This window comes from Rhodoferax sp., from assembly GCF_018780565.1.
Taxonomy (GTDB): Bacteria; Pseudomonadota; Gammaproteobacteria; order Burkholderiales; family Burkholderiaceae_C; genus Rhodoferax.
The window spans coordinates 56,490-108,029 of sequence record NZ_JADMJN010000006.1; the positions used below are offsets into that span (position 1 = coordinate 56,490).

At 60.9% G+C, this 51,540-nt stretch carries 39 protein-coding genes and 1 pseudogene (1 of these 40 cut by a window edge); 21 read left to right on the forward strand and 19 right to left on the reverse strand.

Annotated features, from left to right (window positions below):
• Together IV109_RS10700 and IV109_RS10705 are read left to right on the forward strand one after the other, a co-directional pair.
• Positions 1 to 987, forward strand: the 3' portion of a protein-coding gene (locus tag IV109_RS10700; RefSeq protein ID WP_296695948.1) for a tripartite tricarboxylate transporter substrate binding protein. 9 nt of this gene lie to the left of the window's left edge; the window shows 987 of its 996 coding nt (coding positions 10–996); its start codon lies beyond the left edge, outside the window; it ends in the stop codon at positions 985 to 987.
• Entirely contained in the window at positions 984 to 2,522 is a 1,539-nt protein-coding gene (locus IV109_RS10705; RefSeq protein ID WP_296695949.1) for a class I adenylate-forming enzyme family protein, read from the forward strand. The genes IV109_RS10700 and IV109_RS10705 overlap by 4 nt, the downstream gene beginning before the upstream one ends.
• Here the strand turns inward: IV109_RS10705 and IV109_RS10710 are convergent.
• Positions 2,464 to 4,017: a class I adenylate-forming enzyme family protein gene (locus tag IV109_RS10710; protein ID WP_296695951.1), complete on the reverse strand. Its 1,554-nt coding sequence runs from the start codon at positions 4,015 to 4,017 to the stop codon at positions 2,464 to 2,466. The genes IV109_RS10705 and IV109_RS10710 overlap by 59 nt on opposite strands.
• Before the next feature lie 243 nt (positions 4,018 to 4,260).
• Between IV109_RS10710 and IV109_RS10715 the strand changes: the two genes are divergently transcribed.
• The 11 genes from IV109_RS10715 to fumC all read left to right on the forward strand — a co-directional run bounded on the left by IV109_RS10715 (position 4,261) and on the right by fumC (position 17,549).
• Positions 4,261 to 5,256, forward strand: a complete 996-nt coding sequence (locus IV109_RS10715) for a tripartite tricarboxylate transporter substrate binding protein (protein ID WP_296695952.1) — start codon at positions 4,261 to 4,263, stop codon at positions 5,254 to 5,256.
• 110 nt (positions 5,257 to 5,366) lie between these two features.
• Positions 5,367 to 6,278, forward strand: a complete 912-nt coding sequence (locus tag IV109_RS10720; RefSeq protein ID WP_296695955.1) for a MaoC family dehydratase N-terminal domain-containing protein — start codon at positions 5,367 to 5,369, stop codon at positions 6,276 to 6,278.
• Between the two features lie 38 nt (positions 6,279 to 6,316).
• Positions 6,317 to 7,477 (forward strand): acyl-CoA dehydrogenase family protein, encoded by a 1,161-nt coding sequence (locus tag IV109_RS10725; protein ID WP_296695957.1) that lies wholly within the window; start codon positions 6,317 to 6,319, stop codon positions 7,475 to 7,477.
• Positions 7,478 to 7,487: 10 nt separating this feature from the next.
• Positions 7,488 to 8,669 (forward strand): CaiB/BaiF CoA-transferase family protein, encoded by a 1,182-nt coding sequence (locus IV109_RS10730; protein ID WP_296695960.1) that lies wholly within the window; start codon positions 7,488 to 7,490, stop codon positions 8,667 to 8,669.
• Positions 8,670 to 8,739: 70 nt separating this feature from the next.
• Positions 8,740 to 10,110: an MmgE/PrpD family protein gene (locus tag IV109_RS10735; RefSeq protein ID WP_296695963.1), complete on the forward strand. Its 1,371-nt coding sequence runs from the start codon at positions 8,740 to 8,742 to the stop codon at positions 10,108 to 10,110.
• Positions 10,103 to 10,987 (forward strand): CoA ester lyase, encoded by an 885-nt coding sequence (locus tag IV109_RS10740; RefSeq protein WP_296695967.1) that lies wholly within the window; start codon positions 10,103 to 10,105, stop codon positions 10,985 to 10,987. The genes IV109_RS10735 and IV109_RS10740 overlap by 8 nt, the downstream gene beginning before the upstream one ends.
• A 56-nt stretch (positions 10,988 to 11,043) precedes the next feature.
• On the forward strand, positions 11,044 to 11,964 hold the full coding sequence (locus tag IV109_RS10745; RefSeq protein WP_296695970.1) for a LysR family transcriptional regulator: 921 nt from the start codon (positions 11,044 to 11,046) through the stop codon (positions 11,962 to 11,964).
• 226 nt (positions 11,965 to 12,190) lie between these two features.
• On the forward strand, positions 12,191 to 13,414 hold the full coding sequence (locus tag IV109_RS10750) for an ABC transporter substrate-binding protein (protein WP_296695975.1): 1,224 nt from the start codon (positions 12,191 to 12,193) through the stop codon (positions 13,412 to 13,414).
• A 13-nt stretch (positions 13,415 to 13,427) separates the two neighbouring features.
• Positions 13,428 to 14,558 carry a zinc-dependent alcohol dehydrogenase family protein gene (locus tag IV109_RS10755; RefSeq protein WP_296695977.1) on the forward strand — a complete coding sequence of 377 codons (1,131 nt, stop codon included), beginning with the start codon at positions 13,428 to 13,430 and terminating at the stop codon, positions 14,556 to 14,558.
• A gap of 14 nt (positions 14,559 to 14,572) precedes the next feature.
• Entirely contained in the window at positions 14,573 to 16,009 is a 1,437-nt protein-coding gene (locus IV109_RS10760; protein WP_296695980.1) for an NAD-dependent succinate-semialdehyde dehydrogenase, read from the forward strand.
• A gap of 157 nt (positions 16,010 to 16,166) precedes the next feature.
• Positions 16,167 to 17,549, forward strand: coding sequence for a class II fumarate hydratase (gene fumC, locus IV109_RS10765; protein ID WP_296695982.1), 1,383 nt, complete (start codon positions 16,167 to 16,169; stop codon positions 17,547 to 17,549).
• Between the two features lie 26 nt (positions 17,550 to 17,575).
• On the opposite strand, the gene IV109_RS10770 is transcribed toward fumC, so the two are convergent.
• The gene (locus tag IV109_RS10770) at positions 17,576 to 17,821 is read right to left on the reverse strand and encodes a DUF2789 domain-containing protein (RefSeq protein ID WP_296695986.1); all 246 of its coding nucleotides are present in this window, start codon (positions 17,819 to 17,821) and stop codon (positions 17,576 to 17,578) included.
• Positions 17,822 to 17,924: 103 nt separating this feature from the next.
• Entirely contained in the window at positions 17,925 to 18,539 is a 615-nt protein-coding gene (locus IV109_RS10775; RefSeq protein WP_296695990.1) for an outer membrane beta-barrel protein, read from the reverse strand.
• A 163-nt stretch (positions 18,540 to 18,702) separates the two neighbouring features.
• Here IV109_RS10775 and IV109_RS10780 point away from each other — a divergent pair, with 163 nt between their 5' ends.
• Positions 18,703 to 22,188 (forward strand): EAL domain-containing protein, encoded by a 3,486-nt coding sequence (locus tag IV109_RS10780; RefSeq protein WP_296695994.1) that lies wholly within the window; start codon positions 18,703 to 18,705, stop codon positions 22,186 to 22,188.
• Between the two features lie 62 nt (positions 22,189 to 22,250).
• A complete protein-coding gene (locus IV109_RS10790; protein WP_366834234.1) occupies positions 22,251 to 25,589 on the forward strand; it encodes an EAL domain-containing protein in 3,339 nt (1,112 codons plus the stop codon).
• On the opposite strand, the gene IV109_RS10795 is transcribed toward IV109_RS10790, so the two are convergent.
• The gene (locus IV109_RS10795) at positions 25,557 to 26,468 is read right to left on the reverse strand and encodes an inositol monophosphatase family protein (RefSeq protein WP_296695998.1); all 912 of its coding nucleotides are present in this window, start codon (positions 26,466 to 26,468) and stop codon (positions 25,557 to 25,559) included. The genes IV109_RS10790 and IV109_RS10795 overlap by 33 nt on opposite strands.
• A 150-nt stretch (positions 26,469 to 26,618) precedes the next feature.
• Between IV109_RS10795 and IV109_RS10800 the strand changes: the two genes are divergently transcribed.
• A complete protein-coding gene (locus IV109_RS10800; protein WP_296696001.1) occupies positions 26,619 to 27,386 on the forward strand; it encodes an RNA methyltransferase in 768 nt (255 codons plus the stop codon).
• A 9-nt stretch (positions 27,387 to 27,395) separates the two neighbouring features.
• Positions 27,396 to 28,169 (forward strand): serine O-acetyltransferase, encoded by a 774-nt coding sequence (gene cysE / locus IV109_RS10805; RefSeq protein ID WP_296696004.1) that lies wholly within the window; start codon positions 27,396 to 27,398, stop codon positions 28,167 to 28,169.
• 1 nt (position 28,170) lies between these two features.
• On the opposite strand, the gene mog is transcribed toward cysE, so the two are convergent.
• Both mog and yjgA read right to left on the reverse strand, forming a co-directional pair.
• Positions 28,171 to 28,794, reverse strand: coding sequence for a molybdopterin adenylyltransferase (mog, locus tag IV109_RS10810; protein ID WP_296696009.1), 624 nt, complete (start codon positions 28,792 to 28,794; stop codon positions 28,171 to 28,173).
• Entirely contained in the window at positions 28,791 to 29,414 is a 624-nt protein-coding gene (gene yjgA, locus IV109_RS10815) for a ribosome biogenesis factor YjgA (protein WP_296696013.1), read from the reverse strand. The genes mog and yjgA overlap by 4 nt, the downstream gene beginning before the upstream one ends.
• Positions 29,415 to 29,479: 65 nt before the next feature.
• Between yjgA and pmbA the strand changes: the two genes are divergently transcribed.
• Positions 29,480 to 30,874: a metalloprotease PmbA gene (gene pmbA, locus IV109_RS10820; RefSeq protein ID WP_296696016.1), complete on the forward strand. Its 1,395-nt coding sequence runs from the start codon at positions 29,480 to 29,482 to the stop codon at positions 30,872 to 30,874.
• A 36-nt stretch (positions 30,875 to 30,910) separates the two neighbouring features.
• Entirely contained in the window at positions 30,911 to 31,738 is an 828-nt protein-coding gene (locus IV109_RS10825; protein WP_296696019.1) for a DUF4399 domain-containing protein, read from the forward strand.
• Positions 31,739 to 31,743: 5 nt separating this feature from the next.
• Here the strand turns inward: IV109_RS10825 and IV109_RS10830 are convergent, their stop codons facing one another.
• The 9 genes from IV109_RS10830 to nirB all read right to left on the reverse strand — a co-directional run bounded on the left by IV109_RS10830 (position 31,744) and on the right by nirB (position 42,287).
• Positions 31,744 to 32,190 carry a GatB/YqeY domain-containing protein gene (locus IV109_RS10830; protein ID WP_296696022.1) on the reverse strand — a complete coding sequence of 149 codons (447 nt, stop codon included), beginning with the start codon at positions 32,188 to 32,190 and terminating at the stop codon, positions 31,744 to 31,746.
• Positions 32,191 to 32,304: 114 nt separating this feature from the next.
• Entirely contained in the window at positions 32,305 to 32,517 is a 213-nt protein-coding gene (gene rpsU, locus IV109_RS10835; protein ID WP_296696025.1) for a 30S ribosomal protein S21, read from the reverse strand.
• Between the two features lie 151 nt (positions 32,518 to 32,668).
• Positions 32,669 to 33,928 (reverse strand): NAD(P)/FAD-dependent oxidoreductase, encoded by a 1,260-nt coding sequence (locus IV109_RS10840; protein ID WP_296696027.1) that lies wholly within the window; start codon positions 33,926 to 33,928, stop codon positions 32,669 to 32,671.
• Positions 33,929 to 33,945: 17 nt separating this feature from the next.
• A complete protein-coding gene (gene cobA / locus IV109_RS10845; RefSeq protein WP_296696029.1) occupies positions 33,946 to 34,794 on the reverse strand; it encodes a uroporphyrinogen-III C-methyltransferase in 849 nt (282 codons plus the stop codon).
• Positions 34,791 to 35,696: a DNA-binding protein YbiB gene (gene ybiB, locus IV109_RS10850; RefSeq protein ID WP_296696031.1), complete on the reverse strand. Its 906-nt coding sequence runs from the start codon at positions 35,694 to 35,696 to the stop codon at positions 34,791 to 34,793. Before ybiB ends, cobA begins: the two co-directional genes overlap by 4 nt.
• 18 nt (positions 35,697 to 35,714) lie before the next feature.
• Complete coding sequence (locus tag IV109_RS10855) at positions 35,715 to 36,503, reverse strand: type IV pili methyl-accepting chemotaxis transducer N-terminal domain-containing protein (protein ID WP_296696037.1); 789 nt, start codon at positions 36,501 to 36,503, stop codon at positions 35,715 to 35,717.
• 31 nt (positions 36,504 to 36,534) lie between these two features.
• Complete coding sequence (locus tag IV109_RS10860; protein ID WP_296696041.1) at positions 36,535 to 39,366, reverse strand: nitrate reductase; 2,832 nt, start codon at positions 39,364 to 39,366, stop codon at positions 36,535 to 36,537.
• Positions 39,363 to 39,749 (reverse strand): nitrite reductase small subunit NirD, encoded by a 387-nt coding sequence (gene nirD, locus IV109_RS10865; protein ID WP_296696046.1) that lies wholly within the window; start codon positions 39,747 to 39,749, stop codon positions 39,363 to 39,365. Before nirD ends, IV109_RS10860 begins: the two co-directional genes overlap by 4 nt.
• Before the next feature lie 87 nt (positions 39,750 to 39,836).
• Entirely contained in the window at positions 39,837 to 42,287 is a 2,451-nt protein-coding gene (nirB, locus tag IV109_RS10870) for a nitrite reductase large subunit NirB (RefSeq protein ID WP_296696050.1), read from the reverse strand.
• 145 nt (positions 42,288 to 42,432) lie between these two features.
• On the opposite strand from nirB, the gene IV109_RS10875 reads away from it, so the two are divergent.
• Together IV109_RS10875 and IV109_RS10880 are read left to right on the forward strand one after the other, a co-directional pair.
• Positions 42,433 to 44,202: a bifunctional protein-serine/threonine kinase/phosphatase gene (locus IV109_RS10875; protein WP_296696055.1), complete on the forward strand. Its 1,770-nt coding sequence runs from the start codon at positions 42,433 to 42,435 to the stop codon at positions 44,200 to 44,202.
• 157 nt (positions 44,203 to 44,359) lie between these two features.
• The gene (locus IV109_RS10880) at positions 44,360 to 46,678 is read left to right on the forward strand and encodes an EAL domain-containing protein (protein WP_296696058.1); all 2,319 of its coding nucleotides are present in this window, start codon (positions 44,360 to 44,362) and stop codon (positions 46,676 to 46,678) included.
• On the opposite strand, the gene IV109_RS10885 is transcribed toward IV109_RS10880, so the two are convergent.
• The 4 genes and pseudogenes from IV109_RS10885 to IV109_RS10900 form a co-directional block, all read right to left on the reverse strand.
• A complete protein-coding gene (locus IV109_RS10885) occupies positions 46,617 to 47,831 on the reverse strand; it encodes an MFS transporter (protein ID WP_296696060.1) in 1,215 nt (404 codons plus the stop codon). The genes IV109_RS10880 and IV109_RS10885 overlap by 62 nt on opposite strands.
• Positions 47,832 to 47,986: 155 nt before the next feature.
• Positions 47,987 to 50,434, reverse strand: coding sequence for an EAL domain-containing protein (locus IV109_RS10890; protein ID WP_296696063.1), 2,448 nt, complete (start codon positions 50,432 to 50,434; stop codon positions 47,987 to 47,989).
• Between the two features lie 87 nt (positions 50,435 to 50,521).
• Positions 50,522 to 51,361: an ABC transporter ATP-binding protein gene (locus tag IV109_RS10895; protein ID WP_296696066.1), complete on the reverse strand. Its 840-nt coding sequence runs from the start codon at positions 51,359 to 51,361 to the stop codon at positions 50,522 to 50,524.
• Positions 51,358 to 51,540 (reverse strand): annotated as a pseudogene (locus IV109_RS10900) (nitrate ABC transporter, permease protein); the annotation flags it as partial. The pseudogene IV109_RS10900 and the gene IV109_RS10895, both read right to left, overlap by 4 nt.

Consider the following 51,540-nt stretch of genomic DNA (forward strand, 5'->3'; position numbering starts at 1 on the left):
TTGACACGTGCACCTTTCCAGACAAGCCGACGCAGTGCATTGGGCCTGCTCACGGCGTTGCTGGCCACGGCACCACTTGCAAGCCTGGCGCAGGCGCCAGCCGGGCAAGTTGTGAAGCTGGTCGTCGGCTATGCGGCGGGTGGTCCGGTGGATGCCGCCGCGCGGCTGTTCGCCCCGGCCCTGGCGCGGGAGTTGGGCCAGCCGGTGGTGGTGGATAACCGTCCCGGTGCCGGCGGCGCCATGGGTGGCGACTCGGTGGCCAAGGCGCCTCCCAATGGCTTGCTGTTCTTCTTTGCTGCCAGCCCCACCATCACGATCAGTCCGAACATTCTCAAATCCATGCCGTTTGACCCGGCCAAGGACCTGACCGCGGTTGCCCCTATTTTGAGCTACTACAACGTGCTGGTGACCAACAAGTCCCAGCCGTTCAAAACGGTGCCGGAACTGGTGGCGTACGCCAGGAAGAACCCCGAAAAACTCTCCTATGGCTCCGCCGGCATGGGGGCTTCCAACCACCTGAGTGGCGAATTGTTTGCCCTGCGCACGGGGACCCAGCTGGTGCACGTGCCCTACAAGGGCAATGCGCCTGCCATGACCGATGTCATTGGCGGACAGATCAACATGATGTTCGACATCATCGGAAGCGCGCGCAACTACATCTCCTCCGGTCGGGTGCATGCGGTGGCGGTGACTTCCCTTGAACGCAATGCCTCGCTGCCCGACGTGCCGACCATGCGTGAGGCGGGTATTGCCGACTACGAAGTGGGCGGCTGGTATGGGCTGTACGGTCCGGCCCGGTTGCCGGCGGATATGGTGGCCCGGTTCAATGAAGCCACCCGCAAGGCGCTGGCCAACGAGGAGCTGAAGAGCAAGTTGATCGAGCAAGGTTATGACCTCTGGACCGGTACGCCGCAGATGCTGGCCGACCGCGCTGCACGTGAACTCAAACTGTGGGCCACAGTCACCAAAGGTATTCAGGTTCAATGAGGAGCGCCATCACCCACACCTTGATTCACGAGCTGTTCGATGCCCGGGTGGCCAGTGCGCCTGGCCAGGCTTTCCTGTACACGCCAGAGGCGACGCTGACGCTGGCTGACCTGGACGCGATGGTCACGCAACTGGCGCAGGAACTGCGTGCGGACGGCGTACAGCCGGGGGATCGGGTGTTGACCGTGGCCGAGAACTGCCCCGAGCATGTGGCGCTGATACTGGCCTGCAGCCGTGTAGGTGCCTGGTCCTGTGGTGTGAATGCCCGTATGTCGCGCGGCGAAATCAGCGGCTTCAACGCCAAGGCCGACCCGCGCGTGGTGTACTTCACCAGTGGCGTGTCGGACGCGGCGCGCCAGCACGCCCACGACGCAGGGGCCAGGTCTTCGGTGTTGCCGGGTCTGCAGCGCAGTGCGGCGCGTCCCCAGGCGGTGGCCGAGCAGGGCGAGCTGGCGGCGCGGGTGGCGGCCATCATCTTCACGTCGGGCACGACCGGCGCACCCAAGGGCGTGCTGGTGAGTCACGCGGGTATCCTGCAGTTCGCCCGCGTGTCGGCCCAGTCTCGCGAATTGGGGCCGCAAGACCGCTCCTACGCCTACCTGCCCATGACCCACATCTTCGGCCTGGGTACGGTCCTCATGGCGTCTTTGTACGCCGGTGCGGGCCTGGTGATGCGCAGCAAGTTTGACCCTGCCGACCTGTTTGATGCACTGGCGCACCACAGCCTGTCCAACCTGCAGGGGCCACCGGCCATGTTCAGCCGGTTGCTGGGCTGGCTGGACCAGCAGGGCATCGCGCAGCCGTTGGCGCCGGCCTTGCGTTACGTGTACACGGGTGCGGCAGCGCTGGACATGCGCCTCAAGCAGGCCATTGAACAGCGCTTTGGCCACCCCTTGCATCACGGCTATGGTCTGTCGGAATATGCGGGCGCGCTGTGCGTGGGGCGCCTGGGCGAGCGGCGCGACGATACCTCGGCGGGCTACCTGGTGGAGGGCGGCGAACTGCGCATCGTGAACTCGCAGGGCCAGGACTTGCCAAGCGGTGAGAAAGGTGAAATCTGGATGCGTGGCGTGGGTCTGATGCCCGGTTACTTTCGCGATGCACCGGCCACTGCGCAGGTCATGCGACCGGGTGGCTGGTATGCCAGTGGCGACCTGGGCTGCCAGGCGGCGGATGGCGCCTTGTTTGTGGTGGGTCGGCTCAAGGAAATGATCATTCGCTCCGGCTTCAACGTGTATCCCGGAGAAGTGGAAGTGGTGCTTGCCGCGTTCCCCGGTGTCCAGCGTGCAGCGGTGGTGGGGCGTAGCGAATCAGACGGCAACGAAGAAATTGTGGCCTTCGTCGAAACCGCAGATCAGATGCCCCTGGACATGCATGGCCTGCAAGCCCATATCGCCGAAAACCTGGCGCCCTACAAGCGCCCTGCCCGGGTGATTTGCGTGGAGTCTTTTCCGATGACGCTCAGCGGCAAGGTGCTCAAGCGACAGTTGCTGAGCGACCTGGTTCAGACCACGCCTTGCGCAGTTCTCCCTTGAGTACCTTGCCCGCTGCCGAAAGCGGCAGCGCAGTGCGAAATTCAATGCTCTTGGGGCATTTGTAGCCGCCCAGTTGCGTGCGGCAGTGGGCGATGAGGGCAGCCTCGGTCACGCTCACGCCAGGGCGCAACACCACCACGGCATGCACTGTTTCGCCCCATTTTTCACTCGGGATGCCGATCACTGCGCTGGCGGTGACGCCGGGGTGGCGTCCCAGCACTTCTTCCACTTCGGCAGGATAGACGTTCTCCCCGCCACTGATGACCATGTCCTTGATGCGGTCAACCACATACACATAGCCGGCATCGTCCATGGTGCCGCCGTCACCGGTGTGCAACCAGCCGTCACGCAGTGCTTGTTGAGTGTCAGCAGGGCGGTTCCAGTAGCCCATCATCACGACCGGTCCACGTACCAGGATTTCGCCGGGTTCCCCGCGCGGCAATTCCTTGCCCTGGCCATCGGCGATCCGGATTTCGGTTGAGAAGCCGGCACGCCCTGCAGACCGAATGCGGTGGTGGTTTCGCTCTTCGATGCTGCTGCCGATGTGGTGCACCGATACCGACGCCGCCGTCTCGGTCATCCCGTAGGCATGGATGAACTCGACACCCGCAAAGGCCTCCAACGCCCGTTCGAGCAGCGGCACTGTAATGGGCGCGGCTCCCCACAAAATGCGGCGCAGGCTGCTCAGATCAGTCTGATTGAAGGTGGGTGCGTCCAGCAGCATCTGCAGCATGCTGGGCACCAGCACCACGTCGGTAATGCGTTCGCTGGCCAGGGTGCGCAGCACCGCTTGCGCATTGAATGCGGGGAAGGTCACACACGTTCCGCCCACGATCGTCTGGCCCAGCATGCGTCCCAGGCCCGCGACGTGAAACATGGGTGCGGTCAGCAGCGTGATGAACTCTCCGGGGTTCGGCACCTCGGCCATGCGACCCACCAGCGCGGCCCAAAGGTTGGCGTGCGACAGCATCACGCCTTTCGGAAATCCGGTCGTGCCACCGGTGTACAGGATGGCGGCAAGTTCGCCGTTATCACAGCGCACATCTTCAACAGGCGCGGCCTGGGCGATCAAGGTTTCGTAGTCCAGTCCAGGCGCTGCGGGCGCGTCGCTCATCGCCACCGTGACTTGCAGCGAAGGCACCTGGTCTGAAATACCCGCCGTCAGCCCCGCCAGCGCATCATCGACAAAGAGCACACGCGCGCCGCAGTCGTTCAATGCGTAGTCGATCTCCGTGGCCGTCCACCGTGTATTGACCGGGTTGAGCACTGCTCCGGCCCACCACACCGCCAGCGCGGTCTCGATATAGCGGTCGCCATTGAGCGCCAGAATGGCAACTCGGTCGCCGCGTTTTACGCCCAGCCGAACCAGGGCCCCAGCCAGCCGCGCCACGCGCGATGCAAGTTGGGCAAAGGATTGACGGCGGGGGCCGTCAACCGTTGCGGTCTTGTCGGGATGTCTCTGCAGTGATCGGTGCAAACCGGCGGTCAAATACATGATGTCTCCTCGTGGCCTGCTGGCCTATTGATTTATTCCCGTGTGGGTTGACCGGCGATTTGATGCCGCGTTGAAGTTCGTGGCAATTGCCGATTGGATCAATTTGATTGGCTGAATTCATCAGGCGGTGAAGCGGATTCACAAGTGAACTTTCCTGCCAAGCCGATTGACAGATCCTGCAATTGTGCGAGCCCTTGGGTCTTTCTACAGTCCAACAGCCAACATCAAAAATAGGAGACATACATGGCAGCGAACTCAATCTCTCACGTCCCTGACCGGCGCGCTATCCGCGCCTTCCTGGTGGCCGCGGTCGCGCTGGCGGTCGGGCTTGCATGGTCCGCCGCGGCGAATGCCTTTCCAGTCAAGCCGATCACACTCATCGTTCCGTTTCCACCTGGGGGGGCTGCAGACGCGTTGGTGCGTACCTTGGGCAATGCCGCGTCCGCGGATCTGGGGCAGCCGGTCATCATCATGCACAAGCCTGGCGGCGGCGCCGTGACCGGCACGGCGAGCCTGACCCAGAACACGGCGGCCGACGGTCACACCTTGGCACTGATGCACAACTCGGTGATCCGCCATCCGCTGCTGCAGAAAGTCAGCTGGGACCCGCTGGTCGATTTCACTTACGTGATCGGCCTGGTGAATTTGTCCACTTTGGTGGTCGTGCGGGCCGAGGCCCCCTGGAAATCGATTCAGGAATTGCTGGCCGACGCCAAGGCCAGACCCGGCATCATCAGCTATGGCAATGTGGGTGCAGCCAGCGCCAATCGCATCGCGGGTGAGCAGTTGGCGCGTGCCGCAGGCGGCGAGTTCAATATGGTGCCTTTCAAGGGCGGCGCAGAGGCCATGACATCGCTGATGGGCGGGCATCTGGATGTGTATGGTGATCCGGGTGTCGGTCCGGTCGCGCTGTCGGGCAAGATACGTGTGCTGGCAACCTTCACCGATCAACGGCTCAAGCGTTTTCCCAATGTGCCAACCCTCAAGGAGACGGGCTATCCGCTCGCGGTGTACTCGCCACTTGGCCTGGTTGGACCCAAAGGCATGGATCCGGCCGTGGTTGCCCGGCTGCAAAATGCGTTTCGAAAAGCCACATCGGACCCCGCTTACCAAAAAGTTCTGGAAGACTATGACCTGCAGCCCTACCTGATGTCCTCCGACGAGTACCGCAAGTACGCAGGGGAGCAATTTGCACGCGATAAGGCGCTTTTGCCCCAGTTGGGTTTCAAGCCGGATTAGGCGGCAAAGACGGATTGGGGATGTCGGCTTTTAAGTTCTGTTTTTTTTGAAGACCTGCTTTTGAAAACACAGATTGCGTGCCCAGCGTTAAAGCATGATCATTGACACTAATGAACACTGTTCCCGATACCCGCACCCTTGATGCCGCCACCCTGGCCCACCTGCGCAGCTGGGTGGGCAAGACGGAGACCCTGAGCGACGATATCGCTGCCGCCCCGGTGCGTGCACTGTCCGCCACGCTGGACCGCGACGATGCGGCACCCGTTGCCGGCACCGTGCTGCCGCCCCTGTGGCACTGGCTCTATTTTTTGCCGCAGAACCGCCAAAGTGAAATTGGTCCAGACGGTCATGCCCGGCGCGGCGGGTTTCTGCCGCCCGTGCCTCTGCCGCGGCGCATGTGGGCGGGTGGCCGCTTGCAGTGGCTGCCAGAGAATCCGCTGCGGGTGGGGGACGCGATCAAGCGCATTTCCCGCATCGAATCGGTCACGCACAAGGCGGGTCGCACAGGTGATCTTTTGTTCGTGCTGGTGAAGCACGAAGTGCACAATGACAAGGGCCTGTGTCTGCTGGAAGAACACGACATCGTCTACCGTGCTGCCGCTCACTCCGGCGATCCGGTGCCGCCCCCCGTGCCGGCCGAGACGGGTGCCGCTTGGCAGCGCGAGGTTTTGCCGGACGAAGTACTGCTGTTTCGCTACTCGGCACTGACCTTCAACGGCCATCGCATTCATTACGATCGCCACTACGTGACCGATGTCGAGGGCTACCCGGGCCTGGTCGTGCATGGGCCGTTGATCGCCACGCTGCTGCTGGATTTGGTGCGGTGCCATGCGCCTGGTGCTTTCATCAAGCGTTTCAATTTCAAGGCCGTTCGTCCCACATTTGATTCGCGTCCGATGCGCCTCAACGGACAGCCTGAATCCGCAACGTCCGCCGACGCCACGGCTGGCAAGACGGTCCGCCTCTGGGCGCAAGACCATGAAGGCTGGCTGACCATGCAGGGCAGCGCCGAGTTGGCCTGACGCCGCGCTTACTTTAATGACACCCGATCACCTACCCCATGCAAAAAACCGCAGATAAATACCAGGACATCCGTGACGCTGTGCGCGCCCTCTGTGCCGAGTTCCCGGACGAATACCATCGCAAAGTGGATGAGCAGCGCGCCTATCCCGAGAAATTCGTCGATGCGCTGACCAAGGCCGGCTGGATGGCCGCGCTGGTACCGACTGAATACGGCGGCTCGGGCCTGGGTCTGACCGAAGCCTCGGTCATCATGGAGGAGATCAATCGCAGTGGCGGAAACTCTGGCGCCTGCCACGGCCAGATGTACAACATGGGCACCTTGTTGCGCCATGGCTCCAAGGCGCAAAAGGAACTGTACCTTCCCAAAATTGCCACAGGCGAATGGCGCCTGCAGTCCATGGGGGTAACCGAGCCCACCACCGGGACCGACACCACCAAGATCAAGACCACGGCGGTGAAAAAGGGCGACCGCTACGTGATCAATGGCCAGAAAGTCTGGATCTCCCGTGTGCAGCACTCGGACTGGATGATTTTGCTGGCGCGCACCACGCCGTTGGCCGATGTGAAGAAGAAGTCCGAGGGCATGTCGATCTTCATGGTGGACCTGCGCCAGGCTGAAAAATCCGGCATGACGGTGCGGCCCATTCCCAACATGGTCAACCATGAAACCAATGAGCTGTTCTTCGAGAACCTGGAAATCCCTCAAGAAAACCTGATTGGCCAGGAAGGGCAGGGCTTCAAGTACATCCTTGACGGCCTGAACGCAGAGCGCACGCTGATTGCCGCCGAGTGCATTGGCGATGGCTACTGGTTCATCGACCGCGTCACCAAGTATGTGAAAGACCGCGTGGTGTTCGGCCGCCCGATTGGCCAGAACCAGGGTGTGCAGTTTCCGATTGCCGATGCCTATATCGAGGTTGAAGCCGCCAATTTGATGCGCTTCAAGGCCTGCGAGCTGTTTGATGCCCACCAGCCATGTGGCGCCGAGGCCAATATGGCCAAGTACCTCGCTGCGAAGGCGAGCTGGGAAGCGGCCAACGTGTGCATCCAGTACCACGGCGGGTTTGGCTTTGCCTGTGAATACGATGTGGAGCGCAAGTTCCGCGAAACACGTCTGTACCAGGTGGCACCGATCTCGACCAACCTGATCTACTCCTACGTGGCCGAACATGTGCTCGGCCTGCCACGGTCTTTCTAGGCGAAATCTCATGATCCGACCGCTTGATGGCATCACCGTTGTTTCGCTGGAGCACGCCATTGCCGCGCCGTTTTGTACCCGCCAACTGGCCGATCTGGGCGCCCGTGTCATCAAGGTGGAGCGTCCTGGCAGCGGCGACTTTGCCCGTGCCTACGATACCCGCGTCAAGGGCTTGGCCTCGCACTTTGTCTGGACCAATCGCTCCAAGGAAAGCCTGACGCTGGACCTGAAGCAGCCGCCAGCGCTGGCGGCCCTGAGGCAGTTGCTGGCCAAGGCCGATGTGCTGGTGCAGAACCTGGCGCCCGGCGCGGCAGCGCGCATGGGCCTGGGTTTTCAAGCACTGAGCCAGGCGCATCCAGGCCTGATCGTGTGCGACATCTCTGGTTATGGGGAAGACGGCCCTTACCGCGACAAGAAAGCCTATGACCTGCTGATCCAAAGCGAGGCCGGCTTCCTGTCGGTTACCGGCACGCCCGAGGTGCCATCCAAAGCCGGCAACTCGGTGGCCGATATCGCGGCGGGCATGTACGCCTACACCAGCATTCTCTCGGCCCTGCTGCTGCGTGGCAAAACCGGCAAGGGCTCGCACATCGACGTGTCCATGCTGGAATCGCTGGCCGAGTGGATGAACTACCCGATGTATTACGCCTTTGATGGCGCACCACCGCCGCCGCGCACCGGCGCCTCGCATGCCAGCATTTACCCTTATGGCCCGTTTGCCGCCGGTGACGGCGGCTCGGTCATGCTGGGGCTGCAGAACGAGCGCGAGTGGAAGGGCTTTTGCGATGTGGTGTTGCAGGATGCTGCACTGGCCACCGACCCGCGTTTTGACAGCAACGCCCGACGCAACGAAAACCGCGCCGAGCTGCAGGCCCTGATCCTGCGCACCTTCGGCCAGCTCAGCACCGAACAGGTGGTGGCCCGGCTTGACGATGCGCAGATCGCCAATGCACGCATGAACGACATGGCCGACCTCTGGGCGCATCCGCAACTCAAGGCGCGCCAGCGCTGGCAGACCGTGGGTTCACCGGCCGGAGATATTCCCGCGCTGTTGCCACCGGGGCGCAGCAACGCTTTTGAATACCGCATGGACCCCGTGCCCGCCGTAGGGCAGCACACCGAGGCCATCCTGCGCGAGCTGGGGCAGGACGATGATGCCATCGCAGCCCTGCGCGCCAGCGGTGCGGTTTAGCTGAATACTCCTGAAAACATAGCAAACAACGTCCATTTGACGAGGGCAATATGCCAAATTTATCCAAAGGATGCAGTCAATGAGCTCACCCACTGCCCATCTGGCCGCATTTGCCGCCGAACTGTGCTTTGACGCCATTCCGCAGCCGGTGGTTCGCAAGGCAGAAGACCTGCTGGTGGACTGGTTTGGGTCCGCGGTTGCGGGACACAGTTCACGCCCGGTGGAAAGCATCACCCGCTTTGCGCTGGCCATGGGACCGCAGGACGGTCCCAGCGAAGTCATCATCAACCGCGCACGCACCAGTCCGTATGTGGCGGCCATGGCCAATGCCGCTGCCTCGCATGTGGCCGAACAGGACGATGTGCACAACGGCTCGGTGTTCCACCCGGCCACAGTTGTTTTTCCTGCGGCCGTGGCCGTGGCGCAGGCATTGGGTCGCAGCGGGCGCGAGCTGCTGGCAGCGTCGGTGGCGGGCTATGAGGTGGGTATTCGCGTCGGCGAGTTTCTGGGCCGCTCGCACTACAAGGTGTTTCACACCACCGGCACTGCTGGCACGCTGGCGGCCGCCGCAGCGGTGGGCAATCTGTTGCGCCTGGATGCCGCACAGATGCAGCACGCCCTGGGTTCGGCCGGCACGCAGTCGGCGGGCCTGTGGGAGTTTTTACGCACGGCCGCCGACAGCAAGCAGTTGCACACCGCCCATGCGGCGGCGGCTGGCCTGATGTCGGCCTACCTGGCCCAGGATGGGTTCACCGGTGCCGCACAGATTCTGGAGGGCCCTCAGGGCATGGCTGCCGGCATGTCCAGCGATGCCAACCCCGTCAGGCTGACCGATGGCCTGGGTACCCGCTGGGCCACGGCCGAGACCTCGTTCAAGTACCACGCCTCGTGCCGCCACACCCACCCGGCTGCCGATGCGCTGTTGCAGGTGATGCAGCTGCACAAACTCAAACCCGAGAACCTGGCGCGGGTCGTCACGCATGTGCACCAGGGCGCCATTGACGTGCTGGGCCCGGTGGTGCGGCCCGTCACGGTGCACCAGAGCAAGTTTTCGATGGGCACGGTGCTGGCGCTGGTGGCGCGTTTTGGCCACGCCGGGCTGGCCGAGTTTGAGCAGCATTTTCTGGACGATGCCACGGTGGTCGTGCGCGACTGCGTGAGCATGGAGCTCGACCCCGAGGTGGACGCTGCCTACCCGCAGCGCTGGATCGGCAAGGTCACGGTCTACACCACCGATGGCCGTGCGCTGCAGGGCCGGGTGGACGAGCCCAAAGGCGACCCCGGCAACACGCTCAGCCGCGAGGAGATCACGGCCAAGGCCTTGCGCCTGGCAGCTTTCAGCACAGGCGCCACGTCTGGCGAGATGCAGATCGCCGTCGACGCACTGTGGCAAATTGCCGATGTGGCTCGCGTGGGCATGCTGTTGCCGAAACATGGCTGATGCAGGCCGCGTTCCACCCGGCGGCGTGATGCCATCGCCGCTGGCGGGTGCCTGTTCGTTCTTATTTGTGCCGGCCAGTCGGCCCGAGCGCTATGCCCGGGCACTGGCATCGGGCGCCCATGGCGTCATCGTTGATCTGGAAGACGCACTAACGCCCGGGGAGAAGGTCACTGCACGCCAGCAACTGGTGCAGGCCTTTGCAACACTGGATGCCGTGCAGCGTGGCCGCACGCTGGTGCGCATCAATGCCGAAGGTTCGACCTGGCACGCGGAGGATGTGGCCGCGGTCGCCGATTTGGCGTGGCAGGGTCTGGGCGGCTTGATGTTGCCCAAGGCCGAGTCGGCCGAGGTACTGGCGCGGCTCGCCGCAGCAGTGGGCCCGGCCTGCCCCCTGGTTCCGCTGATCGAATCGGTGGCGGGGCTAGACGCGGTGGATGCGCTGGCCGGCAGTTCGCAGGTGTTGCGTCTGGCCTTTGGGCATCTGGATTTTCAGGTTGATGCGGGTCTGGCCTGCGATGCGCAGGAGGCCGAACTGGTGCCGGTGCGCCTGGCGCTGGTGCTGGCCTCGCGCCGCGCCGGGCTGGCCGCCCCCATCGACGGCGTGACCGTTGACACGCAGGATGCCGTGCGGCTGCAAAGCGATGCGGCGCGCGCGCGCCGTGGCGGCTTCGGTGCCAAGCTGTGCATTCATCCCACCCAGGTGGCAGCGGTGAACGCGACCTTCATGCCCACGCCGTCCGAACTGGACTGGGCGCGCCGCGTGCTGGCCGGCTTTGCCGCAGCCGATGGCGGTGTGTTCACCCTGGATGGGCGCATGGTGGATTTGCCGGTGATGCTGCTTGCGCGACGCACTGTGGCTCAGGCTGGTGCTCAGTAAATATCCCGGCGCTGGTTCCGATGCCCAAGCCATTGGGCAAAGTCATAATGCCACCCATGTCCATGCACTTTGATCTTGTTGACCTGCGCCTGATGGTGCAGGTCGCTGAAGCGAACAGCCTGACCAAAGGGGCTGAGGCATCGCACATCTCGCTGCCCGCGGCCAGCACCCGCATCAAGAACCTGGAGGAGAGCATCGGCACCAAGCTGTTCTATCGCACCAGCCAGGGCGTCACACTCACGCCGCCGGGGCAGGCCTTCGTGCAGCATGCCCGCACGGTTCTGGGACAGATTCAGCACCTGCGTGCCGATCTGCAGGAGTATGCGCGCGGCATCAAGGGCCATTTGCGTGTGTTTGCCAACACCACGGCCCTGGGTGAATACTTGCCGCCGGTGCTGCGCCGCTATCTGCTCAGTCATCCGGACGTCAATATCGATTTGCGTGAACGCCTCTCGCACGACATCATCCGGGCGGTGAGCGAGGGCCAGACCGATATTGGCATTGTGGCCGGGCTGGTGCGAACCGAGAATCTGGAGATCATTCCTTACCGGCGCGATCGACTTGTGCTGGTTGTGCCCCGCTCCCATGACTTGGCACAAGCCTCGTCGGTTGATTTCGCCGATACGCTGGACTATGACCATGTGGGGCTGCAGGAATCAAGCGCCATCCACGCCTTTTTGCGCCAGGTCTGTGACCAGCTGCATCGGCCTTTGAAGTCGCGCATCCAGGTGGGCAACTTTGAGGCTGCCTGCCGGATGATCGAGGCCACGGTGGGCGTCGCGATCCTGCCCGAATCAGCGGCCCGTCGCCATGCCCAAACCATGGCCATCGCCATCGTGCCGCTGTCGGATGCGTGGGCGATCCGGGAGATGCAGATTTGCGTGCGCAGTCTGGAGGCCCTGCCAGCGTTCGCCCGCGAACTCGTGGATCTGCTGGTGGAAGACGCCCGCACCGACCCCAGGATTCTTGCCGCCTGACGCTTGAACTGCGCTGGCCATCCGGGCAAACCCGGGGGTTTGGCTTAGCAGAAATCCACCTTAAGCAATCACGCATTCCGCCGGGGACAGACCGTCCCTACACTTTGCTCAATTCAACTTGCGCAAGGTCATCCGCGACCCCGTTCCCCGCGATACAGCGCCGCCCGGAACGCACCCTATGCATGAAGGCGCTAGCTAACCACAATGAAAGAAAGTGAGACACACCATGATCCAAAGAAACCTATGGCTGGCATCCCTCTGCGCCCTTGGCGGCGTCTTGTCGATATCGCCTGCCAATGCCCAGAAGGTCTCGGATGACAAGGTGCGCATTGGTGTCTTGTCCGACCTGTCCGGGCTGTATGCAGATACCGCTGGCAAGGGTTCGGTCGAGGCCGCGCGGATGGCGATTGAGGATTTCGGTGGCAAGGTTTTGGGCAAGCCCATTGAACTGGTAGCAGGCGATCACCAGAACAAGGCCGATGTAGGCGCTTCGCAGGTGAGGATCTGGTACGACCGCGACGGTGTGGATGCAGTGTTTGATGTCAACAACTCGTCCGTGGCGGTGGCTGTCGGCAACCTCGCGCGCGAGCGAAATAAAATGCTCATTCTCACTGGCACCGCCTCGGTGGCGATGACCAACGAAAACTGCGGTCCCACCAGCGTTCACTATGTCTACGATACCTATGCGCTGGCCAGTGGTGCTGCGCAAGGCATGTCGGGGCGGGGCGCCAAGTCCTGGTACGTGATTGGTACCGACTATGCATTTGGCAAGGCGATGGCGGCCAACATCACGGAGTTCGCCACAGCCAGCGGCGGCAAGGTTGTGGGCAGCGCATTTCACCCGCTCAATGCCAGCGATTTTTCTTCTTTTGTGCTGCAGGCCCAGGCCTCCAAGGCCGACGCTATCGCCCTGGCCAACGCGACCAGCGACACAGTCAATACCATCAAGACGGCGCGCCAGTTCGGGGTCATGAAGAGCCAGGCCATCGTTCCCTTGCTAATGTTCATCAACGACGTACACGCCCTGGGACTGCAGGAGGCACAGGACATGACCTTTGCCAGTGGCTTCTATTGGGATCGCACGCCAGAGACACGGGCGTGGTCGCGGCGCTACTTCGAGCGCATGAAAAAGATGCCCTCAATGATTCAGGCAGGTACCTACTCGGCAGTGACGAGCTACCTCAAGGCCATCCAGGCCGCGGGTACCGACGATGGTGCGACGGTGTCCGCCAAGATGAAGGAATTGCCCATCAACGACTTTTTCGCCAAAGGCGGCAGGATTCGTGCAGATGGCCGGATGGTGCACGACATGTACCTGGTGCAGGTGAAGAAGCCGGCGGAGTCGCAGTATCCCTGGGACTACTACAAGGTCATGGCCACGATTCCGGGTGACAAGGCATTCCAGCCCTTGTCCAAGAGCAAGTGTGCGCTGGTTACCGGCAAATCCTGACAGGAGCCCAGCAATGAAAGTTCGTGCTGCCGTCCTCACCCGTACCGGCGCGCCTGCGCCATATGCCGAAAGCCGGCCACTGGAGATCACAGAGGTTGAACTGGCGCCGCCAGGCCCCGGCGAAGTGCTGGTGCGCGTGGTCGCTGCCGGCTTGTGCCACTCCGATTTGTCGATCATCAACGGCGACCGTCCCCGGCGGATGCCGATCGTGTTGGGGCATGAGGCCGCTGGCATCGTCGAAGCACTGGGGGAGGGGGTCACCGACCTTGAGCCCGGGGATCATGTCATCCTGGTCTTTGTGCCGAGCTGTGGGCACTGTGCCCCGTGCGCCGAAGGACGGCCGGTGCTTTGCGACCCTGCTGCCGCAGCCAATGCGGCTGGTACGCTTTTGGGTGGCGGCAGGCGGTTGTCCTACCAGGGCGAGTCAATCGACCATTTCGTCGGTGTCTCGGCTTTTGCCGAGTACGCAGTCCTGTCGCGTCGAGGAGTTCAGAAGATTGATCGCGAGTTGCCGCTGGAGATCGCCGCCCTGTTTGGATGTGCGGTAATGACTGGTGTTGGTGCGGTTGTGAACACCGCTCAGGTGCGACCCGGTCAGAGCGTTGCCGTGATTGGTCTGGGCGGGGTCGGTTTGTCGGCACTGATGGGTGCGCTGGCCGCTGGCGCGTCCCGCGTGGTGGCGGTTGACTTGGCAGACGACAAACTGGCGCTGGCCAGGGATCTCGGTGCCACCGATGTCGTTAAGGCAGGCAGCGACCAGGCAATTGAACAATTGCGCGAGTTGACCGGCGGCGGTGTGGACCACGCATTGGAAATGGTGGGTTCGGCCAAGGCGCTGGAGTTTGCCTACAAAGTGACGCGCCGCGGTGGAACCACGGTCACCGTGGGTTTGCCTGCATCCAGCCAGAACCTGATGCTGCCAGTTTGGCATCTGGTGGCCGAAGAACGCACGCTCAAGGGCAGCTATCTGGGCAGCTGTGTACCCAGGCGCGATATCGGACGCTTTGTTTCCCTGTATCGCAATGGGCGACTGCCTGTAGACAAGCTGCTGACGGGGCGACTCAAACTCGAAGACATCAACGAAGGCTTCGATCGCCTGCATCGCGGTGAAGCGATTCGCCAAATCATTCTGATGAATCCATAAGGCTGGAGTTTTTCATGTCCATATCCTACGAACAACCCCGGCTCTACATCGACGGCCAATGGCTGCTGGGTGACGGACGCCGCGTCGAGCCGGTGATTGATCCGGCTACCGGGCATACGCTGGCCGAGCTGCCACACGCCAGCCAGGCTGATCTTGATCACGCATTGGCTGCAGCAGCACGCGCGTTTCCAACCTGGCGTGCAACCGCGCCGCTGGAGCGTGGCAGCTTGTTGCGCCATGCAGCCAATTTGCTGCGTGAACGTGCCGATGCCATCGCCATACAGACCACTCTTGAGCAGGGTAAGCCGGTTCGCGAGGCCAAGCTGGAGCTTCTGGCCAGTGCCGATACCTTCGACTGGTATGCCGAGGAAGGCCGCCGCACCTATGGACGCATTGTTCCCGGACGCCATATCGGGCATCGGATTTCGGTTCTGCATGAGCCGGTTGGGGTGGTTGCTGCGTTTGCACCATGGAATTTTCCGGCAGTCACACCTGCGCGCAAGATCGCGGGCGCGTTGGCTTCAGGCTGCACCTTGATCCTGAAACCGTCGGAAGAAACGCCCAATACCGCGCTTGCGCTGGCACGTGCATTGCACGATGCCGGGCTGCCAGCGGGCGTGCTCAACATCGTGTTTGGTGTTCCGTCCGAAGTATCCGAGTACCTGATCGCGTCACCCGTGGTTGCCAAGATATCGCTGACAGGCTCCACGGCCGTGGGTAAGCTGGTGGCGCAGCAGGCCGCACGCGGCCTCAAGCGCACCACGCTGGAGCTGGGAGGGCATGCTCCGGTCATTGTCTGGGCGGATGCTGATGTGGAGCGTGCTGCCGACCTTCTGGTCGCCGGCAAGTACCGCAATGCGGGCCAGATCTGCATTGCCCCGACCCGCTTTTATGTGCATGAATCCAGATACGCGGCCTTTGTGCAGGCCTTTGTGCAACGCGTGAATAGACTGCAGGTGGGCAATGGGCTTGAGGAACGCCATAACATGGGTCCACTGGCCAACCCGCGCCGCGTTGCGGCGATGGATCGGCTGCTTGGCGATGCGGCCCGCCACGGCGCCAGGCTGCAAAGCGGTGGTGAGCGCATTGACGGCCCCGGTTTTTTCTGGCAACCCACGGTTCTCAGCGACATTTCCGAGAGCGCACTGCTTATGAACGAGGAACCCTTCGGACCCCTGGCGCTGATCAATCCGGTGGCCACACTGGATGAGGCCATCACCCGCGCCAACCGACTTCCCTACGGCCTGGCCGCCTACGCTTTCACGCAGGACAGCGGCATACGCATGGCGCTTTCTCGGGGCATGGAGACGGGCATGCTGGGCATCAATACACTGAACGTGTCAATGCCCGAGGCGCCGTTTGGCGGCGTCAAGGAAAGCGGTTTGGGTTCAGAATGCGGCATGGAAGGCTTGCAGGCTTACTGCAATACCAAGCTGGTGAGCGAAGAATGACTAAAAGTGAGGGCCCAGTGGTCCCGTCAATTCTGAAACCAGGAAGTTTGACGAGCACTGGTCTTTTTGATTGAGTACATGCTCCAACGCACAAACGGCAAAGTGAAGGTGCAGTACGCTCTGTGTTGAAAAGGCTTCCAACCCGAAAGGTATCGCCATGGACACAACGCGCACTGAAAGAGACAGCATGGGCTCCATTGAAGTGCCGGCGAATGTGCTTTGGGGTGCGCAAACACAGCGATCTCTGATCCACTTTGCAATCTCCACCGAGCGCATGCCAGTGGCGCTGGTTCTGGCACTGGCGCGCACCAAGCGCGCAGCCGCTCAGGTGAACCAGGCCTTGGGTTTGCTCGACACAGCTGTTGCGCAGGCGATCACGCAGGCTGCTCAGGAAGTGCTGGCCGGCATGCACGTCAATGAATTTCCCTTGTCGATATGGCAAACGGGCTCTGGCACGCAAACCAACATGAATATGAACGAGGTACTGGCCAATCGGGCTTCTGAAATATTGGGGGGAGTGCGCGGTGCCGATCGCCTGGTACATCCCAACGATCATGTGAATCTGGGGCAGTCCTCCAATGACATTTTTCCGACCGCCATGCATCTGGCGGCGTTGAGCGGGCTTACCCAGGAATTGCTTCCGGCTTTGGGTGCGCTGCAATCCACCCTCATCGGCAAGGCGCAAGCGTTTGCTGACATTGTCAAAATGGGGCGTACCCACTTGCAGGACGCCACTCCCGTGACGCTGGGGCAGGAGATATCGGGCTGGGTGGCGCAATTGGCCCACGCCCAGGATGCGATCCAGCGCAGCCTGGGCCCATTGATGGGACTTGCCGTGGGCGGCACCGCCGTCGGAACAGGGTTGAACACTCACCCCGAATTCGGAACCCGGGTAGCGGCCTGCCTGGCCCGTGAAACTGGGCTGGCACTGCGCTGCGCAGACAATCGCTTTGCCGCATTGGCCGCCCATGATGAATTGGTAAGTGCCCATGGGGCATTGAAAACACTGGCTGTCGCCCTGATGAAAATTGCCAACGATGTACGTTGGCTCGCCAGCGGGCCGCGTGGGGGATTGGGCGAATTGCGTCTGCCCGAGAACGAACCGGGCAGCTCCATCATGCCGGGCAAGGTGAACCCTACCCAGTGTGAAGCGCTGACCATGGTGTGCTGCCAGGTGATGGGGAATGACGTGGCCCTGGGGCTGGGCGGTGCCTTGGGCAATTTTGAGCTCAATGTTTTCAAGCCCATGATCGTTCACAATTTCCTGCAAAGCGTGCGCATGTTGTCAGGCGCCATGGCGAGCTTTGAGCATCACTGTACGCGTGGTCTGGAGCCCGATCGCAAACACATCGCGCAAGTGCTGGCGAATTCCTTGATGCTGGTCACAGCTTTGAGCCCCCACATTGGCTATGACCGTGCTGCAGAGATTGCAAAATATGCCCACACGCACGGTACTTCATTGCGCGAAGCGGCGCTGGCATTGAAAGCGCTCAGCGAAGCACAGTTTGACACCTGGGTTCAGGCCCGAAATATGGTCTAGCGCGCAGGCCTCGCTGCGTCTTTGGCTCAAGGTACCGCAGGACCCTGAAGCGCCTCGTTCAACTGATCCACTGTGTTGGACCAATCAGAATCCTGAAGCAGGGACTCCCTGAGAAATGAGGCCTGCGACGCAGACCAGAAAGGCGCATCCGCCAACTTCACGTTGGCAGCCATTGGGGCGTGCAGTGCAAGAAAGTTGGCAATGCTGTTCGCGTCGTTGGGCAATCCGAGTTGTGCGAACAGCTCGGAAAAATGGTGGTTTGATTTTTCCATAATGGATTCAGGGGTCATTGAGTGGCACGTTTCACAAATGGGAGATGATGGACTGCCACCTGACATGGGACTGTACGCTATCGCACGCTCACAGGGATTATTGCTAGAAGCCGAAGCGCAAGCCCAGGCCCGCGGCCCTGACGCGCTCCCGACCGGTTTCCACAAATGGCAGGTAGTGTTCGTCATACTGGAGAACTACAGAAAACTGCGGTGTGAACGCATATTCGGCCCCCACGCCATACGACCAGCCAAAGCCATTGTCGTTACCCGCAGTGATGCCTGACCCGGCGGCTGACGTGACTTCGGTGCGACCATAGGTCGTCCCCAGTTTCCCAAGCAGATTGAATGAGCTGCCAAGCGGCAGTTTTCCGATCAGGCTCAGGCTCAAGCCGTCCGCCTTGGTGTTGCCCCCGCCGCGGCCGATCTTGCCGAAATCGGTGTACCCAAATTCAAAGCCGAAGTTGTGGTTGATGTAGGTGCCGGCATAGATGCTGAAGGCGTCCGTGCGGTTGTCGGAAGCGAAAAGACCGGTGCCGTTACCGAGCTTGAAGTCGGATTGCCCCGCATTCAGGCCAATGTAGCTGCTGCCTTGACCATAGCTTGCGTCGCTGCTGCTGACGCCTTGCGTGCTGCTCTGTGCTTGCGCGCCGGCCAAAGTGGCAAGAGAGGCTGCTGCTACCAGCAGCAGCCGGGAATACAGGCGGTGTGATTTTTTCACGGTAGTTCCTTTCGTCGGTTATGAAGTCCTGAAAAGCCATCGTGCGCATCGGCGCGTGTCTGATTTGCAAATTAATTCACAGAACGTCGCTGGCGAATTGTGAAAACGCAAAGACAGGCAAGAAGGGAAAAATTGGTTCTTTCCCCTGAAAGCGGTAAAGTCAGTGGCATTGCAGTTTGAGACTTTCCCCTCGCACTTTTTGCCCATGCCGATTCAAGTACTTTTGATTGAAAGCGATAGCGAACGTGCACATGCCGTGCAAAGTGCCCTGCTTGCAGCCCGAACGTCGTGGCAGGTGGAGGTCGCGGCGTCAATGTCGCAGGCGCTTGAGCGGCAAAGTGCCGGCGCAGTGTTTGACGTAGCGCTGGTCAACTATCAGTTGACCGACGGACTGGCTGCCGAGGCGGTGGCACTGGCGCGCGCCATGCCAGCCGTGTTGAGTGTACGTATGGAGGATGAGTGGGCGGCGGCGCGTGCGCTGCGTCAGGGTTACAGCGATTACATGGTACTGGACGGCCATGGCGGCGAACTGCAGACCCTTCCCGACTTGTTGGATGCCGTGCTGGCACGCTGGCGGCAGCAGCGCCAATTGGAGGAAGCCGCCTTGCGCTACGAACTGGTGCTGGCAGGCTCGGATCTGGTGGCATGGGAACGCTATCTGCCTGACGGTCAGGTACTTGCGAGCGAGCGGCTTTTCGACATGCTGGGCTACGGTGCTGCGCAGTGGCAGCAATACAGTTCTACGGGCGCGGCGCTGGACGTCAGTTTGTACCGTCGGCTGGTTCACCGGGATGACTGGGCTGCCTTGCAGGACGCCACGCAAGCGCATTTGCGCGGAGAAACCCCGTCCTACCGTTGTGAATACCGGATGCGTCATCAGGCCGGGCACTGGATCTGGGTGCTGAGCCGCGGCCGGGTGATGCAGCGCGATGCCCAGGGTGTGCCGGTGCGCATGTTGGGAACCGTGGCCGACATCACTGCGCGCAGAGCCGATCAGGAGGCAGCAACGCGCCAAAACCGCCTGCTCCAAGCCGTGAGTGTTACCCAGGGTCTGGTGATTGCAAGTGGTGATGCAAGTTCTGTCTTCGAGCAATTGCTCAACCAGTTGCTGGATTTGTCAGAAAGCCGCTTTGGGTTTGTCGGCGAAGTCTTCTTCACACCCGAACGCCAGCCTTACCTCAAGACCTTTGCCATGTCCGACATCTCGTGGGACGATGCCTCGCGCCGTGCCTATGCGCAAAGCAGATCGGATGGCATGACGTTTTCTAATCCGAACTCTCTTTTCGGCTCCGCGTTGCTGACGGCCCAACCGGTGATCGCCAATGACCCCTCCAATGATCCCCGTCGTTGCGGCACCCCGTCCGGACACCCCGCGCTGGATGCCTTCATGGGAATTCCCATCCACTATGGGAATGAAATGGTCGCCATGGTGGGTCTGGCCAACAAGGTGGGTGGGTACAGTCAGGCGGATGTTGACTTTCTGGAGCCCTTTTGCCTGTCTATCGGACAGTTGGTTCAGGCCCGTCGAAACGATGCCGAGCGTCAGCGGGCACAGGACGAATTGAAGAAGGCTGCGGCGTTGCTGGCGGAGAAAACCCAGTCGCTCAAGACCACGCTGGACAGCATGAGCCAGGGTATCGTGATGGTGAATCCCTCAGGCCGGATTTCGGTTTACAACCGGTGTGCCTTGGAATTGCTGGATCTTCCTGAAAGCTTGATGGCTGCAAAGCCCACTTACGCGGAAGTTGTTCAGTTTCAGAAAGAGCAAGGGCATTTTGGGGATGACTATGCGTCGGTCGAACCGCTTGGTCGTGACTATGTGGCGCGGGGGGAAGCCTTTGATGCACCCCGGCGGTATTTGCGTAAAACACGATCTGGTCGCACGATTGAAATCGTGACCCATATGCTGCAATCCGGAGACATGGTGCGGACTTATTCGGATATCACCGAGCAGCTTGAAGCGGACGAGAAGCTGCGCGAAAGTGAGGCCCGCTTTCGGGGTCTGACAGCCTTGTCCTCGGATGGATTCTGGGAGCAGGATCAGGACTATCGATTTGTCCGGCTGGAAGGCAACTTGAGGCAGTCCGGCAATCGCCTGGGAACGGGGCGTATCGGCGATACCCGTTGGGAGATACCGACCTTCAATATGTCGGAGGAGCAGTGGCAGGCACACCGTGCCGTGCTGGATGCCCGCGGGGTCTTTCGTGACCTGGAACTGGAGCGACGCAGTTCCAATGGGGATGTATTTTGGGTGTCGGTCAGTGGCGAACCGATATTTGACGCCAATGGGGAGTTTCGGGGTTATCGCGGCGTGGGGCGCGACATCACGGCGCGCAAGCGGGTTGAAGCACAAATCGAAAAGCTAGCCTTCTTTGATTCACTGACGGAATTGCCCAACCGGCGCATGTTGCTGGACCGATTGGCACAGGCCCTGGGTGCCAGCGCGCGCCGGCTCAGCCATGGTGGTCTGCTGTTCATTGACCTTGACAACTTCAAGATGCTCAATGACACCATGGGACATGACATGGGCGACCAGTTGCTCCAGCAAGTCGCCCAGCGGCTGAACCAATGCGTCCGCCAGATCGATACCGTGGCTCGTTTGGGCGGCGACGAATTCGTGGTGATGCTTGAAGAGCTGAGCGAAGATCGGGCCGAGGCCGCCACGCAGGCCGAGGCCGTGGGCAAGAAGATACTGCATGCACTCAACCAGCCGTTTGTTTTGGCCAATCAGCAGCATTACAGCTCCCCGAGTATTGGTATCACGCTGTTTTCCGATCAATTGGAAACGGTGGACGAGTTGCTCAAACGAGCGGATCTGGCGATGTACCAGGCCAAGGCTGCGGGTCGAAACACCATGCGGTTTTTCGACCCGGCAATGCAAGCGATTGTCAGTGCGCGGGCTGCGCTCGAAGCTGACTTGCGTCAGGGTTTAACCCAGGGAGAGCTGCTTCTGTATTACCAGCCCGTCGTCAACCTTGAAGGACATACGACAGGCGTCGAGGCCTTGGTGCGTTGGTTGCACCCGGCCCACGGCATGGTGGCGCCGGCCGACTTTATTGCATTGGCCGAGCAGTCGGGGCTGATCTTGTCCCTGGGGCAGTGGGTGCTGGAGACGGCCTGCGACCAGCTGGTGGCCTGGAGCAGCAGTCCCGCAACGCAGCATTTGTCCATGGCGATCAATGTCAGTGCCCGCGAGTTTCATCATCCCGAATTTGCCGCCCGGGTGCTTGATTTGCTGGCCAAGACCGGTGCCAACCCTTACCGGCTCAAAATTGAACTGACTGAAAGCCTTTTGTTGAGCGATGCGGAAGATACTGTTGCCAAAATGACGGAACTGCGCTCGATCGGGGTGAATTTTTCACTCGATGATTTTGGGACCGGTTACTCGTCCCTGTCTTACCTCAAGCGCTTGCCGCTGGATCAGCTCAAAATTGACCAGTCCTTTGTGCGCGATGTGCTGACTGATCCCAATGACGCTGCGATTGTCCGTACGATTTTGTCCCTGGCGCAGAGTCTGGATCTGTCGGTGGTGGCCGAAGGTGTTGAAACTCAAGGGCAGCGGGAGTTTCTGGAGCGCTATGGCTGCAAGGCGTTTCAGGGCTACCTGTTCGGCAGGCCCGTGCCGGCAAGGGAATTGCGCCTGACTTGAGGCCTGCCGGCTTGCGGCACAATGGGGTGGCTGAGTGGCATTTTGCGAGTATCTATTCTGAAATGAGTTTTGTCCCGGTGAATCCATCCAAGGAAGTTGAGCGCCTGCAGGCTGAATTGCGTGAGACGCAAGCACGTCTGCAATCGGTAGCCGACCTTTCGGGTTCGTTGATGGGCACGCTGGAATTTGAATTGCGCGATGATGGCCGCCTGCTCCTCGTGGCCGCCAATGCTGTGGCGGATCAACTCCTGGGCCGTCCTTGTGCGACGTTCACCGGCCAACCCTTTGCGGCCCTGTTTCCTGAATTGCAGGGGGCGGAGATTCTCGATGGCCTGCAGGGGGTGGCCCGGCACGGGCATGCGTTAGGCCCCGACAGGCTGCTGGGCGCAGGCGCATTGTCAGGAAAATCATTCAATTTTTTTGCTTTTCAGCTGGCACCAGAGCGGGTCGTTGTGAAGTTCTGGGACGGATCTGGCGCAACGGAATCCAGAAAACCGGACATGCGCCTGCAGCAGCAGCTGGCGGCCATGTTCAATCTCAGTCCGCTGCCCATTTCGCTCAGTACCGAGCTTGATGGCGTGTATGTGGATGTGAATGAAGAGTGGACTCGCCTGACCGGAATTTCCTTGCAGAACGCTCTGGGGAGAACCACGGTTGAAGTCGGGCTCTGGTCTGACACGCAACATCGTGACAGTGTGCTTGATTCCATGCGCCAGTCAGGGCGTCTGCGCAATCTGGATGTCTCATTTGTTCGGGCCGACGGTGGCAAACTTATTCTGCAGCTCAATGCCATCCGGATTGAAATCGGTGGCGTGGCGTACATCCTCAGCTATCTCAAGGACATGACCTGGGAGCGCACGGTGCAGTCAGAGTTGCTGGCTGGTGAGCAGCTTCTGAAGGCGACCAACAGTCGTCTGAATCGGCAGATCGCCCTGTTTGAGTTGATGGAGAGTCTTGCCGCTGTGGGTTACTGGAATGCCCCCGTTGGGCAAGGCAGTGTGCGCTGGTCCAAAGGGCTTTACCAATTGGCGGGGCTTGAGCCCGGGTCGGTGCTGGACACCGCCGCAGGGCGCAGTCGTATTCATGACGAAGACAGACCTCAGTTCGAGCAAGCGCGTGCCAGGATGGATGGTGCTGTCGTCGAGTACCGTTGGCACCACCCCGACGGAAGGGTGCACTGGCTGCGTTCGCGCATGGGGCGCGGGGTTGGCGATCGTGGCGAAGCCTTTGATTACGGCGTTGTCCAGGACATCACCAACGAACGCGAAGCCGCCCTGGCCCTGGAGGAAAAGCTGGGGTTTATTCAGACCATCACCAGTCGGGCGCCCGGTCTGGTATTTCAGCTGCGGCGCCAAATCGACGGCACCTACAAGTTTTTATACATCAGTGAGCCAGTGCGCGAGATCTACCGGGGCGTCACCCCTGAGCAGGTCATCCAGGATGCGTCCTTTACGCTTAGCTTGCACCACCCGGACGATCTGGATGGATTTATCGCCTCCATTGAGGCTTCGGCCCGCAATCTCGCGCCTTGGACGTATGAATACCGGCTGCGCTTTGCTGACGGTGAAGTGCGCTGGCTGCTGGGGCAGGCCATGCCGCAACGGGAGTCGGACGGTGCAGTGTTGTGGAACGGTTTCACCACGGACATCACCTTGCGCAAGCAGGCGGAGGAGAGCCTGCGCATCAGCGAAGCACGTTTTCGCGCTCTGACGGAATTGTCATCAGACTGGTATTGGGAGCAGGACGAGAACTATCAGTTCGTGCGCTTTGAAGGCGGCCAGGCGGCGACGGAGGAAAAAGCCGGGATGGGTCGCCACGGCAAGACACGCTGGGAGATCGGTGCCTTGAACATGACCGAAACCGATTGGGATGCACACCGGGCCAAACTGGCGTTGCGCGAAAGCTTCCATGATCTGGAGTTGCAGGACACGGATGCCGACGGACATCGGTACTGGATGTCCCTCAGCGGAGAACCTATTTTTGATGCCAAAGGGGTATTCAGGGGCTACCGGGGCATTGGACGCAATATCACGGGTCGAAAAAGGGCTGAGGAGAAGATCGAGCGCCTCGCGTTCTACGATTCGCTGACCGGTCTTCCCAACAGACGTCTTCTGATTGACCGGTTGCAGCATGCGCTGGCCTTCAGCGATCGCGATCGCATGCCGGGCGCCTTGTTGTTCATTGATCTGGATAACTTCAAGGATCTCAACGACACCCAGGGGCACGACATGGGCGACCAGTTGCTCAAACAGGTCGCGATCCGTGTGGGTGAGTGTGTGCGCGAGGCCGATACCGTGGCGCGCCTCGGGGGCGACGAGTTTGTCGTGATGCTGGAAAACCTCAGTCTCAATGCCAATGAAGCGGCAGCGCATGCGGAAGGCGTGGGGCGCAAGATATTGAGCACATTGAATCAACCCTACCGTTTGGGTATCAACGAATTTCACAGCTCGGCAAGCATTGGCATCACCCTGTTTCAGGATCATTTGCTGGGCATTGACGAATTGCTCAAACGGGCTGACCTTGCCATGTACCAGGCCAAGGCTGCAGGTCGCAACACCCTGCGGTTTTTCGACCCTGAAATGCAGGCTGCCGTGGCCACGCGTGCGACCATGGAGTCAGATTTGCGCCAGGGGCTGCAGCGTCAGGAGTTGTTGCTGTATTACCAGCCGGTCGTGAACAGGGATGGGCTGATGATGGGTGTTGAGGCGTTGGTGCGCTGGCAGCATCCCCAGCGTGGCATGGTGTCGCCGGGTGACTTCATTCCGCTGGCAGAGCAGACCGGCCTGATTGTGCCTTTGGGGCAGTGGGTACTGGAGACGGCCTGCGCTCAATTGGCCGCTTGGTCAAGCCAGTCATCGACGGCTCGTCTGAGTGTCTCGGTCAATGTCAGCGCGCGTCAATTTCGTCAGGCGGAATTTGCCAGCAACCTGCTGACATTGTTGCGTGAGAGCGGGGCCAACCCCTACCGTTTGAAGCTTGAAATTACGGAGAGCCTGCTGCTCAACGATGCCGAGGATGTCATTCACAAAATCGGTGAGCTGCGCTCGATCGGTGTGAGCTTTGCGCTGGATGATTTTGGCACCGGCTACTCGTCATTGGCCTACCTCAAGCGCTTGCCGCTGGAGCAACTCAAGATTGACCAGTCTTTTGTGCGCGATGTCATGACAGACCCGAATGATGCCGCCATTGTTCAGGCCGTGCTGACTTTGGGTCAGAGCCTGGGTTTGACCGTGGTCGCCGAAGGCGTTGAAACCGAAGCGCAGCGCGATTTCCTCGCTCGCCACGGTTGTCAAATGTTCCAGGGGTACCTGTTCAGCCGCCCGGTGCCAGCGGATCAGTTGCCCCTGGACGGTATTGCGGCTCCGAGCTTACCCGGCGGACCCGGCTTGTGGGTCATCTGAACCCACTGCCGCCTGGCCTTGGGCCAGTTCGGCGCTAGCCTGGCGCACCGATGCCTTGTCTCCGGCGCCGGCAAATTTGCTGTATTTGCCCAAAATAGTGACCAACTGCCCGTAGATGTGGGGATTGCCGGCCATGCATTCCTTTTGCTCAAGGAAGTCAGACTCGCCCGTGAAATTGCCGATCAGGCCACCGGCCTCAGTGACCAGCAAAGAACCGGCTGCCATGTCCCACGGTTGCAGGCCGGTTTCAAAAAAACCTTCGGTAAAGCCGGCTGCCACATAGGCCAGATCCAGCGCAGCCGCTCCGGGGCGGCGCAGACCAGCCGTGCGCTGCATCACATCGCCCATCATGCGCAGATAAGTGTTGAAATCGTCACCAGGGCGGAAGGGGAAACCGGTTGAAATCAGGCTGTCCTGCATGCGGATGCGCTTGGAGACACGCAGGCGACGGTCGTTCAAGTAGGCGCCACGCCCCTTGGTGGCGGTGAACAGGTCGTTGCGGCTGGGGTCGTAAATCACCGCTTGCTCGATCTTGCCCTTCACGGCCAGCGCAATGCTGACGCAGTAAACGGGCAAGCCGTGGATGAAGTTGGTCGTGCCGTCCAGTGGGTCAATGATCCAGACAAATTCGGAGTCTTTGGCACCATGCTCGCGGCCGGATTCTTCAGCCCAGATACCGTGGCCGGGATAGGCTGTGAGGAGGGTCTCGATGATGATCTGTTCGGCGGCGTGGTCAACTTCGGTGACGAAGTCATTGACCTGCTTTTGCGAGATGCGAACGGCTTCGACATCAAGAGCGGCGCGGTTGATGATGGCACCAGCGGCGCGGGCGGCCTTGACGGCCACATTGATCATGGGATGAAGATTACGGGACGACATAAATTTTTGTGTGTTTGCGGAGCAGATCTTGTGACCTGTCCCCAACGGACCAAGAACGGGGCGGAACTACCCGGCGATGCGGGCAGCGACAATAGGGGCAGATTTTACCCGCCCCGGCGGTTTTTGTGGATTTTTGACTTTTCCGCGTACATGCATACACGTTTTATCCTGATCAATACCAGCCATGCGGGCAATGTGGGGGCTGCCGCCCGGGCCATGAAGACCATGGGCTTTGACGACCTGGTGCTGGTGGCGCCACGCTGGGCCAATGTGTTGAACCGGGAAGAAACCATCCAGCGCGCCAGTGGTGCCCTGGATGTGCTGAAAAACGCACGCATCGTGGCCACGCTGGACGAAGCGCTGGATGGCATCACCCATTTGTGCGCCACAGCCATGACGCCGCGTGATTTCGGGCCACCGACCGTGACACCCCGTGAGCATTTCGAGCAGCTGGCCGCCAACGACGTCGCGGTGCAGCAGGGCGTCGCTTTTTTGTTCGGCTCCGAGCGCTTTGGCATGAGCAATGAAGATGTGTACCGGTGTCACACATGTCTGAGCATTCCCAGCAACCCGAAGTTTGGCTCGCTCAACCTGGGTGCTGCCTTGCAGGTGGTGGCCTATGAGTGGCGTCTGGCCCTGGGTGCTTACCCGGTTCAAGAGGCGACGGCGGTACCGGTACTGGCGGATGCGCAGCAGCTGGCCGGTATGCTGGCCCATTGGGAGCAGTCCCTCATCGCTATTGGTTTTCTGGATCCGCAGGCGCCCAAAAAGCTCATGCCCCGCCTCAATCAACTGTTCAACCGGGCTGGTGTCACCCAGGAAGAAATTCATATGCTTCGCGGCATTGCCAAGATGATGAACCCGGCTGCTGTGCCTTCAGAGTCCTTGCCGCCAGCAGCGGCACTGTCAAAAGGCTAGACTTGACGCATGTTTTCACGACTACGTTCCGATATTCAATGCATTCTTGACCGCGACCCGGCTGCGCGCAGCACATGGGAGGTCCTTACCTGCTACCCCGGCTTGCACGCCCTGGTGTTGCATCGCCGTGCCCATTGGTGCTGGACTCACGGCTTGAAGTGGCTGGGGCGATTTATTTCCCATGTGGCGCGTTTCCTCACCGGCATCGAAATCCATCCCGGGGCCAAGATCGGGGAGCGGGTTTTTTTCGACCACGCCATGGGTGTGGTCGTGGGGGAGACGGCCGAAATTGGTGATGGTTGCACGATCTACCAAGGCGTCACGCTGGGCGGTACCTCGCTTTACAAAGGTGTCAAACGCCATCCTACGCTGGGACGCGATGTGGTTGTGAGTGCTGGCGCCAAGGTGCTGGGTGGTTTTGAGGTGGGCGACGGTGCCAAGATTGGCAGCAACGCGGTGGTGATCAAGCCGGTGCCGGCTGGAGCCACAGCGGTGGGTATTCCGGCTCGCATCATTCCTTCCAAAGTGGGTGAGAGCGCCGATGTCACCTCGCCGGAAAAGAAGTTCACTGCTTATGGCATCACGCAGGAAGACGATCCTTTGAGCCAGGCCATGCGCGGCTTGATCGACAATGCCTCCTCTCAGGAGCATCAGATTGCCCTGTTGTGGAAAGCGATCGACACCTTGCAGGCCAATCGGTCGGCCACCAATTGCGTGCCGGGTGATGCAGCCCGCAATGAGCACTTCGAGGCCGACAAGCTCAATCAGCTCGTCGGGAAATAACTCAGGCTTGCGAGGCTGCGCCGGGGCTGGGTCGAATCGCCGATTTGGGTCGGAAGGCCTTGCAGACTTCGTCGTGGGTTTCCATGTAGGGGCCGCCAATCAGGTCCACGCAGTAGGGCACCGCCGCAAAGATGCCTGCCATGATGGACTCGCCGTTGCTGCCACGCAGGCCTTCCAGCGTTTCCTGAATCGACTTGGGCTGTCCCGGCAGGTTGATGATCAGGGTTTTGTCGCGAATGACGGCGACCTGCCGCGACAGGATCGCTGTAGGGACAAATTTCAGGCTGATCTGGCGCATTTGCTCACCAAAACCGGGCATTTCCTTGGTCGCCACCGCCAGTGTGGCCTCTGGCGTGACGTCGCGCAGGGCTGGGCCCGTACCGCCGGTGGTCAGCACCAGTGCGCAACCGGCGTCAACCAGTTCAATCAGGGTGGCGCTGATCGCGGCCTGCTCGTCCGGGATCAGGCGGGGTTCAAATTGCAGCGGATTTTGGAGTGCGCGGGTTAACCAATCTTGCAGGGCCGGCAAGCCTTTGTCTACGTAGACACCGCTTGAAGCCCGGTCGCTGACCGAGACAATGCCAATCTTGACCGTGTCGAAGGGAAGGGGGGCGACGGCACTCATGCTGGATCGTCCTCGGTGTCGGTCCCCAGAAGATGCTCGCGAACGAGCTGGAAGATATCCCGGTAGGCCCGGCCATGGCGCACGGCCTCGCCAGGCTTCTCCGGTTTGGCGTCCTTACGCGCCTGGCGAATCAGGGCGCGCAGCTGCTGCGTATCGGTGTCCGGGAACTTCACGATCCATTCGCCAAACGCATCTTCATGGGTGATCAGTCGATCACGCCAGGTTTCTGCCATGTGCAAAGCCAGGTTTTCACGGGCAGAGCCACTGTGCTGTTCTGTCAACGCGATACGGATCGTTTCCAGCACTTCGGGGTCGATCAGTCGCATCAGCTTGCCGATGAACTGCATCTGGCGCCGCTTCCCCTCGAAATTGGTGATGCGCTTGGCTTCTGCCACGGCATCTTTGAGCTTGTCGGTCAGATTCAGGCGTGCCATCAGATCGGCACGCAGCGTCAGCAGGTCTTCACCCAGCTTCTGCAATTCGGTGCTTTCGCGCTTGAGATCTGTACGGCTTTGCTCATCGGTGCCTTTGAGTTCGCGTTTGAGCTCCAGATCGCGTTCGCTGCCTTCGGCGACGAACTCACCTCTGACGAAATAGCCTTTTTTGAGTTTGCGTGACATGGTAGGGAAATAGGGAACGGTGGCGAGCACAGGGTTGCGCTGAGCCAAGTATCATAGCCTCCGATATGAAGAAACCCAATTTAACCCCTGCACAGCCTCGCGCTGACAACGGCTTCAGCTACAGCCGCCCTTATTTTGAAGAGTTGGTGGACACCGCATTGGCACACGCCAAAAAGCTCGGTGCCACCGATGCCGGCGCCGAGGCGTCCGAGGGTTGTGGTCTGAGCGTATCCGTGCGCAAGGGTGAGTTGGAGAATGTGGAGCGCAACCGTGACAAATCTCTGGGCGTGACGGTTTACGTCGGTACACGACGCGGCAATGCCAGCACCTCGGACTTTTCCAAAGCGGCCATTGCGCAAACGGTGCAGGCCGCCTACGACATCGCCCGTTTTACCGCAGAAGATCCATTCGCGGCCTTGCCGGATGTCAGGGATGTGGCGCAGCCTTCAAAGCAGCGCACCGATCTGGATCTGTTTTTCCCCTGGGCCATCGACAGTGCGCAGGCCGCACAACTGGCTATGCTGGGTGAGGCGGCTGCCCTGCAGATGGACAAGCGGATTACCAATAGCGAAGGCGCCAGCGTGTCGGCCCAGCAATCGCATTTCTTCAGCGCCCACACGCACGGCTTTCGCGGTGGTTATGCCAGCTCACGCCACTCCATGGCGGTTTCGCCCATTGCGGGCAAGGGCAATGACATGCAACGCGATGCCTGGTACAGCTCGATGCGCAACGCCGATGACCTGGCTTCCCCTGAAGCCATCGGCCGGTATGCAGCAGAGCGCGCCTTGAGCCGTTTGAAAGCGCGCAAGATTGCCACCACGGAGTGTCCGGTGTTGTTTGAATCGCCTCTCGCTGCGGGTCTGCTGGGTAGCTTTGTGCAGGCGATCAGTGGTGGCTCCCTGTACCGCAAGAGTTCATTCCTGCTGGACTCGCTGGGCAAGCAAGTGCTGCCCAGGCACATTGACATCCTGGAAGACCCTTTTGTCAAACGCGGCAAGGGCAGTTCGCCGTTTGATGACGAGGGTGTCAAGGTCAAAGCCCGCCAGGTGGTGGACGCCGGGCGTGTCGAAGGCTACTTCCTGAGCAGCTACTCGGCCCGCAAGCTGGGCATGCGTACCACGGGCAATGCCGGTGGATCGCACAATCTCACCCTGACCTCGCGCCATACACGCGCTGGCGATGACCTGGATGCCATGCTGCAAAAGCTGGGTACGGGTCTGTTTGTGACCGAACTGATGGGGAGCGGCGTCAATTACGTGACGGGCGACTACTCGCGCGGTGCCAGCGGCTTTTGGGTGGAGAAGGGATGCATTGCCTTCCCGGTGCATGAAATCACCATTGCAGGCAATATGAAGGCCATGCTCAAGGGCATTCAGGCGGTGGGGGCGGATACCTACAACTACGGGGCCAAGACCGTAGGGTCAATCCTGGTGAACCGGATGAAGGTGGCGGGTAGTTGACACAATCGAATTTTGACGCCGAACTTGGCTGAATACATGCGCACTTTCCAAATCAACACATTGGCACTGGTTCTGGCTTTCATGGCGTCATCTGTCGTGGCGCAAGGCAGTGTGCCTGTGATCCCGGCCGAGGCCCAGGTTGGCAAGGGCAAGTTGCTTCATCCCTGGCAGGCGGCCCAGTCCGGGCAGGGTGGGGATGCGTATTTTGTCAATCTCGGTAACGGCGACAAAATTGAAACCCCGTTTTTGGTCAAGTTCGGACTCTCGGGCGGTTGGGGCCTGGCCCCCATTTCCAAGGCCTCAAGTGGCAAAAGTGGACATCATCACTTGCTGGTGAATCGCGACTTGCCTTTGGATTTCAAGCAGGCCTTGCCTTTTACCGAGCAGTACATCCATTTCGGCAAGGGTCAGATGGAGACTGTGCTTAATCTGGCGCCTGGCGACTACACCTTGCGGTTGTTGCTGGCCGATCAGATGCACTTGCCTCACTTTGTTTACAGCAAGCCGCTCAAGATCACCGTGACGAAGAAAAACTCACTTGATCACGCCAGCCTGTCCAAAAAAGGTATCAACCTCAACGTGGTGGGTGATGAGCTGAAAAGACCATTTCGGGTTCAGTTTCATGCGTCCGGACTGAGTGTTGCCCACCTGGCGCAGCAGGAAGCGGGCACGGGCCATTTCAGGCTGTCGATCGCGCCGAAGTCAGGGGCGAAGCCGGTGGAGATGGATTTTGTCAATGGCCAGACGGAAGCCTGGCTGGAGCCGCCGGTGGGTGATTACGTGCTCAAGCTGGATTTCGTGGACAACGTCAACCCGGGCCAGATACTGGCCAGGGCTGAGCCGCGATCTGTCCGCGTCAATTAGGCGTCTCAGCCCGCCAGCGCGGCTTTGACCGCCGCTGATACCTGACCCATCTCGGCCTTGCCGGCCAGGCGCGTCTTGACCGCGCCCATGACCTTGCCCATGTCACCAGGACCCTTGGCGCCCAACTCGGTGACGATGGCCTGCACCGCGGCCGTGACTTCCTCGGCGCTCAGGCGTTGTGGCAGGTAAGCCTCCAGCACCTTGACCTCGGCCGCTTCCTTATCTGCCAGGTCCATGCGATTGGCCTGGGTGAACGCGGCGATGGAGTCCTTGCGCTGCTTGATCAGCTTGTCGACGATGGCCACCATGGCGGTGTCGTCCAGCTCAATCCGCTCATCCACCTCTTTTTGTTTGGCGGCAGCCAGCAGCAGGCGGATGGTGCCCAGGCGCTCGCTGTCCTTGGCGCGCATGGCTGTTTTCATGTCGTCGGTGATCTGGTCTTTGAGTGACATGGGAAGAGTCCTTGTGGTGTGATTTGAATCAGGTTTTTGACATAAAAAAAAGCCCGCCTGAGCGTCCCCGGCGAGCTTTTTTTGAGGCCTTGAGAGCCTTGAATCCGTACTGGATCAGTACATCTTCTTGGGCAACTGCATGGCGCGGATGCGCTTGTAGTTGCGCTTGACGGCAGCAGCCTTCTTGCGCTTGCGCTCGGCTGTTGGCTTTTCGTAGAACTCGCGTGCGCGCAAGTCAGTCAAAAGGCCCAGCTTCTCGATGGTGCGCTTAAAGCGGCGCAGAGCTACATCAAACGGTTCGTTCTCTTTGATACGGATGGTTGTCATTACGTAATGTTGTCCAAAATGTGCCGACGCTGGTCACAGGGGGAGATCGAGCCCCGCATGCCACGTTCGGCGATGTTCCCCGCTTAAAAGTTGATCAGGCAGCGGGGGTTTGCCAGCAAAGCCTAGAATTATAGCGTTTTTAACAGCGAATTCAATCTCGGGCCGTCCCGGCTGTCAGCAGCCGTGCCGCAAGGCCCTGCGCACAGGCGAATCCGCTGGCCCAGGCCCACTGGAAGTTGTAGCCGCCAAGCCAGCCGGTGACATCCACCACCTCACCAATGAAGTACAGCCCGGGTTGGCGCGACTCCATGGTTTGGCCGGAAAGTACCCTGGTGTCCACGCCGCCGGCAGTGACCTCGGCCTTCTTGTAGCCTTCGGTGCCGGTGGGCCTGAGTTCCCAGCCGGTCAGGCGTTCGGCCAGCGCCGCCAGCGCCTTGTCAGACGCCTCGTTGACAGGGCGTTGCCAGTTGTGGCCCAGTTCGGCCCCCTGTGCCACCCAGGCGTCTGCCAGGCGGGCCGGGACGAGCCCCGCCAATTCGTTGGCGATCAGTTTGCGTGAACTGGCCTTGGCCTGGCTCAAATGCTCGGCCACATGGCGGTCGGGTGCCAGGTTCAGGCGAATGGGGGTGTTGGCTTGCCAGTAGCTGGAGATCTGCAGAACTCCGGGGCCGCTCAAGCCGCGGTGGGTGAACAGCAGGTCTTCCAAAAAAGATACCCTGGATTTCTTGTCGCCCGTTTCAATGCGCACAGGCAAGGACAAGCCAGACAACTGTGCAAACGGTGCCCAGGCAGTGGGGTCAAAGGTCAGGGGTACCAGGGCAGGGCGCGTGGCGATCACGGGCAAATCAAACTGCCGGGCGATGCGGTAGCCAAAATCGCTGGCACCAATTTGGGGAATCGACAGGCCGCCGGTGGCCACCACGAGCGCCGCTGTATGGATGGGACCCCGATCACTTTCAATTTCATAGCTTGTCGGACTTGTCCCGTGCGGACTTGAGTCTGAAAATCGGATGGACTTGACACTGCAGGGCTGCCAGCGGGTGACGCCGCCCGCATCGCATTCGGCCAGCAGCATCTGAATGATGTCTTCGGCAGAGCGGTCGCAAAACAGCTGCCCCTTGTGCTTTTCATGAAACGGTATCTGGTGTTTTTGCAGCAGGGCAACAAAGTCGCGTGGCGTGTAGCGCGACAGGGCCGAGCGGCAAAAGCGCGGGTTGTCGCTCAAGAAATTCGCAGGGCCGGTATCTGCATTGGTGAAATTGCAGCGGCCACCGCCGGAAATGCGGATCTTCTCGGCCACTTTTTCACTGTGATCTATGACCAGTACCTTGAGTCCCAGTTGCCCCGCCACACCGGCGCAAAACAAGCCGGCGGCACCGGCCCCCACGATCACAACGTCAAATGAATTCATGGGTTGCGCGAAGGTGCTCAGCCGTGCCCGAGCATCTTGGCATGATGCGCAGGGTTGTCGTGTTCGTCGGCAGAGGATTGCGGCAACAAGGCCATTCCACGCAGCACGTCACCCACCACGATGATGCACGGGCTGGCGAGCTTTGATGTTTCGATGGCTTCTTGCATTTGGCCCAGCGTCGTCACCACCTGTCGCTGTGTGCCAAGGCTGGCGTTCTGGATGACCGCCACGGGCGTGTGCGCGCCCAGCCCGGTCAGTAGCTCTTTCTGAATGTGCTGGGCGCCGCTCATGCCCATGTAAATCACCAGTGTGAGTTTGGCGCTGTGGGCGGTGGCTGCCAGTGCTTTCCAGTCGGTGCCCGCAGCACCGGGCTTGGCATGACCCGTCACGAACACCACGCCGTGGGCGTGTTCCCGGTGGGTGAGCGGTACGCCCAGGGCGGTGACTGCTGCCAGACCGGCGGTGATGCCGTTGACCACGCTCACCGTGATGCCGGCAGCCCGCAGGTGCTCCACCTCTTCGCCGCCGCGGCCAAAGATGAAGGGGTCGCCGCCCTTGAGGCGTACCACGGCTTCACCTTCCTGCACGGCCATGACCATGAGTTTTTCGATGAAGGCTTGGGGCGTGGATTTGCAGCCCCCCCGCTTGCCCACGTAGACGATGCGGGCCGTGGGGGCGGCATGGGCGACGATTTCGTCGCTGACCAGATCGTCTACCAGCAGCACGGTGGCGGCCTGGATGGCCTTGAGGGCCTTGAGTGTCAGCAGCTCAGGGTCGCCAGGGCCCGCGCCGACCAGCGTGCATGTGCCCGGGGCTGTGGTGCCGCCTTGACCGTTGTCGGCCTTGTTGGTGTGTTCAGTATTCATAGGTACGCAACCATTCGCAAGATGTGTGCCACTTGTTGCGCAATGGGGGCAGGAACCGGGCTGTCGCCAGCCATCACGCCGCGAGTGTAGGCGGCCGTGCTGGCGGCATCGATTTCCTTCGGCAAATCGGGCAGGGTGAGCAGGGTGCCGCCCTGGGCCTCCTGCAATTGAATCGACTGCCCTTTGATGAAACCCTGCATTTTGGGTGTTCGCCGGGGGTCAGCCACGGCTTCGCCTTCGGTGCCGCGCAGCAACAAGGCATTGGCGCCCATCAGCGCCAAGGTGGCTGCCATCGACAGGGCGTACTCGGGGTGGGTGTAGCTGCTCACCACCAGGCTTTTGCCGGCGCAGGGGCTCATCAGTTTGACCAGGCTGTGCGCCGGATTGCGCAGATTGACCACGCGGCGTACATCCAGCAGGCGCTGCAGACCCGGCAGCAGCAGGGCGGTCGGTACAAACGCAACCTGGCCTGGTGCTATCGAATTGATAGTTGTCTGGGCATTGATATCGAGGGCTTCAAGCACTTTTGACGTGAAAACCCGAGTGGACTCGGTCGCCGTACCGTGGATCAGGACGGGCATGCCTTCGCGTGCCAGCAGCAAGGCCAGCAGCGGTGTCAAAAGTGGCAGCTTGCGCGCGCCGTTGTAGCTCGGGATCACGATGACCGGCTTGTCGCCCTGTGGGATCAGGTGCAGGCGCTGGTGCGTGGCGTCCAGAAAGCCGGCCATTTCCTGAGCGGTTTCGCCCTTGATGCGCATGGCCAGACAAAACGCGCCAATTTCCAGATCGGTGACAGCGCCGTCCAGTACCTGCCCGAACAGGTCGGTGGCCTGTTCACGCGTCAGCGCGCGTGCCCCGTCCTTGCCCCGTCCAATTTCCTTGATGTATTTGCCAATTCCCATCCCATCATTGTCCCCGACTTAGGCACGGTTGATGCGCGCGTACAGGTTGGTCACCTTGTCCATGACCTGCAAAAGGTTCTCGCTGGCGACGAAGACTTCGCTGGCACCCCTGTTGCCCGAATTGGCCCGTGCCTGAAGGGCAGCCTCAAAGAACACCCACTGGCCGTCTGCCAGGGCCAGCTCCTGCTTGATCTCCGGCGTGGCCTCGGGTGCATTGCGCAGTGTTTGCTGGGCGGCAATGAATTCGGAGCGGGCGCGTCCCAATTCGGCTTCTGCGGTGGCTGTTTCGACCTTCCACGCCATCGCCAGATAGTATTTGGCCATGCGCTGGGACAGCATGCGCTGGCGTCCGGCCATGTTCACCAGTTTGCCCAGTGGCTTGCCCGAGAGTTGCTCCAACTGGGTCGTGCCCTGATGGGCCAGTGCCAGCACCTTGCCATCCTGCGCCAGCAAGCGTCCGGCACTGGCCACCGAAGGCACGGCAGTGACCAGCAGGGCTTTGTAGCCGGTCCACTCGGCTTCGAGTTGCAGATAGGTGTCGCGCACGGTCCCTTGTGGCGCATAGGATTTGAGTTCGGCCAGTTGCCGGTCAAACAGGGCCATGGACTGGTCGAGTGCCTTGGTGGCACCCGGAATCTGGATCTGCTGCCCCAGGCAAAGGTAGGCTTTGGCCATGCGCTGTGACAGCATGCGCTGGCGGCCGGCTTTGTTGATGGCGTCGTTCAGGTCGCTGACCTGGGCTTGCGAAGGCAATATCAGCACCGAAGTGGTGGCCAGGGATATGAAAATTCTGCGGTTCAGGTTCATGGGTCGATGTAGTTCAGATCATTCGCTGGTGTCAGACTTCTGCCGGTACGCTGGCGCGCACCCGGCGCTGCAACTCAGGCACACAGGAGCCGCAATTGGTGCCGCATTTCAGGGTGTCCTGCAGGGAGGTGAGACGCTCCTTGGCGGAGCCGCTGCATTGGCGCAGGTGCGTCTCAATCGCCATATCGGTCACATTGAAACAGGTGCAAACCGTCTTGCCGCGCGACACCACGGCAACGGGGGGCTTGGCGCCTGGCACCAGCAGGGCGCGGCCGTAGGTGTGGGCTGGCAATTCATCTTGCAGCAGGGTCTTGATCCAGCTTTGGGCGCTGGTGTCGCCCGCCAGCATGAAGCCTTCCAGCATGGTGCCACCTGCGCGGTGCCCGAGTTTGACGGCGCGGCGCTGCCCCCGCTTTTTGTCGGCGTACCGCAGGATGTCGGTGCCAGCCAGCTGCAGGAGGTTTTCGATCGCCTGCAACTGCTCATCGGATGGTGCCTCGTGGCCGGCGGCGCGAAACAGGACACCACTGCGTTCGCCTTGCGCTGCATCGGCAGGCGCGTTGTTGGAAAACGGCACGCAGCTGGCAAAAGGGAAGTGAACCATCAGTGACTGCAGTGCGGTGCGGGTAGACAGAACGTCCCCCTGAGGCAGCCAGGCCACCGCCAGCATGCTCCAGGGCAACTCGGCCTTCAGGATCTTGATGGCCGCGTGTTTGAACTCGGGCTGCTTCGAGTCGGGGCAGTAGGCCGGGGTGGTCAGTGCATTGACGCCGGCCAGGCGCAGCCCCGTGCTGGCTGCGCCACTGAGGAATTCTTCGCCCCAGTGCATGGCGATGAAGGCCTGGCTCAGGCCCAGGTCGGTGCTGCCTTGCACGGGCACCAGAATGGAGCCTCGCTTGCTGGTGACGTAGACCAGGTCGCCTTCGGACAACTGGCGTCGTGCCATGTCCTGCGGGTGCATCTGGATGGTGGGCTCGCTGACGTGGCCAAACAAGCGGCCCAGTGTGCCGGTGCGGCTCATGCCGTGCCACTGGTCGCGCAGGCGGCCGGTATTGAGTGAGAACGGGTAGCGGGCCTCGCGTGGCTCGGCAACGTCCCGGTAGGGCGTTGCAACGAACCTGGCTTTGCCGTCGGCGGTGGGGAAGATGCCGTTTTCGTACAAACGCGCCCTGCCGCGCGTCTCTCCCTCTGGTAGCGGCCATTGCCGGGGCGACTGCTCCAGCAGGGCGTAAGTCAGCCCGGTGATGTCGAGGTCTCGCCCTCGTGTGGATTCACGGTGCTCCAGCCAGATCGACTCGGGCGTGTGATAGGGGAAAAGCTGTGATCCGGTGCCCATCGCCTGCGCCAGACGTTGAGCGAAGTCGACGGCAATTTTCCAGTCGTGACGGGTTTCGCCGGGCGCGGGCACTGCGGCACGGACCCTGGAGATGCGCCGCTCGCTGTTGGTGACAGTGCCTTCCTTCTCGCCCCAGGTAGTGGCGGGCAGCAACAGGTCGGCGTAGCGGCAGGTGGCAGTGGTGGCAAACGCTTCCTGTACCACCACAAATTCGGCGCGCTCCAGGGCGCGGCGCACGGTCGCCTGGTCGGGCATGCTTTGGGCGGGATTGGTACAGGCAATCCACAGCGCCTTGATGTCGCCGTCGGCGGCCGCCTGGAACATTTCAACGGCCGTCTTGCCAGGTTGGGCGGGTACGTCTGGCACACCCCACAGCGCCGCCACTTCGGCGCGGTGCGCGGGGTTGGCCAGATCACGGTGCGCGCTGAGCAGGTTGGCCAGGCCACCTACCTCGCGTCCGCCCATGGCATTGGGCTGGCCGGTCAGGGAAAACGGCCCGGCACCGGGTTTGCCGATTTGCCCGGTGGCCAGGTGAAGGTTGATCAGGGCGGTGTTTTTCGCAGTGCCGCTGCTGGACTGGTTCAGACCCTGGCAATACAGGCTCAGCGTGGCTGAGGATGTGGCAAACAGTCGCGCGGCCTGGAGCAGGGCGTCTTTGCTGATGCCGCAGGTTTGCGCCACGACATCGGGCGTGCAGTCGCGCACCAGTGCTTTGAGCTTGTCAAAGCCGCTGGTGTGATGGGCAATGTAGGTGGCATCGGTCCACCCCTCCCACAGCATGATGTGCAGCATGCCGTTGAACAGCATCACATCGGTGCCGGGCAGGATGGGCAGGTGCAGGTCGGCAATCTCGGCCGTGTCGGTGCGCCGGGGATCGCAGTAGATGATGTTCAGCGCGGGGTTGGCGCGCTTGGCGTCTTCGATGCGGCGAAACAGAATCGGGTGTGCATAGGCCGTGTTGGAGCCCACGATGAAGATCGTCTGGGCATGTTGTACATCGTCATAGCAGGCTGGAGGAGCGTCTGCGCCCAGTGTCTGTTTGTAGCCGGCCACGGCGCTGCTCATGCACAGACGCGAGTTGGTGTCGATGTTGTTGGTGCCGATCAGTCCCTTGGCGAGCTTGTTGAAGACGTAATAGTCTTCGGTGAGCAACTGGCCCGATACATAAAAGCCAACCGCATCCGGGCCATGGCGCTGGATGATGTCAGCGAAGCGCTTGCTGGCCAGGTTCAGGGATGCATCCCAGGCCATGGCCTGGGGAGCCGCGCCGCGGGCCAGTCGCTGCATGGGCTGCAACAGCCGCGTCTGCAGCGTGACCTCTTTGCTTGCCGTGAGGTGCAGGGTCGAGCCCTTGGAGCACAGGCGTCCAAAATTGGCCGGGTGATCGGGGTCACCCCGCACGCCGGTAATTTGCGCACCACTGGATTCGATGATGACCCCGCAGCCCACGCCGCAGTAGGGGCAGGTGGATCTGGTTTCCTGCAACGATGCACCAGCAGTCTGCGCATGGATGGGGATCACAGTCATGGGCTGACGGCTTCCTTATGGGCCGGGCCCGCCACGGGGGGCGCCAGATCCAGCGCATGGGTAGCCAGCTCATGCCCATCCAGGTGCACGGCGCCGTTTTCCACCTTGACGCTGAACTTGGGCGTGCAACCTTCGTCAGGTGCCTTGGCGCAGCCGTCTGCCATGCCGATGGTCCAGTTGTGCAGCGGGCATGCCACGCTGGTGCCAAACACAATGCCCTGGCTCAAAGGCCCGCCCTTGTGGGGGCAGCGGTCCAGCAGGGCGAACACTTCGTCCTTGTCGTTGCGAAAAACGGCCACGTCCATGCCCGCCGGTCGCGCGACGCAGCGCGAGCCCAGGACGGGGATGTCGGACACCAGGCAGATCTTTTTCCAGTCACTCATATCATTCCTTCAGCTATTTTTTTAATAGCGTCTTATGCTTATTTCAAAAAGGCCAGAGACCCAAAATGTTCAAAAACCTGAGTGTTCTCAAGCGGGCACGGTCAGTTTGTCGAACTGGCGCGTGTCCACGGCGGCTTCCTTGAAGTCGAACCACGGATCGGGCTCTCCGTCCAGACTGAACTGCAGCCTGGCCCACAAAGCTTTGCGGTACTCGTGATCTTCCAGAATTTTCTTCTTCACATAGTCCATGCCGACCCGGTTGAGGTAATGCACGGTGCGCTCCAGGTACCAGCCTTCTTCGCGGTACAACTGCATGAAGGCGCCGGTGTACTCCAGCACTTCCTCGGCAGTTTTGAGTTTGGTGAAGAAATGCGCCACTTCGGTCTTGATGCCGCCGTTACCGCCGATGTGCATCTCCCAGCCCGAATCGACGCCAATGATGCCCACGTCCTTGATACCGGCCTCGGCGCAATTGCGCGGGCAACCGCTCACCGCAAATTTCACCTTGTGCGGGGCGTACATGCGCCACATGGCACGTTCCAGATCCTTGCCCATCTGGGTACTGTCCTGGGTGCCCATGCGGCACCACTCGCTGCCCACACAGGTTTTGACAGTGCGCAGCGCCTTGGCATAAGCATGACCGCTGGGCATGCCGATGTCTTTCCAGACATTGGCCAGGTCTTCCTTCTTCACCCCCAGCAAATCGATGCGCTGGCCCCCGGTGACCTTGACGGTCGGGATCTTGTATTTGTCCACTGCATCCGCGATGCGGCGCAGCTCGCTGGCCGTGGTCTCACCCCCCCACATGCGCGGTATGACAGAGTAAGTGCCATCCTTCTGGATGTTGGCGTGAGAGCGTTCGTTGATGTAGCGGCTTTGCGGATCATCCCGGGCCTCCTTGGGCCAGCTGCTGATCAGGTAGTAGTTGACCGCCGGGCGGCACGATGCGCAGCCATTGGGCGTCTTCCATTCCATGAATGAGAACACATCCGAGATGGTGAGCAGCTTGGCGGCCACGATCGCATCGCGCACCGCCTGGTGGCCGTGTTCGGTGCAGGCGCACATCGCCTTGGTCTTGGGGGTGGCAGAGTAGTCGCCGCCGGCGGTGAACATCAGGATCTGCTCCACCAGGCCGGTGCAGGAGCCGCAGGAGGCGCTGGCCTTGGTGTGCTTGCGCACTTCGTCCAGCGTAAACAAGCCCTTTTCCTTGATAGCCTTGCAGATGGTGCCTTTCTTGACGCCATTGCAGCCGCAGACTTCGGCGTCATCGGGCATGCTGGCGGCCTTGTTGTGCCCCTCGTGGCCGGCGTCGCCGATGTTGGATTCGCCGAACATCAGCTTGTCGCGAATATCGCTCACGCTGCGGCCATCGCGCAGCAGCTTGAAGTACCAGCTGCCATCCACCGTGTCGCCATACAGGCAGGCGCCCACCAGCTTGTCGTCCTTGATGACCAGCTTCTTGTAGACGCCGCCATAGGGGTCGCTCATGACCAGTTCTTCGGTGCCTTCACCCCCCAGGAAATCGCCTGCACTGAACAGATCGATGCCGGTGACCTTGAGCTTGGTCGAGGTCAGGGACCCCACATAGCGGCCAATGCCGAACTGCGCCAGGTGGTTGGCCGCCACCTTGGCCTGCTCGAACAAGGGGGCGACCAGACCGTAGGCAATGCCGCGGTGCGCTGCACATTCGCCAACTGAGTAAATGCGTGCATCGGTGATGGTCTGCAGCGTGTCGTTGACCACGATGCCCTTGTTGCAGTGCAGGCGCATTTTTTCAGCGAGTTCGGTGTTGGGGCGAATGCCCACCGCCATCACGACCAGGTCGGCCGCTACTTCGCTGCCGTCCTTGAACTTGATGGCCTTCACGCGACCGCTTTCACCTGCGACGAGTTCCTGCGTTTGTGCGCCAATCAGGAACTTCAGGCCCCGGTCTTCGAGTGACTTTTGCAGCATCTTGCCGGCCACCGTGTCGAGCTGACGTTCCATCAGCGTGGGCATCACGTGCACCACGGTCACGTTCATGCCGCGCAGCATCAGGCCGTTGGCCGCTTCAAGCCCCAGCAGACCGCCACCGATGACCACGGCATTTTTGTACTTTTGCGAGGCCTCGATCATGGCGTTGGTGTCGGCAATGTCGCGGTAAGCAATCACGCCTTCGAGGTCTTTGCCCGGCACGGGCAGGATGAACGCGTTGGAGCCCGTGCACATCAGGAGCCGGTCGTATTCGGTCTCGATTTTTTCGCCGGCCGCGTTTTGCGCATGCACGATGCGTTTGACGCGGTCCACCTCGGTGACTTTCCAGCCGGCATGCAGAGTGATGTGGTTTTCGGTATACCAGTCCCACGAGTTCAGCACGATCTCGTCGATGGTTTGTTCGCCTGCCAGCACCGGCGACAGCAAAATACGGTTGTAGTTGGGGTGTGGCTCGGCGCCAAACACCGTGATGTCATACAGATCAGGTGCCACCTTGAGCAACTCCTCCAGGGTGCGAACACCTGCCATGCCATTGCCGACCATTACCAGTTTTGATTTTTTCACCGAAGCTCTCCAGATTGATACACCTTGGTAGTGCAAGCCGCGTGCCAACATTTCGCACCGTTTTGTGCAGCGCATGCACCAAACAGGGGAAAACCCGCATTTTTGGGACCTGTTGCCGGGCATCGAAATTGCGTACCCTTGGTGCATGGCATTCGAACTAGACATTGGCTTCAGCTCTGAGACCGGCAGCAAGGACATCAATGAAGATTTCTGCGCAGCCATGCTGCCCGAGCGCGGCCAGGAAGACATGGGGGCGATTGCTGCCGTGGCCGACGGCGTGAGCCAGGGCGGCATGGGCAAGGAGGCGGCGCAGACCACGGTGGTGAGTTTGCTGCGGGATTACTACGGCACACCCCAAACCTGGGACACGACTGTGGCGCTGGACCGGATCATTTCGTCGCAAAACGCGTGGCTCGCCGGTATCAACCGGCGCCGCCGCCCCGCCATGGGCATGACCACACTCACTGCTTTGGTGCTGCGCGGACAATCCTATGCCCTGGCCCATGTGGGTGACTCACGCGCCTATTTGCTGCGAGAAGGGCAAACCCTGCAGCTGACCCAGGACCATGTGGTGAATCATCCCGATTTCCGGCACCAACTGCTGCGCGCAGTGGGCCTGCAGGATCGGCTGGTGGTGGACTACGTGCAGGGCGATTTGCAGGTCGGTGATGTTTTTGTTCTGCTCACCGACGGCGTGCATGGCGAGCTGCCGGAGCAGCGCCTGAAGACCCTGGTCAGGGAAGCCACCGCGCAGGCGAGCAGCGAGGCCCTGGTGCAGGCAGCGCTCAAGGCTGGTAGCCGCGACAACGTGACTGCCCTGGTGGTGCGTGTGCTGGGCCTGCTGGATGCCACCCTGCAGGACGAAAATCGCGTCGCGCAGAGCTTGCCCGTGCCGCCACTGCTGAAAGTGGGAGAGCGTATCGATGGACTGCTGGTGCAAGCCATCATTGCCGACAGCGGCATCAATGTGCTCTACCAGGTCCAGGACCCATCAAGCAAGATCCTTTATGCGCTGAAAACCCTGAACCCTGCCCGGGCTCACGATCCCGATGAACGCGCCATGCTGGCGCATGAGGCCTGGCTTGCCAAGCGCATGCAATCGTCGCGTGCGGCGGACCACCTGGTGCGGGTGCATGAGGCCGTGCCGGGCGGCCGGCAACGCAGCTTCTTTTTTGTGCTGTACGACTGGCATGGCGGAGAGACCCTGCAGCAGCAGCTTGACCGCGTGCAGCGTTTGGGTGTGGCGCAGGTGCTGAGCGTGGGTGTGCAGGCCCTCAAGGCGCTGGGACGCCTGCACCGGCAGGGCGTGATTCACCGGGACATCAAACCCGCCAATCTGCATCAGGGGGAGGACGGCGTGCTGCGTCTGCTGGATCTGGGTGTGGCTTTGAGCGGGCGTGAACCCAAGTCGATGCGGGAGCTTCATGCGGGTACGCCCAGCTATGTCAACCCCGAACAATGGGGCTTTCAAGCCAGAGGCACAGCCGGCGCAGGCAAGGCGGGCACCCTGACCGATGCGCCGCAGCAGTTGCCGGATGCGCAGAGCGATCTGTTTGCGCTGGGTGTTTCGCTTTACCAATTGCTCACAGGCAAATTGCCCTATGGCGAGGTCTTGCCCTACCAGGTGGGCCGCTACTACCGGGACCCCACGCCGGCGAGCCGTCACAACCCCGAGATACCGATGTGGCTGGATCATGTGATTCTCAAGTCGGTGGCGCGTGACAAACGCAAGCGTTTCGAGACGGCAGAAGAGTTTTTGCTGGCGCTGGAGCGCGGCGCTTCCCGTCCCTTGAGTGCGCCTTCGGCCACACCGCTGATGCAACGCGACCCCGCTGCCATCTGGAAAGTGGGCCTGGCGGTGTCGGTGTTATTCAACCTGCTGCTGATCTACTGGTTGGTGTTTTTGCCCAAATAAGGGCAGGGCGCGGGCCAGTGCCAATCAGCAGCGCGCCGAAATTGGAGTACGCTTAGGCGATATAGGCCGCATTTCCCGACAATTTCCGGCAAATAACAACGAGATCCAGACTCACTCGATGCTGTTCTTACGAACTCTACTGTCCGCGCCGAACTCTTTGCCCGAAGCCTATCCAGAGCTGATCGACGCCAAGCATGTTCCTCTTTTAAAGCTTGTCATCTGGGGCATGCTGATGGGGTCATTGGTGTTCATGGTCTTGCTGGTCAATTCCAGACGCGGCCACGTGGTGCCGATTTTCGCATCCATAGGATTGGTCATCCTCTGCGCTGTCGCCCTGGTGGTGCTTCGATGGCGGGGCGTGATGCCGACCGCCAAGCTGCTCGTCGCGGGCAGCTGGTTACTGATCACCCTGGCCAGTTTTGGAGGCGAGGGCTTGAACGCCCCGGCCTTGCTTGCTTACCCGCTGACCCTGATTTTTGGGGGCTGGATGCTGGGCATTGGTTTTTGCCTGCGCCTGTTTGGTGCCAGTTGCATTGCCGTATTGGCAATCGGGTTCAAACAGCACACTGGAGCTGCCGTGGGCGTAACACCGGTTCCGCCGGCCACGATGGCGTTTGCCTATCTGTTCATTTTGGCCATCAGCGCGGTGGTCACTGTTTACCTGTTGCGTGTGTTTCAGGATCGCCATGCCCATGAACGCCGTTTGAATCACGAGATCAAGCGCAATCTGCGGACGGTCGAAGAGCGGGAAAGCGATCTGCGCGTGCTCACGGAGCATATTCCCGGTCTGGTCTTTGAAGGCGATCGCAACGGACGCTGCACATTTGCCAATCGTGGTTTCGTGGAGTTTTTTGGCATCCCTGTGGAGAAATTGACGCACTATTCCGTCAGTCAGATCATCGGGCTGGATACGGTGAAGGAGTTCACCCCCTTTCACGAGGCGGTCCTGCGCGGTGCAACCGTTGAATTCAGTTCGCGCAAGGAGTCTGCGCAAGGCGTGTGGCACAACTTTGACGTCACCCTGGTGCCCAAGCAGCGGATGCAGGGGCAGGAGGTGTCCGGCTGGTATGGCCTGATGTACGACGTGACCAAACGTGAAGAGCGTGTCAACGAGTTGCGCGAACGGGCCACTCACGACCCTCTCACCGGATTGGCCAACCGCCTGCTTCTGGAGGACCGGCTGGCGCATGCCATGGAACGTGCGTCACGGGTGGATGCATCGGTGGTGGTGATGGCCATTGACCTTGACCATTTCAAGGCTGTCAATGATATGTTGGGTCACGCGGCCGGGGACAAATTGCTGTGCGAGATTTCGGGGCGCCTCAAATCCCTGGTGCGTTCCGCCGACACCATCGCGCGGGTGGGCGGCGATGAGTTTGTGATGGTGATGGATGGTGGCGTGTCCGCCGAGGCCGCCGAACTGGTTGCCACAAAGATTCTTGGCGAACTGTCGCGCCCGGTTGTGCTGGACACGGAGACGGTGCAAATTGGCGGGAGCATCGGCATCGCGATTTACCCGAGCGCAGGCTTGACGTCTGCGGAGCTGTTGCGTGCGGCCGATGGTGCCATGTACGAGGCCAAGGCAGCCGGGCGCGATACGCTGCGTTTTTTCGATCCCAAGATGCAGGCCGAACTGCTGCGTCGAAGTGAAACCGAAGGGGAACTGCGCCAGGCCATTCTGGGCAGGCAATTCATTCTTCACTACCAGGTTCAGATGCAGGGTGACCGCCCGACAGGCGCCGAAGCGCTCGTGCGGTGGAAGCATCCACAACGCGGCCTGGTGTCGCCCGCCCAGTTCATTCCGCTGTCGGAGGAGTCCGGCCTGATCCTGCCGCTGGGCTGGTGGGTGCTGGACACAGCCTGCGCGCAATTGGCGCTGTGGGCGGATCAACCCGGCATGGCCGATCTGACGCTGGCGGTGAACGTCAGTGCGCGGCAGTTTCGACAAAGTGATTTTGTGAACCACGTGCTCGCGGCGATTGAGCGCAGTGGTGCCAATCCGAACAGGCTCAAGCTGGAGCTGACCGAAAGTCTGCTTGTGTCCAACATGGATGAAGTGATTGTCAAAATGGGGCAGCTGAAGCAAAAAGGCGTGGGCTTTTCGCTGGACGACTTTGGCACCGGGTATTCGTCGCTGATCTATCTGAAGCGATTGCCCCTGGATCAACTGAAGATTGACCAGGAATTCGTTCGGGACATTCTCATCGACCCCAATGACGCCGCAATAGCCAAGATGATCGTCGCTCTGGCTGACAGCATGGGCTTGAGCGTGATCGCGGAAGGCGTGGAGACGGAGTTGCAGCGCCACAGTCTTGAGCTGCTGGGTTGCTCCGCCTTCCAGGGTTATCTGTTCGGTCGCCCGCTGCCCGTTGAAGACTTTGAGCGACTGGTCCGGTGGTATGAGTCCGACCGCTTCAAGCCATTCGCGCCCGTCCACCCTTTTCAGCCCAGGTACGGGTCCAGCGAAGCTGCATGACACGCAACATCACCAGCATGCCCAGCGCCAGCACGGCGAAGACGACAAAGCCCCAGGCATAGCTGCCCGCGTATTGCTTGGACAAGCCCATGGCATTGGGCACTAGACCACCGCCCAGGGCGCCGAATTCACCAATCATGGAACCCGCCACCGCCGTGCTCAGGGGCCAGCGCAGGGGCACCAGCTGAAACAGTGCGCCGTTGCCTGCCCCCAGTGCTGAAAAACACAGCATGACCAGCAGCGTTGTCGCCACCAGTGAGCCGCCTGAGAGGCCGCACAGCACCAGTGTGATGGCCACCGTCAGCAGCACGACGCTCAAGGTGTTGATGCCACCCCAGCGGTCCGAGATCCAGCCGCCAAAGACGCGCAGCGCCGCACCCATGAAAGCGGCCAGCATGGTGAGTTGACCCGCTTGCACCTTGCTCACGCCGAACTGGTCATAGTAGTAGGTGGGCAGGAAGGTGGCCAGGCCAATGAAGCCGCCAAAAGTGATCGCGTAGATCAGGCTGAAGGCCCAGCCGTCCTTCTCGAACAGGCAGGCAATGTGTTCCTTGAAGGTGGCGTGTGCATCCAGGTCATCGGGCTCCTTGGCAAACACAATCATCACCACCATGGGGATGCAGATGGCAATGGCCGCCAGTCCATACACTGCGACCCAGCCAAAGGCCTGTGCCAGCGGCGGTGCAATCAGAACCGATACGGCCGTGCCGATGTTGCCGGCCCCCACCAGGCCCATGGCCAAACCTTTGTGCTGCGGCGGAAAAGAGCCGGCGCCCAGGGACAAGGCCACGCCGAAGCTGGCGCCCGCAATGCCCAGCAGCACGCCCATGGCCAGCAGGTCGTTGAAGCTTTTCACGAAGAAGAAGCCAAACATCATGGCTACGGCAATCAGGCCCATTTCGACCAGGGTGGCCTTTTTGCGCCCGATGTACTGGGACAGGATACCCAGTGGAAAACGCATCAGCGCGCCCGCAATAATCGGCACGGAGAGCATCAGCCCCTTTTGCGCCGGACTCAGATTGAAAGTTTCAGAGATGAAGGGCGCCATGGCGCCATTGAGGACCCAAATGCAGCAGGAAAATGCAAAGTACAAAAAAGAGGCAAACAGCGTGGGCGAATGCCCGCTGTTCAAGAAGCTGCGAAATCCCGCCATGGTGCATATCTTTCAAATAGGTTGACAGATACACAGTAGCGAAACTCGTGCCAGTTTTTGGGGCCAGGCCCTGTGGGTTTGCACCACAAAGTCTGCAGTTGGCAAGTCGATTTGGTGCATTGCACACAATGTGTGCGCACCATCCTGGACATGGCCTAGCGTGAGGCCGCCACAAAGGCGTCGAATTGTTCGATCGGCATCGGGCGGGAAAACAGGTAACCCTGGTAGGCAAGGCAGCCACTGGCGGCCAGAAATGCACGCTGCTCTTCGGTTTCTACACCTTCGGCTACTACCGACAAGCCCATGCTGTGACCGAGTGCCACGATGGTGCGGGCAATGGCGGCGTCATTGGGATCGGTCAGCACGTCGCGCACGAAAGAGCGGTCGATTTTGAGCAGGTCCAGTGGCAGGCGCTTGAGGTAGCTCAGTGACGAATACCCGGTGCCAAAGTCGTCCAGCGAAAAGCCCACGCCCAGGGCCTTGAGCTCATTCATCTTCACGATGACGTCCTCCACCCGGTGGGCCACCACGCTCTCGGTGAGTTCAAGCCGCAAACGGTTGGGCGCAGCGCCGGTGCGGTGCAGGGTCTGCATCACCTGCGTGGCACAGTCTGGCTCGCGCAACTGGCGTGCGCTGACGTTCACCGCCAGCGTCAGATGCGCTGTCTCGGGGCGTCGGGCCCAGCGTGCCAACTGCTCGCAGGCGGTTTGCAAGACCCAGCGTCCCAGGGGCAGGATCAGGCCGGTGGACTCTGCCAGGGGAATGAACTCATCGGGCATCAACAGCCCGCGCACAGGTTGCTGCCAGCGAACCAGGGCTTCCGCCCCGGTGACCTGGCCATGGACGTCAACGATGGGCTGGAAATGCAATGCCAGTTCCTCACCGCCCTGCAGGCCATCGCGCAGGTCCGACTCCAGGGCCACCCGCGTGTCAACCTCGGATTGCATCCCGACATCAAAGAAGCGCAAGGTATTGCGTCCGGCCGCCTTGGCCTGGTACATCGCCAGATCCGCCTGCTTGAGCAGATCGTCCACGCCTTGAACCGCTGCGCCAAACAGGGTGATGCCAATGCTTGGCGAGCTGCGGTGCTCGCGCCCGGCCAACTGGTAAGGCTGGTTCAGCGCGCCCAGAATTTTGTGGCCCACCGCGTCGGCATGGGCGGCCGCATCAAGCATGTTTTCCTCAAGATCCTCCAGCACCACCACAAACTCGTCGCCACCCAGCCGGGCCACTGTGTCCCCGTTTCGCACGCAGGTCTTCAGCCGCGCCGCCACCTGCTGCAGCAGGATGTCGCCCACGTCGTGCCCCAGGGTGTCGTTGAGGGTCTTGAAGTTGTCCAGATCGATGAACAGCAGGGCACCCTGCACATGGTGGCGGGCATTGGCGTGCAGCGCTTTTCGGAGTTGCTCCAGCAGCAGGCGCCGGTTGGGCAAGCCGGTGAGGGCGTCGTAAAAAGCCAGTCGGTGGATCTGACCGAGCGCCTGCTTTTGCGCCGAAATGTCGCGCCCGATACCACGGTAACCCCGGAATGCTCCGCTGCCATCGAACATCGGCGTGCCGCTGATCGACGCCCAATGCAGGCGTCCATCCGTGTCAGGTCGGCGGATCTCCAAATCGCGGAACTCCTGGTGCAAGCAGACCAGATCGCGGTGGTGCTGCCAGTCAGCCTCGCTCAGGTTGAGCGCGTCGAGCTCCCAAAGGCACTTGCCTATATGCTGCTGCGGGGCAATGCCCGTGCTTTCAGCCACATGCCCGCTGAGCAGGACGAAGCGAAAATTTTCATCCTGCTCCCAGTACCAATCGGAAGACAGCTGCGTGAGGGTGCGAAAGCGCGCCTCGCTCTCGCGCAGGGTGGCCTCGGATTTCTTGCGCTCGGTGATGTCGATGACACTGATCTGGATCGCCGGTTCGCCCCGGTGCGTGATGGGTGTGCCCTCAATCTCTACATCGATGATCGATCCGTCAAGGCGCAGGAATTTTTCCTCGCAGCGCGCCATGTGCCCCCCGTTGGCCAGACTGGTTTCAATCCGCGCAATCGCGTGCTGCCGAAAATCCGGATGTACCCGTTCGATGATCGGCAGGCCGATCAAATCCCCGGCGCTGCGGGCACCCATCATGGCAGCTGCGGCCGGGTTGGCATACACCAGCAGGCCGCGCTGGTGCACGCCAATGCCGATGGGTGACCACTCCACCAACGCGCGGTAGCGGTTCTCGCTTTCCTGCAGTTGTGCTTCTACCCGCTTGCGCTCCGTCAGGTCGGTGTTGGTGCCGGCCAGGCGAACCGGTTTGCCCTGTGCATTGCGCAGAACCCAGGCGCGCGCCAGCACTGGCACATAGTGCCCCTGTTTGTGTCGAAGGCGGTATTCGATCTGAAAGGATTCACCGTCACTCTTGAGCGTGTCGGCTACGGCCTGAGTGACCCTCTGAGCATCCTCCGGGTGGCGAATTTCTGCCCACAGGGCCACATTGGATGGGCGCTCATTTGTTTCGTAACCCAGCATTTGCCACCAACGTGGTGAGCAGTACACCTCGCCGGTTTGCAGGTCAGCATCCCAGGGGCCTTCGTCGATCCCGCGCAGAATCAGCTGCAGTCGTTCATCCAAGCGGTCCTGATCTGTACTATGTATGTGGTGCGACATAGGGCGCCATTATGCGGGCCTGCTGATGGGCGCCATGCGCCCGGTGTCTGATCAGGCCAGCTTCTTTTCCACATGCGCCTGGCGCGTGTACAGAAAGTCGATGACAGCCTTGCGGTAGTGCAGGTATTGCGTGCTTTCGGCCAGTTCGACCCGGTTGCGCGGGCGGGGCAGGTCTACGGCAAGCACTTCGCCGATGGTGGCGGCGGGGCCGTTGGTCATCATCACGATCTTGTCGGACAGCAGCACCGCCTCGTCCACATCGTGCGTCACCATCACCACCGTGCTCTGGGTGCGCGCCACAATCTCCAGCAGCTCGTCCTGCAGCTTGGCGCGGGTCAGTGCGTCCAGCGCGCCAAAGGGCTCGTCCAGCAGCAAGACCTTGGGCTCCATCGCCAGTGCCCGGGCAATGCCCACGCGCTGCTTCATGCCGCCTGAAATCTCGCCGGGGCGTTTTTGTGCGGCCGCGCTGAGGCCCACCATGGCCAGTACGGCATCGGTGCGGGCCTTGAGCTGGGCTTTGCTTTCGCACGCTGCACCGGTGCTCCTGGAGCCTGCGCCAAATACGCGCTCCACGCCCAGGTACACGTTCTCGAAGCAGGTCAGCCAGGGCAGCAGAGAATGGTTCTGGAACACCACCGCACGCTCGGGGCCCGGCCCGGCAATTTCGCGGTTGGCGCACAACAGGTGTCCCTGCGTGGGCATGGTCAGGCCAGCCAGCAGGTTGAGCAGGGTGGATTTGCCGCAGCCCGAGTGGCCAATCAGTGCCACAAACTCGCCTTTGGCCACCGTCAGGTTGACGTCACGCAGTGCGCAGAACGGCCCCTTCTTGGTTTTGAAAGTTTGCTCAACACCGGAGATTTCGATGTACTTGCTGGTCAGGTTGTCACTCATGATTTCACCTCTTCAAATGTGAATGCGGTTGCGATTTTGATCAGGGCGAATTCCAGAATCAGACCGACGATGCCGATGACGAAAATCGCGATGATGATGTTCTTGACGTTCAGGCTGTTCCATTCGTCCCAGACCCAGAAGCCGATGCCCACGCCGCCGGTCAGCATCTCGGCCGCCAC

What these genes read in the sequence shown, in the direction of transcription:
- IV109_RS10875 (WP_296696055.1), top strand. Translation starts at nt 42,433, where the DNA reads ATGGCATTCGAACTAGACATTGGCTTCAGCTCTGAGACCGGCAGCAAG.
- IV109_RS10795 (WP_296695998.1), bottom strand. Translation starts at nt 26,468, where the DNA reads ATGTCGTCCCGTAATCTTCATCCCATGATCAATGTGGCCGTCAAGGCC.
- IV109_RS10730 (WP_296695960.1), top strand. Translation starts at nt 7,488, where the DNA reads ATGATCCGACCGCTTGATGGCATCACCGTTGTTTCGCTGGAGCACGCC.
- IV109_RS10740 (WP_296695967.1), top strand. Translation starts at nt 10,103, where the DNA reads ATGGCTGATGCAGGCCGCGTTCCACCCGGCGGCGTGATGCCATCGCCG.
- ybiB (WP_296696031.1), bottom strand. Translation starts at nt 35,696, where the DNA reads ATGGGAATTGGCAAATACATCAAGGAAATTGGACGGGGCAAGGACGGG.
- nirD (WP_296696046.1), bottom strand. Translation starts at nt 39,749, where the DNA reads ATGAGTGACTGGAAAAAGATCTGCCTGGTGTCCGACATCCCCGTCCTG.
- fumC (WP_296695982.1), top strand. Translation starts at nt 16,167, where the DNA reads ATGGACACAACGCGCACTGAAAGAGACAGCATGGGCTCCATTGAAGTG.
- IV109_RS10825 (WP_296696019.1), top strand. Translation starts at nt 30,911, where the DNA reads ATGCGCACTTTCCAAATCAACACATTGGCACTGGTTCTGGCTTTCATG.
- cysE (WP_296696004.1), top strand. Translation starts at nt 27,396, where the DNA reads ATGTTTTCACGACTACGTTCCGATATTCAATGCATTCTTGACCGCGAC.
- IV109_RS10715 (WP_296695952.1), top strand. Translation starts at nt 4,261, where the DNA reads ATGGCAGCGAACTCAATCTCTCACGTCCCTGACCGGCGCGCTATCCGC.
- rpsU (WP_296696025.1), bottom strand. Translation starts at nt 32,517, where the DNA reads ATGACAACCATCCGTATCAAAGAGAACGAACCGTTTGATGTAGCTCTG.
- IV109_RS10840 (WP_296696027.1), bottom strand. Translation starts at nt 33,928, where the DNA reads ATGAATTCATTTGACGTTGTGATCGTGGGGGCCGGTGCCGCCGGCTTG.
- IV109_RS10720 (WP_296695955.1), top strand. Translation starts at nt 5,367, where the DNA reads ATGAACACTGTTCCCGATACCCGCACCCTTGATGCCGCCACCCTGGCC.
- pmbA (WP_296696016.1), top strand. Translation starts at nt 29,480, where the DNA reads ATGAAGAAACCCAATTTAACCCCTGCACAGCCTCGCGCTGACAACGGC.
- IV109_RS10860 (WP_296696041.1), bottom strand. Translation starts at nt 39,366, where the DNA reads ATGACTGTGATCCCCATCCATGCGCAGACTGCTGGTGCATCGTTGCAG.
- IV109_RS10725 (WP_296695957.1), top strand. Translation starts at nt 6,317, where the DNA reads ATGCAAAAAACCGCAGATAAATACCAGGACATCCGTGACGCTGTGCGC.
- IV109_RS10895 (WP_296696066.1), bottom strand. Translation starts at nt 51,361, where the DNA reads ATGAGTGACAACCTGACCAGCAAGTACATCGAAATCTCCGGTGTTGAG.
- IV109_RS10770 (WP_296695986.1), bottom strand. Translation starts at nt 17,821, where the DNA reads ATGGAAAAATCAAACCACCATTTTTCCGAGCTGTTCGCACAACTCGGA.
- IV109_RS10735 (WP_296695963.1), top strand. Translation starts at nt 8,740, where the DNA reads ATGCAGTCAATGAGCTCACCCACTGCCCATCTGGCCGCATTTGCCGCC.
- cobA (WP_296696029.1), bottom strand. Translation starts at nt 34,794, where the DNA reads ATGAATACTGAACACACCAACAAGGCCGACAACGGTCAAGGCGGCACC.
- IV109_RS10755 (WP_296695977.1), top strand. Translation starts at nt 13,428, where the DNA reads ATGAAAGTTCGTGCTGCCGTCCTCACCCGTACCGGCGCGCCTGCGCCA.
- IV109_RS10760 (WP_296695980.1), top strand. Translation starts at nt 14,573, where the DNA reads ATGTCCATATCCTACGAACAACCCCGGCTCTACATCGACGGCCAATGG.
- IV109_RS10855 (WP_296696037.1), bottom strand. Translation starts at nt 36,503, where the DNA reads ATGAACCTGAACCGCAGAATTTTCATATCCCTGGCCACCACTTCGGTG.
- mog (WP_296696009.1), bottom strand. Translation starts at nt 28,794, where the DNA reads ATGAGTGCCGTCGCCCCCCTTCCCTTCGACACGGTCAAGATTGGCATT.
- IV109_RS10745 (WP_296695970.1), top strand. Translation starts at nt 11,044, where the DNA reads ATGTCCATGCACTTTGATCTTGTTGACCTGCGCCTGATGGTGCAGGTC.
- IV109_RS10710 (WP_296695951.1), bottom strand. Translation starts at nt 4,017, where the DNA reads ATGTATTTGACCGCCGGTTTGCACCGATCACTGCAGAGACATCCCGAC.
- yjgA (WP_296696013.1), bottom strand. Translation starts at nt 29,414, where the DNA reads ATGTCACGCAAACTCAAAAAAGGCTATTTCGTCAGAGGTGAGTTCGTC.
- IV109_RS10885 (WP_296696060.1), bottom strand. Translation starts at nt 47,831, where the DNA reads ATGGCGGGATTTCGCAGCTTCTTGAACAGCGGGCATTCGCCCACGCTG.
- IV109_RS10705 (WP_296695949.1), top strand. Translation starts at nt 984, where the DNA reads ATGAGGAGCGCCATCACCCACACCTTGATTCACGAGCTGTTCGATGCC.
- IV109_RS10800 (WP_296696001.1), top strand. Translation starts at nt 26,619, where the DNA reads ATGCATACACGTTTTATCCTGATCAATACCAGCCATGCGGGCAATGTG.
- IV109_RS10750 (WP_296695975.1), top strand. Translation starts at nt 12,191, where the DNA reads ATGATCCAAAGAAACCTATGGCTGGCATCCCTCTGCGCCCTTGGCGGC.
- IV109_RS10830 (WP_296696022.1), bottom strand. Translation starts at nt 32,190, where the DNA reads ATGTCACTCAAAGACCAGATCACCGACGACATGAAAACAGCCATGCGC.
- IV109_RS10790 (WP_366834234.1), top strand. Translation starts at nt 22,251, where the DNA reads ATGAGTTTTGTCCCGGTGAATCCATCCAAGGAAGTTGAGCGCCTGCAG.